The following is a 47,254-nucleotide window of genomic DNA, read 5'->3' as shown; positions in this document are numbered from 1 at the left end:
TAAAAAGGTGGTCGATTAAAAACGAAACTAGGGGGCACATCAGCCGAAATACGCACCAGGCTCCTGATGCCAATTGTTCTCTATACCACTCTTTTGCGATATCTCTATCACTTTTGATGTCTTCGATATCATGTCTTCTAAAACAAACTTGGTGGGAGTATCTTGCAACTTTTTCTTTCCATAATGGATGAACGTCAGGTAAACCATCGAGAAAATCGGCGAGCAGGCTCTCAGGATTTAACTCTCCAGGCAAGCAAAGGTAATTTTTTAATTTGCCTCTACCTTTTGGTAACTTTCCTCTTACATCCCCATCTAATATAATTATTGAATTTGGATGTGTAAAATTAGGCACCTTTTTTCGCCCTAGCTCTAAATAATTATTGCACCCTAAGCTAAGAGGTTCATAAGATAAATTGAACTTATTTCCTTTAAGTAAAGCTTTGGCAAACTGAATACATTCTTTATCTTCAGTGTAGATTGACAACTTTGAAACTTTTTCGGGTGGAGCATTACCTATGCTGACATTTAAATTATGTAGTATTTCTTCGAACGGGGGAGCTTCATCAATCAGTATCGTGTTATCTTCTTTTGTAAGATATACAGTATTGAATTGCTCGTTTCTTCCTCTAGCTTCTTTTAATTCAGAGAGTCTTTCAAGCATTTGTAGCGAATGAGTTGTAGCTATAACTTGTATTTTTTCTCTTTTACTAATGCTAGCTAGGAGGTCAAGTAATTGAACTTGTGAACCTGGATATAATGTAGCGTCGATTTCATCAATGGCCAGGATGCCACCTTCATATTGGTCTGGATGTTTTTGTTTTAGCCGTTTGAAGGATAAGATTGCTAGAAGAATCTTGCCTAAATTATCTTGGCCAGCTGAGTTAGATTGCCAATCATAATGTTCAGTAGATACGCCGAGTGTGTTTTTAGATGGTCCTTCTAGATAATCAATTGTTTCCAAGTTATCACGATTGATTAGAATTTTTTTATAGTGCTTCGTAAACCATCGTTGTTCTGCAGTTGTTAACTGGATATCTTTTTCTTGGATTTTACCAGCTTCAGCAATTGGTATAAGACGTTTTAAGCTTAGGTACAGAACTGGTAGTTGAATATAACCACTTCCTGATTCGCGAGTTCCTTTCTGCCAGAAGCGGATTGAGCGGGCAGTTCGAGGTATACTTTCTACAGTAAAACCACCTTGTTCACATATATCTTCATGTAAATCATGGTTGTGGAAATATAGAGTCCATTCATGAGTACCAGCTAAATCTCTTTCTGGAGATAGCTTAAATTTATCTGAAAACGATGAGCGGTAGGTACCGCCAATAAGTGGCTTTTCGTCTGAAAAAGGGTGATCTTTAGTTGGTATCGTAAACGTTTGGCTAAGAATACCTAATAGAGTACTTTTTTGGGTACCGTTCTGCCCAGCAATTAGTGTTACATAATCCCCTAAAGAGAATTGAACGTCTTTAAAACCACGAAATTTTTCAATATGAACTTTATTAATAATCATGCGAACCTAGCAAACTTCAACTCTGAAAGGCTAACTTATGCGATATAGCCCGATATGCTACGATTTTAACTGAAATATTATGCCATTAACATTCATGTACTTGATTGTTCGCACATTTTTGACGTAAATGATGAAAAAATCGCCTCTAAACTGGTAAAAAAAGGAGTTCATATCTGATACTTGTAACTGAATAGCATGAGGTGATCCTTTTTTTTGATTAATATTGAAATTATTTTTGAGCTTGGAGCCTACATCTTTACTTTTGCGAAAGATGGTACATTACTACTCATCCTTCTAAGGAAGAAGATAAGCTGTTTTGACCTGTAAATATTTCTGATGTTTTTCGGTATTATGTAATATTAGCAACTTTAGCTGGAACGATAATTTATGTTAGAGTTGTTGCTCACTTCCATTAATTGATAGGCTATTATGCGTGATTGTATAGTTAAAATTTTACACATACTAACAAAGACATCATTAAGAGTTGTATTACTGTTGTTTATCATTACCGGGTCGATAGTGTTCTCAATGACAGCATTTTGGCCTTATATATACAGTTTTATATCCCAGTATGAATCTTTTGGATTGTACGAAAAATCATTTTTTGAAAACTTGTTAGTTGAAGCTCATGGCTTGGTTTTTGATGTTTTTGTTTTGGGTTTAGTTTTCGCTTGGATAGACGGTCATCGCCAAAAAAGAGAGGCGATTGCAAGGAATCTCGAAGGGTTATGGGATTTAAGCTCTTTTGATGGTAAAAAGTATGTTAAACGTAAGATCAATATAATAAAAAGATTAAATGGTTTTGGCGTTAATAAAATAGATGTTACAGATTTAACGCTAAAAGACGAAGATTTGATAGGTTTTAGATTTATGAAATCAAACCTTTTTGGTCTTAGTTTTCGAGACTGTAGTATTTTTGATTTAAATATCCATGACTCGAAATTAAATTCATCCAACTTCAGTGGCTCTAATTTTAAAAATGCAAAGTTGTTAAATACCAATTTTAATAATTCCGAGTTTATTAATTCAGAATTAGTAGGGGCTGATTTTAGGGGTTCAGATCTTTTTCGAGTAAAGTTTTCAGGAGCAGAGCTAAGAGGGGCTGATTTTCGCAATAGTAACTTAAAAAATGCAGTCTTTGATAACGCAGATTTAAAACAAGCAAACATTAGAAAATGTGAAAATATTAGCGTGGAGGCTTTATCTAAAGCTAGGTGTCTCGACTATATCAAGGCAGATGAGTGGGTGCTTGTTGAGCTAAAAAAAATAAGGCTAGATATGAAATTTAGCAAAAATCCCAATAAGAGTGTGGATTAATTCTTAATGGATATATGAGTTATTTATAATTAGGAGGGAATCGAACACCTCTAGTGACATAGTCACATCCGAGGCAAGAGCCTCTCCAGCTAAACCAAGACGCAAACTACATGAAAACTATAGTAAATGCAATTGCTCGGATGTGGGAAATGTCTATGTGGTTGCATTTTTGAGTAATATTATACTAGATGCGAGGTTTGAAGGTTGGTTTAAGGAAGGCTGCCACGGGCAGCCTTTTTATGTTAAAGCCAAGTGATAGTACTACTCTTGCTGAGGGACAATAAGCTAGTTCAGTATCACTTACGTAATTAACCGCGAGTGATTGAAAAAAATGATTGCAACAACTAGCGCTTCTCCATCACTAACGCCACTCTACCCACAACCCTTACTTCATCTTCTTCGACTGTTAGAGTCGAGCCGTTAAAGCTGATCGCTAGTTTCTTACCTGGTAAACGCTGAATTTCGTTTAGTGAGAGTAGGCCGTCCATATCGACTAGGTACGTGCCGCTTACTGCTTGGTGAACTTCCTTATCGACAATGAATGTAGCTCCATCGTGCTCGGTGCACATCATATACAAACCACGCTTAGATTGACTAAAAGGCTCGTTTAAAGCCTATGAAGTATTTAATGATATGTAGAATATCATTATGATCTCATATCAAGTAGCTCTAAATCTGTATTTTATGAATTACAACAGTTACTTACGGTTTTTAGAATGCTTATTACACATACGAGGCGATTGAATCAGGATGGAAGTTTTTGAGTCTGGACGGATAGGACGGTTACTGATGAGTAATCAAGTTGCAGGAACGGCCCAGCAGATTACTACTGAGCCTTATCATTAGACTTTACTTCTACTTCGCATAATTCGAAGGAAACAGTGCTCGTTTCGCTTCTTCATCACGTTCGGTTTTAAATTCAACGTCTTTGCCGATTTCGCGAGCACGCAGTGCGGCAGGGCGGGCGTTGATTGCATCGAACCAGCGCTTTAAGTTCGGGTAAGGTGCTAGGCCTTCTTCACCAAGCACGAAAGGTGCTTTATCAACCCAACCCCATGCCGCGACATCGACGATGGTGTACTCATTTCCGACGAAAAACTCACGACCTTCCATATGTTTCTCTAACACTTCGTAGTGACGTTGCGCTTCGCGTAGATAACGATTTACCGCGTAATCTAAGCCTGCAGGTGCAGCATGACGGAAGTGTACCGATTGCCCAGAGTATGGACCAAGACCGCTTGCGATAAACATCATCCAAGATAACAGTTCAGCTCTGTCTTCTGGTTGACCAGTTAGCTTGCCTGTTTTCTCAGATAGGTACAGAAGGATGGCGTTGGAATCGAACACGCGTTGCCCATCGTCTTCAATGGCTGGTGTTTTACCGTTCGGGTTAATCAAACGATATTCCGGCGTGTGTTGCTCGCCTTTTAAGGTATCGACAGGAACAAGTTCAAAATCTAGGCCTGTCTCTTCCAAAAACAGAGCGATCTTCATTGGGTTTGGTGTTTGGTGAAAATAGAACTTAAGCATGGGGTAACTCCTTGTATTGGTCATTTATTAAAGCACCACTTGAACGATCGTTCAATGATTGATTTTTGAATTTTCTGTGAATTGACTGATTTGATATCACACTCTGTGCTTTTTGAACTTGGTTGAGCAAACGTGAATGAGCGTCGACTTGTAGAGAGATAGCGTTTTAAGTTGCTGAAATAATGAACATAAAATGCACATTTAAGTTTGATGTTGAGCTTCGAAACTTACGAATTTAGATGGAATAGGCGTGTGGGGGCGAAGTTAAATATTCCAAAGTCATCAAGGGAGTTCCTCATAACTCGAAGCTATCTGGATATTTGAGCTTACTCTGGCGCATAAAATCGTGATCTGCAGCCACACCTTATGCAACAAATGAATATTAACCTTGGAGAGTAAGGTTTGGTTCACGGTTTTTTAATCTTGGCGGCTTACATTGGTGAGCAAATCTGATGTGAAACACTTAACGACACAGGATCTTTCCATGAAAAAGAACATTATCGCCCTCGCTCTTGGTGGCATGCTCGCTTTTGGCGCAACACCTTACTCTTTTGCTGCTAACGATGGCGCTGTACAGGCTTCTGCAGATTACGCGCAGTTGGTGACTAAGCGACAAGTTGTCGACCAACTACTTCTTGATGCGTTGCAGGCGTTTAAGTCTCCAGCAAGAATTTCTCACGCGGGCTTCACGGCTAAAATGCCAAGCAACATGGAAATTGTGACTAACCGATTGTTAGAAGCGTACCAGCTAGAACCTTACCGTACTGATTTGTTGATTTCGGCGGCGAACGCTCAGATCTACAACAAGAACGCAGAACGCGCTATTGAGTTGTTTGAACAAGCACTGACGGTTGCGCCAGACGATGTCGACTTGCATGCGTATCTTGCGGTTTGGCAAAGATTTGAAGGCAATGAAAGTGAATCCAACAAGCACATGGATAAACTGGAAAGCCTGAATAAAGGCAAGGCAGAAGACATCAAACGTATTTTTGCAACGGTTGACCGCGTGTTAGAAACACCTCTTAAAGAGTCTGCAGATAAGGGACTGTTGAGCGATCACGGTGCCATCGTCACTTTGGGCTACGCGCTTAACCCTGATGGCTCTATGCATGAAATCTTGATTGAACGTCTTGAAACCACATTAGCAATGTCGAAAGCTAACCCAGACGCGATGATCGTGTTAACCGGCGGCGTACCTAAGAACCATAAGACAGAAGGCAAGTTAATGGCGGATTGGCTTATCTCAAAAGGGGTAAGCAAAGACCGCATCATTGAAGAGAACTACGCGACCAGCACGGTAGGCAATGCTTTATTTAGTAGCTATGCACTTGCTCGTCATGACATTAAACATGCGACCATTATTAGCTCGGCAAGCCATGTTCGTCGTGGTCAAACTCTGTTTGAAATTGCGAGCTGGCAGACGGGTCCTCAGGGCATTACCTTCGATACGGTCTCTTACCCAGATAAGCCGCTAGAAGATCTTAAGAAAGCGAGCAGTGGTGAGCTATTGGGCATCTACCGTGACGCACTAAGAACTTATGGCATGTGGAGCTACCGCTCTTACCCATTGGAATCTCGTTAAGCCCAAGCATTATTTGCGTTTGGGAAAAGCACAGTTCGTGTTAAACCAAAGCTTCACTTGCTAGTACAATCGAGCACAGCTAGATGGTATGCTGTGCTCCTACTTAATTTAGTGTTTCAAAGGCAAAAAAATGAACCCGATTTTAGCAATGTTGAAAGAGAACAATATTAGCGACGAGCAGATCAGCGAGATATTCAAGACGTTGACCGAGAACCCTCTTGCAGCAATGGCGACAATCAGCCAGCTTGGTTTACCACAAGATAAGCTTCAAATGCTGATGGGTCAGGTAATGCAAAACCCTGCGCTAATCAAAGAAGCAGTTGAAGAGCTTGGCCTAGATTTTTCTAAGGTTGAAGCGGCTAAAGAGCAACTTCAAAAATAAGTGAGTGTGATCTAGCGGTTGAGCTCATGAGCGATAGCTGGTTTGGCTAACGGTTCTTGGCAGCGCTAATTAGACTCTAATAAAAAGCCGTTTGAGCATTGTGATTGATGCTTGAGCGGCTTTTTTGATCGCCATTAGAATGGGTTAGGGTACTAACAAATGCCAACTCGATGTGACTCACTTGTTCAAATCATGTAGTTTCGTGTTTTAACTCGTTCTGAACCGATCTACTCCGGTGTTGCTCATGAAATCTAGCTTAAGCATTCGATCTTACACCAAGCAATTTAATACCCATGCTCATGATGATCATCATCAACTGGTATTGCCGATCCAAGGCAGTATCAATATCGAGATGGTGGGGTATGTCGGCAAAGTGGCCGTGGGCGAATGTGTGGTGATTCCAGTAACCACAGCGCATGCGTTTAAGGCGGATGAAGCCGCGCGGTTTATTGTCGCGGATATGGCAGAGTTACCGCAGCACTTGTTAGAACATGAGCTCTCGGTTTTCACGATAACGCCACCTTTAATGAGCTTCTTGCTGTTTGTTGAGAAGCAGTTGGAATATCAGGTCGATAGTGGTATTGAGTCATCAATCTTGGATGTGTTCTCACTGCTGTTAGAGCAACAACAAGTGAGTAAAAGTATCGACCCAAGAATCCGTGCGGTACAAAGGTTGATTGCGGATAACTATACCCAGCCGTTATCCATTTCACAACTTGCAGAAACGGCCTGTTTGAGTCCCACTCAATTCAAAAAACGCTTCAAAGAGTGCTTGGGTATCAGTGCGCTTAAATACATCACTCGATATCGCATGGAGAAAGCCCAAGCCTTGCTAACCCACACTGATTTACCGGTTCAGTTGATAGCCGAAAATGTGGGTTATAGTGATGTTTCTGCTTTCAGTCGTCGCTTCTTTCAGCACTTTGGAATGTCTCCAAGGGCGTTTCTAGGCTCAATGAAAGAGAGTCTTTAGAAACAACAATAGCGTCCTTTCGGCAAACTAACTTTTATCAATCTTCACTATTATCTATTTCAGAACTGAAAATTGGGTAATAGAAATGAATCTTGCCATCAATCGCGTTAACGAATTCCAAACGGGCACTTTAGCCATCTTGTTTGCTTCTATTTTATGGGGCACGACAGGCACCGCCGCAAGTTTTGCGCCTGACCTAAGCCCATTAGCAATTGGTGCTTTTTCTATGGGCGTCGGTGGCCTAATGCAAGCGGGCTTGGCGTATCGAAAAATCCTATTCGCTTTCGACAAACTTTTGCAGAACAAGAGGCTGTTGGCAGTGAGCGCTTTGGCTTTGGCGGTCTATCCTTTAGCTTTCTATTCTTCAATGAAATTATCAGGCGTGGCGATTGGTACCGTGGTTTCGATTGCAACCGCGCCTTTCTTTTCGGCATTGTTAGAGTGTCTGATTAGCAAAAAGAATAATATCAACAAACGTTGGCTCACTAGCTTTGCGATTGGTGTGGTGGGTATTGGGTTGTTGGTGTTTTCAGAATCTTCATCGACGAATGAGTCAGGTGATGATCTCAAGCTGTTGGGTATTGCTTTAGGTTTGCTCGCTGGGTTGTGTTACGCCATTTATTCTTGGGCGACAAAAGCACTGATAGACAAGGACATTGAGTCTCAAGCGGCGATGGGCAGTATTTTTGGCCTCGGCGCGATGCTGTTGCTGCCAACACTCTGGTTTACGGGGGAGAACCTGTTTTCCTCGCAGATTAACGTATTAGTCATCAGTTATCTGACGTTAATCCCACAATGCTTGGGCTATATCGCCTTCAGTTTTGGTTTACGCCATGTGACCGCGAGTAGTGCCAATCTACTGACTTTGTTTGAACCAGTAGTTGCAGCGGTGCTTGCCGTCTGCGTTGTCGGTGAGCTGATTCCTTTTATAGGTTGGCTAGGTATGTTTCTGATTGTGCTGTGCTTGTTGTTACAGTCGAAGCCATCTAAAGGAACGTTATAAGTATTTGTTTTGTCACGCCTAATTGAGATTTATTCATGCGTAATTCTTATAATTGAATAAAATCAGTATCTCAGTTGTGAGAGTGCTGTTACTATCGCTATCAATAGTCGGGGGGCATATACCTTATTTGGTGTTTGCTGAGATCGTTAGTCGAGACCCGTTGAACCTGATTCAGTTAACACTGGCGTAGGGAACTATAAGCACTCGATCTACGTCTGCACCCATGAAACTTTCATGAGCCTAATGCGACTTCTCCTTCGATCAGTGTTCGTTCTCCTACGTCTTGTAAGATAGTAGGAGCGACAATGACACACAGTTCTATTTCAAAAGATTTAACACCAAAAACCTCAGTTTCACAGCACTCTGCTGATGGTTCGATTCGAACGAACACTCCGATTGTATTGACGATCGCAGGCTCAGACAGTGGCGGCGGTGCGGGTATCCAAGCTGATATTAAAGCTATGTCTGCTACAGGTAGTTTCGCTTGTTCGGTAATTACCGCTATCACTTCCCAGAACACGCAAGGCGTTTCCGCCATTTTCCCTATTCCACTCGACCATGTTGCTAGCCAGTTAGATGCGGTTTTTACTGATCTGAATATCGTGGCAGTAAAAGTCGGCATGTTGGCTGATTCTCAAATCATCAAAGTCGTCGCGGACAAAATCAAACAATACCAACCTAAACACTTAGTGATTGACCCTGTAATGGTCGCGACAAGTGGTGACCTGCTGTTAGAAAACTCGGCTATCACGACGCTAAAGCAAGAACTGATTCCGCTGGCAGACATCATTACGCCTAATTTGCCTGAAGGCGCAGCATTAACAGGCAAGCCAGTACCTGAAAGCGAAGCCGAAATGCAGGGCATGATTGAAGATTTACGCGCACTAGGTGCTAAAGCCGTTCTTCTCAAAGGCGGTCATTTAGAGAAAGATGAAAACAGTAACGATCTACTGATTCTCCCGACGACGTCTGCATTGATTAGCGCGAAGCGTTTCCCGACTAAAAACACCCATGGCACAGGTTGTACGCTCTCTTCTGCCATTGCATCTTTCTTGGCTCAAGGCAACACGCTGTCAGAGGCTGTTGACCTAGGTAAACAATACATTTCGCGCGCGATTGCCCGTGCTGATGAGCTTCAAGTTGGTCAAGGTCATGGCCCGGTAAATCACTTTTTCGCTGGGCACGGTAATGTCCGTTAATACGGTTGGTGTTCAACTCAGCAATGCCTCCTTACGTTATAACGACAGTGAGCACGCGACCTTGTCGGGATTGTCTCTTAGCTTAAACGCAGGTAAGTGGACGGTATTACTGGGTCGAAGTGGCTGCGGAAAAACCACGGTATTGCGTTATCTGGCAGGCTTGCTGGACGACAAGGTGGAATGGCAGGGCACATTGGTAACCTCTGATGAACTGCCTTTAACGGATCGCATAGCATACATGGCGCAACAAGATTTGTTACTGCCGTGGTTGTCGGTTATCGACAATGTTTGCCTAAGTCATCGCTTTCAAAATCCAGTTTCTGATAAAGCACGGCAAACCAATCAAGCACTAGAGTTGTTAGCTGCGGTTGGTTTGGCTGATCACGCGGATGCTATGCCGGATCAATTGTCTGGAGGTATGCGTCAGCGAGTTGCTTTGGCTCGAACCTTAATGCAAGACAAGCCAGTCGTGTTGATGGACGAACCTTTCTCTGCGCTGGATGCGGTAACAAGACACAAACTACAGAGCTTAGCGCGTGAGCTGTTAAGAGACAAAACCGTTGTGTTGATCACCCATGATCCACAAGAAGCGGTGCGTTTGGCGGATAACTTGTATGTGTTGCAAGGCATACCTGCGAATGCTCAGTCTTTATCTGTGCCTCTCACATCAACACCACGAGTGTTAGACGGTGAATGCGCTGAGTTACAACAAGCGATCTTAGATCAGCTGGAGCGTGATTATGAATGATCTAACGCGAAGCGAAGCTACTGATAGCTCCAAGATAGAAAACTCAATGGAAGAAAGTTCAACTAACACACAGATCACGACTAAGCGCCCTCGTCAGATGAATCCTGTTATGCGTTTGCTGATCAGCAGTGCTGTGATTCTCGGTTTATGGCAAATGGTGGTCGTTATCTTCGAGATGCCGAGCTTCATTCTGCCAGCGCCTGCAGAAGTCTTCATCAAGCTAATTGAACGCTACGATGTGTTACTCAAACACACTTGGGTGACTGCGCAGGAGATCTTACTTGGTCTGCTACTCGGTTTGTCTATGGGGCTGTTTTTCGCCCTACAGATGTTGATGTTCGAACCGCTGAAACGCTGGTTGTTGCCTATCTTAATTGCTAGCCAAGCCATCCCTGTGTTTGCGATTGCGCCAGTATTGATGCTGTGGCTAGGTTATGGCATCGCGTCAAAAGTGGTGATGGCGGCGATCATTATCTTCTTCCCTGTAACCACTTGTTGTTACGACGGCCTACGTAATACACCGACAGGTTACCTTGATCTTGCTAAGACGATGGGTGCATCGAAGTGGCAATTGCTCCGTTATATCCAACTGCCTGCTGCGCTGCCAACACTGGCGTCTGGTATTCGTGTCGCTGTGGTTATAGCCCCAATTGGTGCGGTTGTAGGCGAGTGGGTGGGTTCGAGTGAGGGGCTAGGTTACCTAATGCTGCAAGCCAACGCTCGCATGATCATTGATGAGATGTTTGCTGCCTTATTCATCTTGGCGGTGCTGTCTATTTCGCTCTACTTCGTCACCGATAAATTACTCAAAAAAGCTATCCCTTGGGAAAACCAGTGATGGCTAGCTCAATAACACTTGTTTAATAAAGCTTCGCTCACGCTATTTATCTAAACAAAACTTCGTTAAAAATTAGCTCGATACACACAACAATAATATTCAAAAGGAAAGGTTAACTATGAAAAATACTAAATTGGTAGGTGCAGTGGCACTGCTTGCTTCGCTAGTTTCAGGTCATGCATTGGCGGATTCTGAACAAAAGAAACTGACATTGATGCTGGATTGGTTTGTGAACCCGAACCACGGCCCAATTGTGATTGCTCAAGAGCGTGGCTACTTTGCTGACCAAGGCTTAGAGGTTGAAATCCAAGAGCCAGCCGACCCAAGCACGCCAGCAAAATTGGTTGCTGCCGGTAAAGTCGATTTAGCGGTAACTTACCAACCAAGTTTAACCATGGATGTAGCGGCAGGTTTACCTCTCGTTCGTGCATCAACCCTTATCGCGACGCCACTGAATACGTTGATGGTTTTAGATAATGGCAAGAACGATTCACTAGCGGATCTGAAAGGCAAAAAGATCGGTATTGCGATTGCGGGTAACGAAGAAGCGACCATCGGCACCATGCTAGCTCAAGAAAATGTTGCGTTTACAGACGTGCAAACCATCAATGTCGGTTGGGCACTGTCGTCTTCATTGGCATCAGGCAAGGTAGACGCAATTTGGGGGGGCTTACGTAACTTCGAAACTAACCAGTTAGCCCTTGAAGGCTTTAAAGCGAAAGCATTCTTCCCAGAAGAGCACGGTGTACCCGCTTACGACGAGCTTATCTTTGTTGCGAACGCAAAGCAGCACGACGATGAAGCGATCAAAGCGTTCAACAAAGCACTTGAGCAAGCAACGACTTACATTGTGAACCACCCACAAGAGTCATGGAGTGAATTTGTGGCGTACTCACCAGATACGTTGAACAACGAACTTAACCAACGCGCATGGAACGACACGCTGACTCGTTTTGCACTTCGCCCTTCTGCTGTAGATATGAAGCGTTACGATGATTACGCGCAGTTCATGTTCGACAAAGGCATTATCAAATCACTACCAAAAGCCGCTGATTACGTGCCGACTTTTGACTAAGGAATCTCATGAAATACCAAGACTTAATCCAAGCTTGTCAGCAAGATTGGCAAGACTACACCGAGCATGATTTTGTTAAAACGCTGGCGAACGGCACCCTCGCTCAGCCGTGTTTTTTGCATTACCTGAAGCAAGATTTTCTGTTTTTGAAGCAGTATGCTCGCGCTTATGCATTGGCAATTTACAAGGCTAAAACCTTGGCTGATATGCGTCGTGCACTGCCAAGTGTTCATGCGCTGCTAGATTCTGAAATCTCTCACCATGTGACTTACTGTGGTCAGTGGGGGTTAACCGAATCTGACCTAGAAAACGAACCGGAAGATTTCGGTACGGTGGCTTACACGCGCTACGTTCTAGATGCGGGTATGACGGGTGATCTTGTCGACTTATATGCGGCATTGGCTCCGTGTTCAATTGGTTACGCTGTTATCGGTAAAGTGTTGTTAGAGAGCAGTGATACCGTATTAGAAGGCAACCCATACGCGAGCTGGCTTCAGCTTTACGGCGGAGAAGAGTTCCAATCTGGCGTGGCAACGGGCGCAGAATACTTCAATCAGCTGCTTGCTGAAATTGATATCAACAGCGAGCGCGGTCAGAACATCGTTCATATCTTCAAAACGGCAACGCGTATGGAAGTGGCTTTTTGGCAGCAAGGGCTGAATGCTCTTAATGACTAATCACGGCTAAACCTTGTCGCTAGCCAACCTGCAGCGGCTTAAAACGACTTTCACGAATAAGGATTTACCCATGCTAACTGAACAAATCATCCAATCGTTGCGCGCAGTACGAGAGCAAAAACCGTTGGTTGTAAACATCACCAACTACGTCGTGATGAACAATACGGCCAATGCGTTATTGGCGATTGGCGCTTCACCTATCATGGCGCACTCAAAACAAGAACTGGCTGAGATGATGTCTTTCTCTGGCGCTTTGGTGATCAACATCGGCACGCTCGACAGCGTTTGGACGCCAAGAATGTGTTTTGCTGTAGAACAAGCCAACGCGAACAACAAGGTAGTGGTTCTTGACCCTGTGGGTTGTGGCGCAAGTACGCTGCGTACCGAGACTTCTCGTGAAATTGCACGTTTAGCGGATAAGTTAATCATTCGTGGTAATGCGTCTGAGATTATCGCGTTAGCGGGTGAGCAAGCACAGAGCAAAGGCGTTGATGCGCTAGATAGCAGTGATGCTGCATTAGGCGCAGCGCAATGCTTAGTCGCTGAATACGGTGCGAATGTGGTGATTTCTGGTGAGACAGATTACGTTGTCACCAAAGACAGTGTTGTGACGTTAAACAACGGTCATCCAATGATGCCGTATGTAACCGGCATGGGTTGTACCTTAACGGCATTGACGGGCGCATTTGCTGCTGTTGGTGATGAAAGTGGTTTGGCTGCTGCGGCGGTATTGGGTGTGGTTGGTGAAATCTCGGCTGAGAGCTCACGCGGCCCAGGTAGCTTGCAAATGAACTTACTTGATGAGTTATATCAATTGGATGAAGAGACTCTGATTCAACGTTTGAAGATTCAGTAGATTCAATCTGGCTATAAGCATTTAGCTCACTAAAAAGCCCCCAACACGAATGTGCTGGGGGCTTTCTTATTATATAAACCGTGTTCGCTATGTTTTCAATAAGCGAGGCTCTAAATAACAGAGACTTTGAATAACAGAGACAGAAAGTTAGCTAGGTTCTAAATCGATTCACTTGGTTTTCTAAGTGATGAGCAACTTCGGTTAAGTCGCTCGCTGCGCCAGAAATGCTGCTTACAGACTCTTGGTTGCTCTGCGCGATGGTATTGGCACCTTGCGCGTTTTCACCCAGTGACTTGGTCAAGCAATCTTGCTCATCTACAGATACTGCAATTTGGCTGTTGGCCTGATTCAAATCTTGGATGTGTTGGTTAATCACATGTAAGTTCTGAGAAGCTTGTTGTGCCTGAGTTGAAGCATATGAAACCGTGCTGTGACTCTCTTTAATCGACTCTAACGCATCTTTAGCGCCACGTTGCAGTGAGGTGATGAGTTCATCAATCTGGCTTGCAGAATCTTGAGTACGCTTAGCGAGCGTTCTTACTTCATCGGCTACGACAGCAAACCCACGACCTTGTTCACCTGCGCGCGCAGCTTCGATAGCCGCGTTCAATGCCAGTAGGTTAGTTTGCTCAGAAACGCCTTTGATGACTTCAAGAATGGCACCAATATTCATCGACTCTTTATGTAGGTCAGTCACTTTTTGACTGCTCACCTGCATGCTTTCATCAGCGCTGCCAATTTCGTGCAGTGTTTTGTCGACTTCTTTTAGACCCATCGCCACATTCTCGGTTGCTTGGTTTGCAACTTGAGACGCGTGGTTAGCACTTTCAGCAATTTCTGATGTGCTGGAAGCCAATTGATCAACGGCAGAAGAGATATTGATCATCTCATTGTTCAACTGTGTTGCGTTGGTCGAGCTGTTATTGGTCACTTGATTCAGCGACTCCGACATCTCACCAATACGCACACTAGAACGGTTCACTTGACCAACAATATCGCGCAGAGATTCAATGGTGATCTCCATGTTGGTCAGCAGTTCGCCGATTTCGTTCTTGCTCTCAATGTTCACTTCAACATTTAAGTTACCTTGAGAAAGCTCGTTGGTGATCTGTTTAACCTGCGCGATGCCTTTGGTAATAGAACGAGTCACCAACACAGCGCTTGTCATGCCAATCACCAAAGCCACACCTGTTAGCAAGAAGATGATTTGAACTGAACGTTTTTCACTGGCTTGCAGTTCTGGCGTTAATGCTTGTTTCTGTTGCTCTAGAATACTTTGAGCATCGGCTACCGCGATAGCCAAGCTGTCACCAATCGAGGCAAGCGTTGCAGTTCTTTGCGTGTTCTCGATCATCTGCTGATGAACTTGTTCAAAGCCTTTTGCATACGCTTCGCGCTGGTTAGAGAAATCTTCAATCAACTCGCTTTGGTAAGGGGATGATTTGAGAGACTCAATGTCGCCTTCAATACCTGGCAACGCGTATTTAAAGATATCTTTACCCGCTTCATAGGTTTTTAGGTCGTTGTTGTTTGAGTAACTCAGTACAGTGATCTTGGCTGCGAGGAAGTTCTCCATCAACATACCCGCGTATAAGCTCGCGTTTGGATCATTGTTGTTGTACGACTCATACAACAAGCTCTGAGCGGCTTTGAGGGCGTTGGTTTCTCGTTTGACCATCTCGACATTCACCAATTGGTCGATGAGCAGCTGGCTCTGTTTCATTGAGCCATAAGCCGTGTCAAATGCCGCTACGCTGTCTTGTACTAATTGCAGGCTAGCTAAGCTATCGGTTTTGGTGGTGGTTTGGATTAAGTTGTTGAGCAGTTCATCAATCGCGAGTTTACTTGATTGATAATTCGTTTCGTATTGCTCATCCAATGACTCTAAGTAACGTTCAGAGGCTAAACGCATCTGAAGAAAGTGCACTTGAATGTTGCCTGACAGAGTCGCTTTCTGGCTGAGATCACTGTATTGACTAAAGCCGTTCGACAAGGTTTGGATACCTTTGTAACTCACAAGGCCTGAAATGACGAAAAAGAGTAAGCAGATGGCATAACCCAGCTTGATCTTAAACGCTATAGAAAGGTGGCGCATAACTATCCCTATATTTACCTGATTCCTTCATAGCGAAGTATTCCATAAAACAGCGTTCTGGGCAGGCTTAAGTGAATAGTTTGTGTAATAAGTAACGCTTTCGTTAAAAAATCCGGTTTTTTAGTATCGTTTCAATGGGTTGCATATTTGTTGGAGCATGCTTAATTGAGCTAATTGTTTATTAACTTCCATGCACATGATGCAAATTGTCGGTAAAATAGTAGAAACGCAATTTAGACTCCGACTCCAAAGGCACGATATGAACCCTTATAAGCTCTACTTGGTTACTGATGACCAGCAAGATCTAGAAACGCTTAAGTTTGTAGTTGAACAAGCAATCGCTGGTGGTGTCACTATGGTTCAAGTAAGAGAGAAGCATGGAGATGTCAGAGCTTTCATTGAACGTGCGCAGGCCGTTAAGTCGATTTTGGCTGGCTCTGGTGTCCCGCTGATCATTAACGATCGGGTAGACGTTGCGTTGGCTGTGGATGCTGACGGCTTACATTTAGGACAGTCTGATATGCCTGCAGAGTTAGCACGCCAGTTGATAGGTCCAGATAAGATTCTTGGGTTATCAATTGAAACTGAACAGCAGTTACAAGAAGCCGATAGCTTACCGATCGATTACATTGGCCTCAGTGCGCTTTTTGCCACACCGACTAAGACGAATCTAAAGAAACATTGGGGCTATGATGGAATTAAAATGGCGTTGGAGACAACGAAGCTACCGATTGTCGGTATTGGTGGAATTAACGAATCGAACATCCCGCAGTTAGTTGAGAGCGGTATTCATGGGTTAGCACTGGTATCTGCGATATGTCACGCTGAAGATCCCAAACAAGCGACGCGGGATCTGTTATCTCTAATGGGAGAGTGAAGGGGTTATAGACTAGAAAACAAATGAGGTTAACCATTTGTTTTCTAGTTAAAGAACAGGCTCATAGAAAGGCTAAATTGGCCTATCGCTTGAGCTTTTAAGACAATTTATTTAATGCACAGTTTGGTTTACTGAGCGCATAAAGCAACAGTACCGATGCTCATAAGAACGATCGCGGCATACCAGCCGTATTGTGCGGTCTTATCAGCAACAAACACCTTAATGTAGTTAAGTTCTTCATGCGCCATTGCAATGAAGTCTGTGTAGTTAATCGATAACTCGCGGCTCGCTTCTTTCAAGTCTTGCTGAAGTTTGTTGAAAGCCTCATCGATGAAGCCTTTTGTTTCTGAAACAGACGGAGTAGCAACCAAAGTTAAGCTATTCCAAACTGCCATACGCGATTCATACTCGCTTTCACTGACACAATTAAGTACGCGTAAATCATACTCTCGTTTGTTACGCTCTTTGCCCATTTTCTCAGGGCAAATATTTCTTAAAACGTTCACGACAAATTTTCCAAAAGGTTCATTTAGATATAAAAAAGCACTCGAAGAGGGCTCATAAACTGGGTGCGAATCAATATTCAAAAGTGATCTATTTGAAGCTTTCACAAGTGGTTGCAGGGCAGGGGCACTTATGTGGGAGATTTGAAGTTGGGTCAGTGGTGTTAAAGAGCGATTTGGGTTTGTCGATATCAGTTTGATAAGACAAACCCTTTGGGATCGCATACTAGTTATGTCACTTTGGGATATCAACTAGGGTGTTTTATCCACACGACAAAGAAAATTATCGGCACGAAAAGCGGAAATGAGGTAGTGCTGGAGAAAACACAACCGTCATTGACTTAGGATTCAGTTGCTAAAATAGGCTGAACTCAAGGATTGGGGAAGATTAGTTGGCTTGCCATTGATTGTTCTCTAATGAGTGGCCTTTTAGTTTTTCAAGTAAACTTGTTAACACTGGGCCATTGATATGGCTGCGAGACACCAAACAACCCACTGGAGTAATCCAACCACCATGCTCGTGTGCCACTGGCAGTGCTACGAGATCACCTTTCTGAATCCCTTCCATCACCATCATTTCAGGCACATTTGCCCACCCTACGTTCTGTTCAACGAGATCGATGATCGTTTTGTGGTTGTTGGCATACCAAAGCATGGAGCTGATGCCATAGGTGAACCACAATTCGCGCTGCTTAGAACTACGATGCACACATTGGCGGTAGCGCTTTAGGTCTGAGTCTTGAACGACGGGCATTTGGCTCAGCTCGTGTGTGGCGGAGCTAACTGTAAGAAAACGTGCTTGACCCAGTAAGAAGAAGTCCATATCTACTTTAAGTTCACCATCCGCATAGATGATGCCTATCTGTGCTTTGCCGCGTCTGACTAAGTCTTCAACATCGAAGGTTGAGGTGGTAATAATATCGAAGTGTGTGATTGGAAACTGATCGGCTAGTGAGCTGATTATCTTAATGAAATTCTTATCTATGATGCTCTCATCAATGGCAATGATCAGTTCGTGTTCATCTTCTTGTGTCAGCGATTCTACTTTTTGGTCGAAGTACTTTTGTTGGTCGAGAATCGACTTAGCGACAGGCAATAAGGCTTTACCTGTGTTGGTCAAAACAGGGATGTTTTTCTCGCGGTTAAACAGCTCTTGATCGATGGCTATTTCTAGGTTGGCGATCGATTGGCTGACACCAGACTGAGCGCGTTTCAGCTTGCGTGCTGCAGCAGAAAAAGAGCCACTTTCACACACGGTGACGAAGACTTTTAGTTGCTCAAAACTGTACATGTTACTTCTCGCTCAATACCAAATGGGATGATAATGCTCAGGCTATCACTAATCGTGATGGCTGTTAACTTTCTCTTATTATTTCCGATGACATAATCCGAGCTAATCCAACCCATACTAGATTATTCAGAGGAATGTATGAGTACGTTAGAAAGAGTGTTTCACTCAGTATTATTCGAAGTTTTGGCTGTAACACTTTCAATTATTGGTTTAGCGATATTTACCGATCATGATGTGAATGCCTTATCAGGAACCATGATAGTTGTTGCGACAATCGCTATGATTTGGAATTACTGTTTTAACCGCATTTTTGATCGCTACTTTACGGGTGAAAAATCTCAGCGTTCACTTAAGCTGAGAATATTCCATGTGGTTTTGTTTGAAGCAGGCTTGTTGATAGCGACGATCCCAGTGATGGCTTTCTTGCTTAATGTGGGGATTTGGCCGGCATTTTTAATGGATATCGGCGTGACCATTTTTATTACCATTTACGCGTTTGTGTTTAATCTGATTTATGATCACGTGAGATCGTTCTTGGTACGCAGATCTTTCGCGGTTAAATTTGGAGCGAGCTAAAAGTGGTCTTAATCCTGGCGAGGGAGAAATAACCTCGTCATTCTAAGCTCATCTCCGTCAACACTCCCTCAAAAAAGCGCAAAACGCTTTTAACCGATCCTTCGGAAAGCGTTTTGCTTTTTAGTGATGCAACGTTATCGGCTTCCCGAGTAGCCCACTTATTGTTTGCAGTTCACTTGAAAATCGATAGAGCGCTTAGGCTTTTTCGGTTTTCTGCGTGTCATCCAATGCAAAGTAGATTTTAGAAACAATCACTTCGGCAACCAGAATGGTAAATACCACTGCAAAGAAGGCGACGACACCGTTCCAAGGCCCCGTGAAATCCACTTTGTCACCAAATAGAATGTTGATGGCTTCTAGCATCACGAATTTTGAACCGACGAGAATCACATAGCTCGACAGGCCTCTGTAGATCTTAGGGGCAGTGCCGGGTTTCGACTTGAAGTAATCCGCGAGCTTATGTTCTAAGCCGATGGATAACTTGAGCAACAGCTGTAGCAAAATCGCAGCAGCAAATGAGATGGTGAAAGACTCGATATTGACGAAATCCCAATATTCATCAAAAAAATTGAGAACGGTTAAATCAACGAGTACGGCGAGTGTGTAACCGACAAAGAGCCGTTGGGGCGTATTAAATCCATATACTTTTTCTATATTGCTCATCTACATCTTCCTGAGTAAAGGGTTATAAAAAACTTAGGAGATAAACTTATAACTTTCAAACGCTTATTGTTTTATATGCGAAACAGCTCTTAAAGTGGGTGTGGCGCATTATGGTAAGTATCTCTGTCGAGATTGATCCAAGATGGTACTTCGACTTAAAGAGGAGTAAGTATGATTATTTATTTTAGGGTACAAGACGTAGAGGAGCTTTGGGGCGCGATAGATCTAGCGACACTCTTACAAATGGAACTGAGAGGGAGGCCAGATTGTACTTAGTCCAAAACTACACTTAGTCCAAAATTACATTTAGTCCAAAATTGAACGTTGGTAAATCTTCGGCGTAAGACCAGACACACGCTTAAACGCCCGAGAAAAGTGAGAGATGTTGGTGTAGCCGAGTTGGCTAGAGATGTAGGTCAGCGTGTGTCCTTCTTCCATCAGCTCACATGCGACTGAAAATATTAGGTTTTCTTTGATTTTTCGATAGGTCGTATTTTCATTTTTGAGTTTGCGTTGAAACGTTCGCACAGAAAAATTGAGCAGTTCAGCCGCTTCTTCAAGTGAGAGATCTTGTTCTTTCATGTAGGGCTTGAGTAGCTCATAAACGCTATCGGTAAAGCTGGTGTGCCACTCAATAAGCGTCGGTTTAGCACTGAGTTCTTTAGAGGTTAGGCGAATTGGGAGTTGTAAGATTTCTTCAGGGATCAGCACAGCCGTCGACGACTGTTCAACAAACAATTGGCAGCTACTTGGCACCAGTGTTTTGACGACATCGATGTCATGTCCTTGCAGACGCACTTTACTAGGCAACCATGGGGATTTGGATAAAATGGTTATTAACTCAATGATATATGTAATTGCAAAAGCTTCTCCCCATTGAAACGTAGGGGAATTGTCTTCGGGTGCAGTTCGGCAAAACCAACTTTGGCCGTGTTCTTGAATAAGCTCGACTTTGCTGCCTGGGGAGTCGTAGGCAAAGATTGAATTTAGGTGTTTCAGCGAATCACCAATGGTTTTAAATTCGGCAAATTGATGCAAGACATTTGGGATGATTCGACGTCGAAATGCGAGTCCTAGAATATCGGTGAACCGAGATACGCCAAGTTGCGCCGATGTGAGATAAATCAAACGCTTAATGGATTCCGATGGCACAAAATCGCTTTCTGATTCGATAAGGTCTGGTGGTAAACCGGAATCTTTAAGCAACATATGTAAATCAAGACCATAGTCAGAAAAAACCTGAACCAGAATTTTAGCGTAGTTCGTCTGAATTACTGGGACTTGGTAGTGACTAGAGGTCATGAGAATACAATCCTGTATATATTGTTGCATTATTAGACGTGCATATCATTTGCAACGTTTTGTTTACTAAATCTAACCCTATTTACTTGAGTTTTCCATTGCTGGGTTTATTTTTAAAGTATTAATTTTGTTGATGTTAGTTATCTAGAAGGGAGCCCCATGTCAGAAGCCAAAGGGAATAAGCAAGAAGCCAATGAAGAAGTTGGCCAGCAAGAAAACGGAAAAGACAAAGTAAGAAAGGTCACAAACTACCTATTGTTGTTTGTTGCATTCATGTTGCTCTTCAGTGTCATTTCAGACCGCATCATCCCTATTACTGATAATGCTCGTGTAAAAGGTTATATCGTTCCAATCAAGCCTGAGGTGTCGGGTAAAGTGCTCGATATACTGGTTCAACCAAACCAACTGGTTAATCAAGGTGACAAGTTAGCTATTTTAGATGAGTCTGATTACAAAATTGCAGTACAACAAGCCGAGCAAAATTTAGAGATTGCAGGCCAAAATGTCGGTGCTCAAACCGCGAGTATTGCTTCAGCGCAAGCGAAACTCACTTCAGCGATTGTTGAAAGACAAAACACCAAGCTACAAGCCAAGCGTGTTTTAGAGATGGCTGATAAAGGTGTGGTTTCTAAATCAGATGCAGATAAAGCGAGAGCCGCATTAGCAACGTCTCGAGCGGCGGTTGTCAATGCAGAAGCTGACCTTGACCGTGCTAAGAAACAAATGGGTAAAGAAGGTCAGGAAAATAGCCAAGTGAAAGCGGCGTTGTTAGCACTTGAACAGGCACAGTTGAACCTAGAGCGCACCGTGATTACAGCACCCACACAAGGTGGCGTTTCTAACTTTAGCCTTTCTGAGGGTTTTTACGCATCAGCAGGTCAACCGATCATGACTTTTGTTTCGACGGAAGATATCTGGATTGAAGCTTATTATCGTGAAAATAGCCTTGGTAACGTAACCGTCGGTGATGAAGTGGAAGTGGCATTGGATTTCGCTCCAGGACAAATCGTGAAAGGGCGAGTGAGTAGCATCGATTGGGGGGTTGATTGGGGGCAAAATGATCAAGCAGGTAAGCTTGCGCAAGCTAGTCAACAAACGGGTTGGTTGCGCCAAACACAGATGCTTCCTATCACCATTGAATTTGATAATGAAGAAGTGACAGGCATGCTCCGAGTGGGTGGCCAAGCGGATGTGATTGTTTATAGCGGCGATAACTTTGTGTTCAACGCGATAGGCAAAGTATGGATTCGTCTGATTAGCGTATTGTCTTATGTCCGATAAGCCGATTCCTGACCAACAAACACAGCAACGGATCCTGCGGTTTACCGTAGGGGTCACGTTGGCTGTTTTCTTGGCGGCATGGATAAACTGGCCACTTGCGTTTGTGGCGCCAGTGTTCACTGCTAAGTTCTTAATTGATAAACCAAACCTCCATAAGGAAACGGTCTACGAATTGTTATTGGCTGTTGTTGTCACCATGGGGTTAGGTTTATTGCTGTCGCGAGGAATTACCCATTACCCGATCCCACTACTGATTTTAGTGGGGCTAATGATGCTTTGGGGTTACTACTTGTTTGTAGACCCTAAATGGAATCTGTTCGCCACCATACTGTTGATTGCTGTTTTGATGCTGCCTTTTATGGCGATTGATAACCCCGGAGTCTCTGTATTGTTGGCATCAGGTTTAGCGACTTCTGGTGTAGTGTCGGTGACTATTTTTGCGCTGGTTCATGTCTTCTTCCCTGAACCTAAGTCGGAGTTCTCTGGCTTTGCGTTGGTACCTTTCAATAAGACAGAGCGCTGGTATGCGGCTTTCCGTGCGATGATTATCTCTTATCCCGTTGTGTGCTTTTTCTTTATTTTTCAGATATCTGAAGCATTGTTAACCATGATGTTTATTGCGTTGTTATCGTTAATGATTACTTCAGAAAAATCAGTCAAATTAAGTGCATTTCTGGTGATCAGCAATGGCATTGGTGGCTTGCTTGCGATAGCGGCTTTTTCAATCCTTTCGATTGTTCCGAATATTATCTTCTACTCTTTATTCATAGGCTTGGTCGCTATTGTGATTGCTAAGAAGATCTACACGGTTCCCGAAAAAGCACCGATTTTCGCCACTGCATTTAGTACCTTGCTAGTACTTGTCGGTAGCACATTGATGAGCTCCGGCGATATCGATAGCAACACTTTTATTCGCATATTCCAATTATTGCTAATTGGCATATATATGATTTTGGCCTCTTTATTTCTAGAAACTCGGAATTGGAAGTTTCTACAAAATCAGCATTAATTTTGTCTAACAAGGACGTCTTATGAAGTTATCCGACGATTTTTCAAAACAGGCGATAGACGCTGCCATTAAAATTGCAGCGATTGCTATGCTCGTCTACTGGTGTTTTGCGATTTTACGCCCATTCATTCTATTGGTTATTTGGGGGGCGATCATTGCGACTGCGCTCTATCCAGTCGCTGTCGCAATTTCAAACAAAACGGGGATGTCGAAGGGTAAAGCCAGTGCATTGCTGAGCTTTATTGGTGTGATTCTTTTGTTTATTCCTTTGGCGGCGCTTTCTTCTGGTATCTACACCAGCGCTTCTGATCTGATGACAGGGTTTCAAGACGGCACATTGTCATTGCCTAAACCGAAAGAGTCTTTACAAGATATTCCGTTCATTGGGGAGAAGGTATATTCAACCTTGGTAGCTGCCTCCAATAATATTGAAGGCACGTTCATAAAGTATGCTGACGAACTGAAACAGTTTGCGACGAAAGCTGCTTCTGTTTTAGGCTCTCTCGGCGGTGGGTTTATTCAGTTTATTATTTCTACCATCATTGCTGGCGCATTTATGAGTACCGCCGATAAGTGCCAAACAGGGGTCACTCACTTAGTGGCTCGCCTAACCGATGGTAAAGGTGAAGAGTTGGTACAGTTATCTAAATCAACGGTACGTAGTGTCGTGCAGGGTGTGATAGGTGTTGCTGTGATTCAATCCATTATGTCAGCAATTGGTTTAGTGATTGCTGGCGTTCCTGCGGCTGCGTTTTGGGCATTAGCTGTTCTGCTCATTGCAATTATTCAACTTCCGCCGATTCTTGCTTTATTGCCTGCAATTATTTACATGTTCAGTGTTGAATCGACGCTAGCGGCGAGCCTGTTCTTAGTATGGTGTATTTTGGTCAGTGGCAGTGACGCTATTTTGAAACCGATGCTATTGAGCCGCGGCTCTCATATCCCAATGTTGGTTATTCTACTGGGTGCGTTGGGTGGAATGGCGATGTCAGGAATCGTTGGTCTGTTTGTTGGTGCTGTGATACTGAGTTTAAGCTATGAGCTGATGATGGCATGGCTTGGACTTGAAGATAAAAACCAAGAAGAAACTGAGAAAAAACCAGCAGGGGCAGAGGGAAAATAGATGAAGCCAGTCTCTAAAGACGACAACTTCTACTTCTTATTCTATGCACTGTTGGTGTTGTTTTTTGGTTGCGCGGTGATGCAGCAGTTTTATCCGCAAGGTCAAAAGACCATTCTATTTTTGATCATTATTACTTTGGCTGTTTCGATTGTGGGCATACATAAAGAGCGAGCCTTGTATCGCTCTTGGTATGGTCTGCTATTGATAACCGCTACGGTGTCGGGGGTATTCTCGTTTTTGGAGGACTATAACCTTTCGATAGTGACGTTAACGGCATTGGCGGTGTTTCTGTTCTCACACATTTATTCCGCTCTCAAACAGGTGATGAAAGCAAAAACGGTGACGCCCAATCACATTATCGGTTCAATCTGTATTTACTTGTTGTTAGGGTTCGCTTGGTCGACTATCTACTTGTTGATTTTAGAAATCTTTCCGAATGCCTTTAACGGGTTAGAAGAGCAAATCTGGCTGACCAACTTGTTCAATGCGATGTACTTTAGCTTTATCACTTTGACTACGGTGGGCTATGGTGACATTTCACCCGCTTTGCCTATTGCTCAATTCTTTGTGTTCATGGAGTCCATTATCGGCAGTTTCTATTTAGCCATCATGGTCGCGAGCTTGGTGAGCATTCGACTTGCACAGTCTCAATCTTAAGTGCAATCTTTTTCATTTAAGTACCTGTATAAGTTAGAAGTCTGTTTTGTTGGAACAGGTGTAGTATGGATTTTAATCGATGATCAGTTTTACCATTTAACGCCATATGGATTAATAAGTAACCAAAAGATAACGTATTGAGAGAATTTAAGTACGCACCTAGATATAACCTATCAAGTTACCGAAAAAACGAGGTTATATAGTGGTATGATCGCGGGCTCAGCACCATAAGTGATAAAGAATAGGAAACAGAATGACTCACCTTACCGATCAGCAAGAAGCTGCAATGGCGACGTTTAAAGAAAACTTACACCTTCCAAATGGTGGTTTTCATAAACTGATTATCGATCTAAGTAAGGAATATCAGCTGCCTTTTCAAAAGGTGCGTGCGGTTTTAAAGAAAGCTCAAAAAGGTGTTGAACGACAGATACGAGAAGACTTTAACAGTGTTGATGGCACAGTACTGAGCCAAGAGAATTGGGTGAACATTATTAAGTCGAAGCTTGTTGAGTTAGCGGAAGAAAACCAAACGGTGATGGATAAGCTGCAACAAAACCTGAAGTATCAAAAAGTGTTGTCGGCAACCGAAGGTTCAATCGCAAGTGAAGACGAACGTGACGAGTTGATTGAAGAGTTGATTCAAGCTTATGAGAAAGAGGTGTTCAAACCTTTACTGGCGATGCTGCATACAACAAAGCTGTATTGGAAGTTAATGCTGGTGGATGAGACATGTAAGATGAATGAGGAGAATCGTGAGAAATTCAGCGATTACCCTCAACACATGCAAGCTGCAGAACACTTATATACTCTTGATCAAAAGTTAAGGTCGATGCCGTTAACTTATTAGTCCATGAATGCAATGATAATGACTCATTGGTGATTCAGAGTTTGATATAAGTTGGTTTCAATAGAAGCACGATAACCTAGCTAGCGTTAGCCGCGTGTGAAATGCAAAAAGGGCTAGGTTTCTGATCTGTTTTACTTCTACTCTATTTTGTTCTGCTAGAGCGAATTGAGGGTGACATCTTTTACATCTTTGGGACTAGATGGTGTTTCTTTTGTAGCCTATGGGAAATGCTATAGGAGTGTGAAATGTCCTAGGGTGTTTCCGTTGCCTGAAACGATAGTTCCGATGCTTTCTCGTTCATTAAATTCAAAGTCGATGAGATAACTGTGATGTTGTAGCTTGGGCAATATGTGGCGGTGGAGTATATCGCTATTGAGCTGTCGAATCTCGGTGACCCATGAAATATCTTCTTTGTGTAAGTCTATTTTAATCTTGAGCATTTATTACCTTTTAGTTTATTGACTGTTTTTTCGCGTGATAGTTGGTACCAATGGGTTTGTCGTGTTGTTCTGCGTGACATAACTGTGCCTTGTGTTTATTACATTTGTATTTAAGTGATCGATCTATTTTGAATTCGCTAAAAAGAAAGCAAATGACGAATAGAACGGTAGTGGGATCTGATTTAAAAGCTATTGAATGACTATCTGGGTGAAAGCTGACGCAGAGATGGTGTAACGAGGGAATCGAGAACTGTCTATGTGGAACTTGGACTTACTTTAGCATTAACAGCTCTATAGATTAGAGCCAGGTGGCGAACTATACGCCTAGTTTTTTAAATTACAACCCTATTTCTAATTAAATTTAAAAATATTTTTGAATGATTTGCCGTCGCTTATTGATAGTTAAATGAACGAAGGACAGGGGATTGACCAAGGTATCTGACTGAGGATCGGTTTTGCACCGCTTCGTATTCTTTGTCATTGGTGGTTTTAATTGAGGTATTAATTTAGTGGTGGTTAAGTGTCTATTATATTTGGTCTTTACATTGTAAATTACAATTTGTGACTCTGAGGTTTAGCGTTGTAATTAGGAGGTTTAGCGTTGTAATTACAGGTTTTTCGGACACTTTCCCCCATCAGGTTTTTTCTTCAGATTGATGATCATTTTCCTCTTCGCGCTTTTTGCTATTTTTGATTCCTAATATATCTCCCGACTACGCAAAACATGAATACTCACTTTTACATTTCTGAATAATAAAGTTGTTGTGTCGCTAATTTAACGCAAACATAATTTATAATAGTTCTCACTTGCGTTACAAGTTTGTTGTCAAAGCAATGACAGACTTTAAATTATCGTTATTTAGCCGTTGTGTACGCCCCATGCTCATCTATGAGTAATGTGACTTTTATTGTCATGAGTGGTGGTTTGTATCCTTGGCAAAGGAAGACACATGAAGAAAACAATCAATTCAGTTCGTCAGTTATTGGGTGGGCTTGCTATCGCTCTTGCATCATCATTGATAATGACCGCTCAAGCGGAAACAATCACTATTGAACACGTAAAGGGCACGGTGCAGTTTACCGAAGTACCACAGCGCGTTGTAGTACTTGGCTTTGGTAGCTTGGATGTGCTTGATCAGATTGGTATACAGCCAGTTGGCGCGCCTCACAGCCTAATGCCTGACTACCTAGCTTCGTACAAAGATACGACGGCAAATACGGGCTCATTGAGTGAACCTGATTTTGAAGCTATCTACATGCTGAAGCCTGACATCATCATTGCCGAAAACCGTATGCTTAAGGTTTACGATCAACTAGAAAAAATAGCTCCGACCATCATGTTCTCTATTGAAGGTGACAAATACTGGGCTGATGCTCAGCAAAACTGGCGCGCGCTAGGCAAGCTCTTTGGTAAGCAAGCTAAAGTAGAAGCGCTCATTAAAGAGACTCAAGCTTCTATCACGGCGGTTAACGACAAAGTCGCGTCTGACGAAACGTCAGCAATGATGCTAATGAACAACGGCAACAACATTGCGATGTTCAATAAGGGCAGTCGCTTCTCAATCATCTTTGATGACTTTGGCTTTGTGGAGTCAAAGAGTGCGACAGTAGCTCCGATTAAAGGGAATCACGGTAATCTAATCTCGTTTGAATATATTGCTGACGCAAAACCTGAAGTGCTTTACGTACTTGACCGCGAAAAAGCGATCGGTAAGTCAGAAGGGCGCGCACAACAGCTGTTTGACAACCCACTGGTTGCAGCAACACCTGCAGCGCAGCAAGGCAACATCGTTTACCTTGATTCAAGTGCTTGGTATCTGGTAGGTGGCGGCGTAACAGCGATTCACAGAATGCTTGGCGACATTGAACGTACGATTCAATAGTTACTAGTCATCAGATTCTCGGGCTTATAAGAGTGTTCTTATAAGCCCTTTTTCACTTTTTTATACGGTCTCCCCGATCCTACCTTTAGTATTACTTCTATGTTGAAACCCATTGCAGCTGCTGTATTTCTTGTTGTGTTATGCGTTGCGTCATTAATGATTGGAGTCGCTGAGATCAGTTTTAGCGATTTTTTCAATGGCAACCAACACGCCAACTCTATTTATGTTGTTAGTCGGATCCCTCGACTGTTCGCGATTGTGCTTGCCGGTGCCGGCTTGAGTGTTGCTGGCTTGATAATGCAACAGATTGTTCAGAATAAGTTTGCTGCACCTTCTACGATGGGCCCGATTGATTGCGCCATGTTGGGGTACATCGTCGGTATTCTGGTGCTGGGTAATGCCGCTCAATGGAGCTACTTAGGCTTTATCTTTGCGTTTGCGGTGTTAGGCACCATGCTATTGGTCCGCTTTCTACAACACTTGAAGTTCAAGAATGCGGTGTTGGTACCTTTGATTGGCATCATGTATGGCAACGTTGTCTCATCTCTAACAACCTTTATCGCTTACAAATACGATTTAGTACAAACCATGTCGGCTTGGACGATGGCGAACTTTGCGAGTGTATTGCAAGGCAGCTATGAAATCCTTTACCTCGCGGTTCCTGCATGTGTGTTGGCTTATTACTTTGCGAGTCAGTTCAGTGCGGCAAGTATTGGTGAAAGCTTCGCAAAAAACATTGGCCTCAATTATCAGAAGATCGTCTTCATTGGTGTTGCATTGGTTGCTATCTGCGCCTCTTCAGTGGTGATGATCGTTGGTGTTATCCCATTTCTTGGCCTTATCGTGCCGAATATCGTGTCGTTGATGATGGGCGATAACATGAAGAAAATTCTGCCTTGGACAGCCTACTGGGGCGTGATCTTGGTATTGACCTGCGACTTGTTGGCTCGAGTCGTTATCTTCCCTTACGAGATTCCAATCTCAATGGTAATCAGTGTCTTTGGCGGCTTGATTTTTATCTACCTGATCATGAGAGACAAGTCGAATGCGTGATTCAGTAAAAATTGCGATTCTGGCTATCGCGTCTTTGGGTATGGCGGCAGTATTTGTGGGGCAGGGACTTACGTGGGATAACTACGAGTTCTTCTTGTCTTTGCGACTACCCAAACTGCTGTCGATTGTGTTGGCTGCGGTGGCGATTTCTGCATCGTCATTGGTTTTCCAAACCATCACTAATAATCGAATTCTAACCCCATCCATCTTGGGCTTTGACAGTCTGTATATGCTGGTTCAAACGGTGCTTCTGTTTGTGTTTGGCAGTACCAGTTTCTGGGTGATTGATTCAATCGCAAACTTTTCATTGTCTGTGACTGTGATGATCTTGTTCTCGTTTGCGCTGTTCCATTTTTACTTCAAGAGCAAGCGAAATAACGTATTTACGCTGTTATTGATTGGTATTGTGTGCGGCAGCGTATTCTCAAGCTTGGCTAACTTCCTTGCGATGTTGATTGACCCGAACGAGTTTGCCGTGCTGCAAAATGTGATGTTCGCGAGCTTCAATAACGTGAAAGGTGAACTGGTTTACCTCAGCCTTATTCCACTGGGTTTGAGCTTGCTTGGCCTGTGGTTGTTGGCTCCCAAGCTTGATGTGCTTTGGCTTGGTATTGATAACGCAACAAGCTTGGGTGTGAACACCAAGCGACTGACTCAGATTACTTTGGTGATTGTGTCAGTGATGGTCGCGGTATCGACTGCTTTGGTTGGCCCTGTGTTGTTCTTTGGTTTAATCACCGTGAGCTTAGCTCGTCAGATATTCAAATCTTATCAACATCGTGTGCTTATCATCGCGAGCAGTTTGTTAGCGGTCGTTCTATTGGTTTCAGGCCAATGGTTCATTGAAAAAGTAATGGCGTTTGAAACCACTGTGAGCGTGATCATTAACTTGGTCGGCGGTTTGTATTTTATGTTCTTGTTGTTACGCACCAGAATTCAGTAAAGGTAATAAGTAGTGATTAAATTAACAGGTTTGAGTAAGAAGTATGGCAAGACACTTGTGGTGGATGATGCCAGTGCCATGTTCCCGAAAGGGGAAGTGACTTCTATCATTGGCCCAAATGGTGCGGGTAAAAGTACTCTGCTTTCTATGGCGAGTCGCTTAACCGAAAGTGATGCGGGCGAGGTCGTTATTGGCGATAAATTACTGGCTGAATGGGATACCAAAGAGCTTGCGAAGCACCTTGCTGTGTTAAGACAATCAAACAACATCAATATGCGATTTACGATTCGTGAGTTGGTCTGTTTTGGGCGTTTTCCGCATTCTCAAGGTCGCTTGAAAGACGAAGATCATAAGATCGTCGATACAGCGCTAGAGCACCTTGGCATTACCGATATCCAAAACAGATACCTTGATGAATTGAGTGGTGGTCAGCGTCAAATGGCGTTTATCGCGATGGTTGTGGCGCAAGATACGGATTATGTGTTCTTGGATGAGCCACTAAACAACCTAGATATTAAACACTCGGTTGAAATCATGCAGACGCTACGTCGCCTAGCGCATGAGTTTAATAAGGCGGTCGTTATCGTGATTCACGACATCAACTTTGCTTCTTGTTACTCAGATAACATTGTCGCGATGAAGAGGGGCCAAGTGGTTAAGTCGGGCAAGGTCTCTGAAGTGGTTGAAAAGTCAGTGATGGAGTCGATCTACGAGATCCCATTTGAGATTCGTGAGTTCGATGGTGTTCGAATCTGTATGTATTATTCAGGTCGTTAGGTTATTGGTTCGCTAGGCTATTTGATTCTCTAATGACTTAAGTGAAAAGAGCTCCCAAGTGAGGAGCTCTTTTTGTTTTTGCCAGTTTGTATTTTGTTAATAAAAGGTCTGGATTCAAAAGTAATCTGTATAATTTTCTTTGTATTATAATGACTTAATCGACGTAATATTGACTGGTCATACTTCGACAAACGTTGGTTTGATGTCACTCGAAGATCTACTCTTCATTTTCAATAAACAATTGCTATTTTTTCTGATTAACCTCTAAAAATCGTTCTACACTATATTTATAACTGTTTGATTTTTATACGAGGTATCAATGAGTCGTAAACCCATAGTGTTAGTCGTAGATGACACCCCAAGCAATTTGGATGTGTTGACTGCAATACTTAAAGATACCTATCAAGTCAAAGTAGCAATTAACGGTACCATTGGCATCAAGATAGCCAAGATGGTGCCTCAGCCAGACCTCATTCTCCTCGATATCATGATGCCTGATATTGACGGTTATGAAGTTTGCAGACAGCTCAAAGAACAGCCCAACACCGCGCATATCCCCATTATCTTCGTTACTGCCAAAATTGGACCTGAAGCCGAAGTAAAAGGGCTCTCCTTGGGGGCTGTAGATTACCTAACCAAACCGATAACCCCTGCTATTGCACTCCAGCGTGTGAAAACGCATATCGCACTTTATGACCAACAACGCGCGTTGTTTAGTCAGGTAAAAGAGAAAACTCAAGAGATCAATCTCGGTAAGCTAGAAACACTGAACATACTGGGTAGAGCTGCTGAATTTAAAGACAATGAAACAGGCATGCACGTTAAGCGTATGAGTCACTACTGTGAAGTGCTAGCTAAAGCCTTGGGAATGACTGACGAAGATGCCGAGACGTTGCGTGATGCAGCACCAATGCATGATATTGGCAAGATTGGCATTCCCGATAGTGTGCTGCTAAAGCCTGGTAAGTTGGATGCCGGTGAGTGGAATACCATGCAGAAACACGTCGAGTACGGTGTTGAAATTCTTGGTAGGCAGAGTGATTCCAAACTGATGCGTATGGCGATTCAGGTGGCGCAATATCATCATGAGAAATGGGATGGCAGCGGTTACCCAAACCAGATCGCGGGTGAAGAAATTCCTTTGGTAGGAAGAATCGCTGCGGTGGCTGATGTGTTTGATGCCCTGACAGCAGAGCGTCCTTATAAGAAGGCTTGGAGTGTCGATGAGGCACTGAGCTTGTTTGAAGAACAGAAAGGCAAACATTTTGATCCAACTATCGTTGATCTGTTCTTTCTTAAGTTGCCCGAGATTCTTGCGATTAAAGCGAAGTTTAGCGATGAGTGATGGCTTGATGTTGTCACTAAATCGTTTTGTATTATCTCTTATCATTGGCTTATTGGTGTGGTCACTAGTCATTCGCAGTGTAAACGCGGCTGAAGTGACCGATGCTAAGTTAAACCAGTGGTTGGAAAACCAACCGACCATCACATTTATTGCGCTTTCCGACCATTACCCGTACTCATTCATCGATGACGACGGGCTGGTTTCTGGGATCATCAAAGATTGGACATTGGATCTTGAACAGCGTTTTGGTGTCCATGTTCGGTTTATCACAGTTAACTCGCGCGTCGAGGCCAAAGCGGCGTTAGTCGATGGGCGAGGCGACGTGTTCCCATTCCAACAGTTCGACCCAAGTGAAGGTGGACGTTTTCTTGCAAGTGATCCCTATATTCCTTATCAGGTGGCTGTGATAGTCCCTATCGACAAAAAACTCGATGGAAATCTAGATCAAAATAATAAACGCCGCATTGCGATGGTAAATGAAAACATAGACTTGGAGCGTGCAGGAGTGAGGTTGAGCTCTATCGAAAGAGTCGATTTTGAGAATGTTATTGATGCGGTGCGTGCGTTAGGGTCTGGTGATGTTGAAGGCATGGTCGGTGAACCTATCACCACTATGGATCTGGCGAAAAAAATTGGCGTGCATGATCTTGCGGTGAATTATGTTTTGGAGCATTGGAAAAGGTTAGAAGCATCAATGGTCATTCGAACCGATGAACCAGAGCTGCTGACGCTAATCAACAAACAGGTTGAAACATTCGACGTTAATAACAAGAATCAGATTCTATCAAAATGGCTAGGTAGCTCCCCTTATCGAGTGCCACTCAAAGGCGTGTTCGGTTTTGGTAACCCTCCGTATATGTACCCAGATAGCACTGCGGTCGGGCTAGAACACGACATTATTCAACGTGCTCTTAATGATATGGGGTATAAGCTGGGTGACGTTGTCACTCTTCCTCCTAGTGCCGCTAGAAAGGCCATCGACAACAATAATTCTATTGCCTTTGTTTCTGGCGTTCAGTTTGATGATCCTAATGCTCATTTCCTAAGTGATAAAGTTCTTAATGTTGAGTTTGTTCCTGTTTCACTGACTCGCCGCAAGCTCAAACTTGAATCTCAGAACGACCTATCACTAGGGGCGTTATTGTTCGACGAGACCTCACCAATTAAAAATTCTGTTGAAGTACTGAAGGGTAAGTTAGACATTGGTCGTGTCGAAGATTACGAAGGTCTTGAATCGGCATTCTCACAATTGAGGGCTCAAAATGTTGACCTGTTAATGGTTGAACGAAGGGTTCTGGAGTGGTTTATCACCAATACTCGTTTTATTGAAATGGCAGAGCTAACGTTACATGACGAGTATAAAGTTGAGTATCCGATCTATGTTGATTTTAAGAGTGAGGAAATCAGAGACAGCTTCAATGCCGCGATTAACAACCTTAAACAGGCCGATGACGGTTTAAGCCAAATTATCGAGATGCAGGTTCAGAATGATCTAAGCCAAGTGCTTAAAAAGGCGAATATCATAGCGCAAATATCCGCGTATTTTATCGTCAATGACCGCTTTGAAGAGTTAACCGAAGTTTTTGAAATTTTCGATACGGACAGTTCATTTCAGGTGATCACTGCACAGGCGGATAATAGTAATCGTCCAATCAAATCTTGGTACATCGGTAACCTAGTTGATGAATATGGAGAGAAGAAAAACACCTCTCACTTTTCATCAGTCACCAAGGTCGCAAATTATCGAACCAAAGGAGGGAGCACCAATTCTGGTTCGATGACTTTCTACTTTGATGTTCAGTCGTTAGAGCGGAACCATGTTTATTTTCCATCAGTCGAACAATTTAGTTCATTCGGAGATGCGGCGAAACGCTATATTGCGGATGTTTATCAAGCGAGTAATTTGACTGGAGAGATCTTAAATCTAAGCCAAAAAGAGAGGAAGTGGATCAAAGACAATCCGGATGTTCGGATAGGTATCGATCCAAATTCGTTGCCTTATGAGGCGGTATCCAATACCGGTGAATACATCGGTATGATTGACGATTACCTAACGCTCATTGAGCAGAAAACAGGGTTAAGTATCAACCATGTAGACGTTGCAAGTTGGTCTGAGACCCGAAGCTTGGTTGATCATCATGAAGTAGAACTGGTCTCCGCAGCACAAGAGAACCGTTCGTTAGGAGACAACGTCAAAGCAGTCAAGAGCCTGTTTTCAAGCCGTTTAGCTATTGCATCGAGACGAGACATAAGTAGCTTGGTGCTTGAGGAAGCTGAAGGATGGAAAATCGGTATCTTGAAGAACGCAGCAAATACCGATGCGATTGTCGGGAAATACCCGAATATTGAATGGGTGAAAGTAGAATCCACTGAAGATGGGCTTAACCGACTGGATGATGAAACCCTAGATGGCATGATCGATACTGTCGAAGTCCTAAACTACCTCATTGATTCATTTGGTCATCGTGAGGTCGGAATTATCGGACGACTTGATTTTTTCCTTTCTCCAACCTTACACGTCATTAAGTCTGAACCTTTGCTTTATTCCATTGTGAATAAGGCGATTGAGAGCATTTCTGCTGAAGAACGTCAAAAGATATCGGCGAAGTGGGCAGCGCCAAAAGCGATAGAAAGAGTTGACTATGAATTGGTTTATACCATTTCAGGTTTTGCTTTGGTGATCGTTTTACTTATCGTTTTCTGGAATCGAAAACTCTCGAAACAAATAAGCATTGCCAATGATGCAACAGAGGCGCTTAAGAAGGCTCAGGAGCAGCTCTACAATATGCTTAACAGCTCTCCTATCGCCGCGAGTGTTGTGTTTGAAGAGAAAGTTCGTTATGCCAACGATACTGCGAAACGGCTGTTTGGGGTTGAAGGTCTTGATCTTGATTCTATCGATGTAGCTTCTATTCATGACTCTTTATCCGTTCGGGATGATGTACATAAGGAGCTAATGCTCAATGGCAAGGTAGTAAACCGGGAGTTGGTGCTTAGAAAATCTGATGGAACCCGTTTCGTTGCGCTCGTCAGCTATTATTTGTTTGAGCTAGATGGCGAGATAGCCACGCTATTTTGGGCATTCGATATTTCAGAAATGAAGCGCCTTAATGAGCAATTAGAAGAAGAGAAACAGAGGGCCGATTTGGCGAGCCAAGCTAAATCGGAATTCTTAGCCAATATGAGCCATGAAATTAGAACGCCAATGAACGCTATTATTGGTTTGTCTTACCTGGCGATTGGCGAAATATCTAATCCTGTTGCTCGAAACTATATTGAGAAAGTGCACCGTTCGGGGCATTCACTGTTAAGCATCATTAATGACATCCTCGACTTCTCTAAGATAGAGGCGGGACAGCTTGTCATTGATAGCATCCCATTTTATCCCGTGACGACATTCCAAGATGTCATTGAGTTGATGGAACCCAAAGCGAATGAGAAGCAACTTAACTTGTCTATGTCGATAGATCCAGAGTTAAACACTCCGTTGATTGGTGACCCATTAAGGCTGTTCCAAGTAATACTTAACCTTGTTGGTAATGCGATTAAGTTTACGGAAACTGGCAGTGTCTCGTTAACTGTAGCCCTTGTTGAATCAGATGATAACAGTCTGACTATGAAGGTGATGGTGGCCGATACTGGCATAGGAATTTCTGATGAGAATCTACACAAGCTCTTTGAAGCATTTAGCCAAGCCGATAGTACAACCACGCGCCGATTCGGTGGCACAGGGTTAGGACTCAATATTAGCCAGAAATTGATTCGTGCAATGGGTGGCCAAATTAGTGTTGAGAGTGTTTTCGGGCAAGGCAGCGAGTTTTCGTTTGTTCTAACATTGCCAAGATCAAGCGTTGAAGAATTGGCAGAGTTTAAAGCCCAAGAGCTGCAACTGGATTACCAGATAGAGTTCAAAGGTCAAAGGGTGTTGCTAGTTGAAGATAATGAGTTAAATCAAGATTTAGCTTTGGCATTCTTCACCCGCTCTAATCTGAATGCCGACTTGGCAGAGAATGGAAAAGAGGCACTGGAGTTAGCTCAAAGCAATGAATATGAGATGATCTTTATGGACCTGCAAATGCCGATTATGGATGGTTTCGAAGCTACACGTTTGATTCGTGAGTTTGATAAAGATGTACCAATTATTGCGATGTCGGCTAATGTGTTTGCTGATGCGAAACAGCGAGCGCGAGAGGCTGGAGTCACGGACTTCTTGGATAAGCCCATTATCATCGATAAAGCCACCTCTTTGATTACGAAATACATCGTGCCAGAGGTTTTGGTTGAGGGTAAAGCGTCATCAGAGTCGCCTTTAGTTAGGATGCAAAATAGCAGCTCTAACAGTCCGACATTAAGCTCTGATACTCTGATGGTTCTCCCTGTTTTCTCATTGCCAAGGTTCGGTCAGCTGACTCATCATGATGTGAAGCTGCAAGACAAGATGCTTGGTAGATTCTGCCAAGGGGCGCCTGACATTATGTCGGATACCTTCGACAACCTAGTGCAAGATGAATGGGTGACGTTAGATCGGAACCTACATACGTTAAAAAGCATGGCGGCTTCTATTGGCGGGTTGCAATTGGCTGAACAACTCGGTGGTCTTGAAAGCAAAGCGCATAACAAGGCGTGTGATGAGCAGGATCTTAAACAAGCTGAGCTTGGGTTAATCGAATTGATCAAAACGGTAGAGAGCAGCTTTGATGGCTCTGGTGCTCAAGGTGTTGAAACGGCATGTACTCAAGAAACTGAGGTGAGAAGCGCTGATGCATCGAATTCGCCTAATATCACTCAAGAGCAGCGTGCTAAGTTGTATTCGCTGTTGGATGCTTATGATAACGATGCGACCCAATACGTGACTGAATTACTGGCACAGTATCCACATTCAGCAGTTCTTAAAGATGTCCAAAGTGCGTTAGATAATTACGACTTTGAACGAGCCCAAGAGGTTCTGAGCGCTTCTGAGTAGCTGTCTTTTGAACATCACTCCAACATTAAAGCCTTTAGCTCTTGCTGCGAAATAACGAACTAGCTAAAGGCTTTACTTCTTTCTGTGTCTCGGATTAATTACTGACGTGTTGTTTGATTAGATCGATAAGGGTGTTGTATCTGTGCGGCAGTTTTCGATTTCTTTTCTGAACCAAATACAGTGTTTCTTCAACCTTCACTTTAGGTGGCACAACGTGCAACTTCTCTTTGTCTGGAAAGTTTTCGACAGCCCCTGCGGGTAACACGGTGAACCCAAGCCCTTTTGAGACGGGTAATAGAATTTGGTGGAGTTGATTAATGTAGCCAGACTTCGGGATCTCATTGATGTTGATGTTCGCTAAATCTTTATCTCCGCATAGGTCAAAATACAAAGACAGGTAATGAGCAGAGTCTGGATGGGCTATGAGGCCGATATTGTGCAGAGCTTCAGGGGTAATCTCTAAGTCAGCAAGACTATGATGGACGATTAAGCACAGCGCCTCATTACCAATAACTTGGCTCTGATAATAGCTGTCATTGGGTGAATGTCTGACGATTCCAATATCGGTGGTGCCTTGGATTAGGTCGTTCAATATCTTTTTGTTCGGTGCCGCTTCTAGGTTGATGCTCAGGTCTTGATGTTGCTGCTGCAGTTCAAGAAGCTTGGGATACAGACGCAAAGAGAGTGAACCCGAACAGGATAGATGACATTGCCCAGAATAAGGGTTGTCGAAACTCAGAGATTCGAATAAATCTTCTTGGTCTTTTTCCAGTTTAAGAGCGTAGCGATACATAATCCGACCTTGTTCGGTCAGTTCGAAACTCTTATTTTCTCTCGATAACAAGTCACAGTTACAAGCTTGCTCAAGCTTTTTGATGTGTTGGCTAACGCCAGGCTGTGTCATATACAGCTTTTCTGCAGTTTGGGTGAAATGACCAACTTCAACCAGAGTCTTAAATGTATTGAGCCAAAGTGGATTAATCATACTCACCTTTAAATGCTAACGCCTATGGATAAAAAGGCTTATAAGTAACAGAGCCTGTGAATAACAAAGCCTATAAACAACAAAGCTTCTGAATAACACAAAATTATTATTATCTTAAGTAATGATAATTTCAACTCTAGAGCGTAAAGCAACGAAGATTAAAGCACCTTTGGCGGAATACACTTCGAAGTCGAGACTCGTGGCTCTTTAATTGAGTGCTTTGGTGAGTTCATTAAAAGTAACAAAGAGTTGCGACTTTGTTGATTTTTTGTTCTATTGACCAGCTGTGCCATATTTAGGAACGAAGATGAATAGAAATGTTTGGCTGCTCTCACTGTGTCAGGCCTTGTTGATGACGGGCAACATATTACTGATTTCAGTGATTGGCTTGATAGGCAAACAGATTGCACCCAGTGTCAGCATGATTACTTTGCCTGTTGCGTTGCAGTTTTTAGGCTTAATGGCAGCCACTATTCCTGCATCTTTAATTTCAGGAAAATTAGGACGAAAACGAGGGTTTAGTATCGGCAATGTAGTTGGCATTACCGGAGCAAGCCTTGCGACTTACGCGTTATCTCAGCAACATTTCTATCTGTTTTGTTTCGCCACGTTTTTGCTTGGGATAGGTATTGGTTTTGGTACGCTTTATCGTTTTGCTGCAATCGAGGTGTGTGATGAAAATGCCCGTCATCGAGCGATATCTATCTCTATGGCTGGTGGCGTTTTAGCAGCGGTATTAGGGCCAAACTTGGCGATTATGTCGCAACAGTGGTCAGCAGATGGTTTGTATATTGGTGCTTTTGCTTCGCTGATCGGCCTAAACATCTTAGCTTTAGCCTTGTTACAAACCATTCAGTTTCCTAAGGTCTCTTTTAATAGTCAGGCTCCCAAAGCCGATCCTTTAAGTGTGATCGTTAAAGCGCCGAACTTTGTTGGCGCTGTGTTTGCGGCCATGGTTGCTTACGCCGTGATGAACATTTTGATGACGGCAACACCATTGGCGATGATTGGTTGCGGATTCGATTTTACTAAAGCTGCTGGTGTGATTGAGTGGCACGTATTGGGTATGTTTGTGCCTGCATTCTTTACGGGTTACCTCATCGAGAAGTTCGGTTCAAGAATGATGATCCTTGCAGGTGGCGTGTTATTTGTGGTGAGTATTGCCATCAATATCCATGGCGTATCAATTTGGCACTTTAGAGCGGCTTTGGTTGTGCTTGGTGTGGGTTGGAACTTTATGTTCATCGCTGCAACAGGCTTATTCAGCCAGTCGTATCAAGCTCAAAATAAAGCCAAGGCACAAGCGTTCAATGAATTTGTTGTGTTTGGTTGTGTAACTGTCACGGCGCTACTGTCTGGTTGGTTGGAGTCAACAGTAGGTTGGCAAAACCTTAACGTTTACGTTTTACCATTCGTTTTGGCCGTAATTTTGTTGTTTGCATTCAGTGCGCGTAAATCACGCATTCAAAAGCAGCCCGTGTAATGGTTCATCGAATGGTGGTTCAGCAAGTTTTTTACTGTGACTAAACCCCTAGTATCTTAAATTGCGACCAATAAAAAGCCCTACCGAATCGATAGGGCTTTCGCTTATGGCTTAAATAATGACGTTTTCTTAAAACTGCTGTCGTGGTTTATATCCTGTGACAACAGTACTTAAGCCTATTTTGTAAATCCTCATGATAGAGCCTGCTATGATTTACAGGTCGACTAAAATTGTCTTAGTCGTAATCCCGCCTTGGTCATCGATTATCTTCAGTGTCACCTTGTGCTTACCGTATGATGGGAAGATTGAAGTGAATGTACGACCTCGTTTCACCTTACCGTTTGGAAGTGTCCACTCGGTATCAACAATACGACCATCACTGTCTGAACTTGTTGACCACATGGTTACCCAGCGACCCAAGTGAATGTACTTCGCGCTAGCTTCTGGAAGAGCGTTTGGAGATTCAACACTCACTACGGAGCTGAACGAATCGGTATTGCCTTTGTCGTCGACAACAGTCAAGTTCACCGTGTATTCACCTGCTTGCTCGTAAGACCAAGTTGGTGTCACTTCGTTACTTGTTGTTCCGTTGCCCAAGTCCCATAGATAACTGGTGATCTCACCGTCTTGGTCTGAGCTAAAGTTACGTGCTGAAACGTTCAGGCCAGTCACATTAAGTTCGAAGTTCGCAGTAGGAGCGACGTTGTGTTGGCTTACTTTAGATAAGCGAACCACACCGTATTCGTTGTTGTCACTCTGATTCACAATATCGACCGCTAAACCAAACTCCGTCAGGATACGTCCTGAGTCTGGTGCTTGAGGCGATGTGTAATCTTGGTCATCCGAGAAGCTAGCATTGCCAACTAAACTGGTATCTTCGAGCACATCATTGTCGCTGTTTACAAGACGCATTGGAGTATGATCTTTGAGTGAAAACGCCGCATCACGAACTTGGTAACGAGTTTGAGCGACTTCACCGGATTTTTCCCAAGTCATTGCATTCTGGTCGGCATCGACCACGCCTAACCAACCTTCACCTGGGTGTTTACCTACCCAGTTATCAGTCAGAGATTCGTCTACGTACCAAATAATCAAACCCGGATCGAATGAGATCAGTTGGCCCATGCGTTTGATGTTGGCTAGACCCTCATCAACGTCCATGTGGCTGCGCCATTGCAACAGGTAGTAGTGTTGCGCTTGGTGGAACCCATTACTCAGCTTGTAACCATTTAGGGCGAAGGTGGAGTTGCTCTCACCATCGTCTATTAAGGTTACTTCACCATCAACGACCACACTGAGGTTATCCAAATAGAAACCTTCCATCGCCAAGCCACCATCGGTGATGTATTCAAACGAAAGCTCTACTTCTTGGCCTGCCCATTGTGAAACGTCGAACTCAGCATCAATCCAACCGCCAGATTCGCCGCCAATAGCAGGAACGAGGCCAGTATTGTACGGGTCATCCAATGAGGTGATGTTGCCGGCAATGGCTTGTCCATTCACGAGTACGCGTGCAAAGTCGTAGTCTTTCTCAATTTCATACCAAGTTTTGAATGAAAGCAGTGCAGAATCGCCGGCTGGAATCACCAACTTGCGTGTCATGCTGTTTTTCAGGTCATCGCCTTTTTGAGAGTGGAACGAATACTCACCAGCAAACGGTTTTAAACCTTCGATCTGTTTTTCTGGAAGATCCACTTTAATCATGTTAGGACGGTTGTTATCCGTTGTTTGGAACAACGTATAAACCTGTGGGTTGTCTTCTAGGTCATCAATCGAGATTTGATCATCGTTAATCCAACGACCACCAATCGACTTCTGTAGGAAGTGTTTTGCCCAAGAGCTGAATGCCGTTGGCTGTGTGCCACCAATTTGACCAGCCCAACTGCCCGAAGACATGATTGACCAGTAAGAGACAGGTTCACCCTTGCCTGTATATTGCGTATCGTACTCGTCTGGCAAGCCTAAATCATGGCCATACTCGTGAGCACATACACCAGCTGCGGCATCAATCGGTTGAATCGTGTAATCAAATGCTGCGTATTGGCCACCAAAGCGGTCTGGAAGCGAGCTAGAGGTGCCTTTAAGTACATGAGTGCGACCAAGGTTGAATCGGTGAGACCAAATCGCATCAGGGCCTAATACGCCACCACCGGCTTCTTCACCAACAGATGCGTGGAACACCATTAGATGATCAATCACACCATCGGGTTCACGGAAGTTTCCGTCACCGTCGTAATCGTAACGATCTTCAATATCGTAATCGGCTAGATTGATACTCGGATCTTGAGCCAATTGATTCAGTGCTTCGCGAACCAGTTCTTGCGCGTTGAGATCGTTGTCGGTAGTAGGGGAGTTACCCCCATAGAATGACGCAGGTTTAGAGGCGCGATACCAACCTGCAGCTTGGCCCGCAACGCTGTAACTATCACCAGATTCGCTTTGGTAATACTGACGCATCGAGATTAGATTTTCGCCGTTTGGCCCAGTGTAGCCAGAGTTTGAAAACAACAACTCTTGATAATGTTCTGGGTTGTAGCTCTCGTAGAGCATTTGTGTGTGCTCTTCGGTCAGTTTGTTGTTATCCCAGTTCAAATCAGGGAAATCGACTAACAGAGCGAGTACTTTATCGGTACGCTTGGTGCCGACTTCTAACGCAAAGACGCTCGCCTTTTTAACACCAGATCCTTTTTCTATGGCTTTAAGTATTTTCGCTCGTTGCTCAAGTGCTTTCTTACCGAATTGAGCGTCACCTTTAAAACCGGAATTGATTTTATTCTTCAAGTAGCGGTCAAGTGCGTCGTGCTTTGCCACATCGGTTGCATCTTGGTCGACTAAGCCCTGTCTAACTAGCATTTCAATGAGTTTGTCTTCATTAACAACGCCTAAATCAATAGGTGTTTTTGCATAACTACTGACGCTAAATAGAGTAAGCATTGCTGAAGCCAACAATGTTTTTCTCATCATTTTCATTATATTTTCCTTTTATATTTCCATGTCGATATCAGTATCAACTTGCCTTATTCGGATCTGTTGTCCGAGTTTGGCCTAATACACTCTTGCGGTGTCTTATTTAACTGACGTGTGTTTGTTGTATTTTTTTTACTTTCTATCTCCTTTGTATTGGTTGTCTCTTTTCTACTTTTTGAATCAAACGGAGTGCTCTTCGCTTTTTTAGCGTTGAGATAGATACGTAAAGCTTCTTGATTTTCCTCATAGGTTAAGCTAGAACAGATAATGCCTCGTTTAATCAATGACTTAAGTAATGATTCATCGTTCTCAATAGTGGAAGCCTGTGACAGTGATGACAAAGTTAGAACCATTAAAGTCATTGCTTTTATGGGTATTTTTGTAAGAATATTAGTTGTGCGAGCCTCGGTTGTAAGAGGCGCTGTTATAAGGAGCATATTAAAAAGAGCCATCAGTTTTGATTATGTAACAAAATATATTTATAAAATTAACCAATCAAATAGATAATTATTACAAGCAATTGTTCGTTCCGATTTCAACATTTAAAGTTAATATCAAATAATGGTCGTTATTTATTTTATTATCAGCTATTTAATGAGTTTTGTTGAATGAATAGTTGATAGTTTGGATTTTAATAATATTGGTTGAGAAGTGATTATTATCTTGAGAGTACTTTATACAAGGTATGGAGTTATAAGTAATAATATGCGTTTTATATTCTCTGTGTTTAAACATTGCATTTAATAATTGAGTTATTAGTAAATACCGGTGCTGAAATTATTTTCACACGAAATATCAATAATTAGGGTGTTGAGAATGATTTTCAGTGTTTCAAGGGCGTGAAATTTAAAAATAGCGGAGGTGATAGGAGTACCAAGTCGTAAAAAAGAACCCGTATTTGAGTTCTTTTCCTTTTATTCTTGTTGGCGATTTACTTATTACTGAGAGACATCGCGATAGAAATACCGTTCGCAAGTGCTTGGATTCATGCGCTTAATGACGTTTGATATCACAGCGACAACCAACACCGAGAATACAAGCCTTCCCCAAAATATCGTGTAGAAATCAGCCCCGATGAGTAGGATCAACAACGTATCTTCAATTAAACTGTGGAGCAAGTTGAGCAACATGATTGCGGTGAATACGTCTCTTGCTGAGATATGCCCTTTCTTGGCTTCATTGATTAATAAGCCGCCACCAAACGAAAGGCCGAGCGTGATTCCTATTATTGTTAGGTTTGTTGCGTCTTTGCTGATTCCTAGCAGCCTCAAGAACGGTCTTAACAATATTGCCATGAGCTTTTCAATGCCGAGAATCTTTAAAACTTTGAGTAACAGTAATAGTACTGAGATTACCATGAAGATAACCGCAAAGTTCTTGAACTGTTCAAGCGCCCAACCAAGATAACTCGTGTCTCCAGATACTTCCGGTTGCCAAAGCACGGTTGCTGGGTAGTTGAGCCAGTCTCCGTATTGATAACTGAGGTTGAGTAGCCATGCCAGCACTAAGCTTCCCCCCACTCTCACCGATAGGGTAGCCAGCCAGCTAACACCTGCTTTTTTGGCAATAGCGCCTTCAATTGGCAATGAGTGAGCAAGGAGCATCATGCTGCCTAAAATTGAAGCTTGAGCAACCGTTAAGGGAACATCGGAATTAATAAGGATAATTAGCCCGGCATAGATGTTGGTGAGTATGGTAGTTGCCCATACTAGACCCATTTCTTTGGGTAATCCGACGCTTTCCATTATAGGGCTTAGCCATTCGCTAAGAATCATTATGCCGCCAAGCTCTTCGACGACTTTTATCAATATGATGATTGGAATCATGATACGGAAAAGCGTCGAAGTGACATCGAAGATTTCTTTGAGGAGCTCTTTGAAAAATTGATAGGTTGATTTCATTGTTACGACCATAACTCGTTGTGTTGTATAAAAAGATCTTACCGCGATTGTTGTGATTATGATTTCAAAAATAACCTATAAAATTACCCATGATTTTTAAATTGTCGTAAAGTAAGAAATTATCAGTCAAAAAATCATGGTTTAAGAAATTATGGAAATAGACCGTATAGATAGAAGCATATTGGTTGAGCTTCAGAAGAATAACCGGATCCCTAATCAATCGTTAGCCGAGATCGTAGGGCTATCACCTCCTGCTTGCTTAAAGCGAGTGAAACGATTGAGGCAAGAGGGCGTGATAGTCGGTGATGTATCGATCATTAACCCTGAGCTTACTGGCAGCAAGATGACCCTAGTTGTGTCCGTTGAAATGGAGCGCGACCGAGGGGATATCTATCAAATTTTTCGCCATTCTATTTCTAAGGCGTCAGAGGTCACTCAGTGCTATCAGATATCAGGCAGCTTTGACTTTATGTTGATTGTTACGGTCACAGACATTCAAGCTTACGAAGACTTTGTTGAGCGAGTATTACGTAAAGATCTGAATATTCGCAAGTTCCATACCTCCGTCTCTATGAGAACAGTGAAATTTACCACTGCAGTTAATTTAGATGAGTCATGACTTTTAGTCAGATAGAGGTGTGAATAATTAGATCAAAGGCATAATAGTTAGGGAAGAGGCTTAGCGTTTAGAGTTTTGTGAGGTGCATTGGTTATTTTTGTATAAATAGCAGTCATTTACACAAAATGTTACGTTCGCATTTTGTAAGAACTTTAATAATTGTATATATTCCTCGGCTACAATAATAGTTAACAAAAGTTAATATAATGACAGCCAGCTCTCCTTCTCAATCTCGTGAAACGCTTTTAAGCGAAAATGAACAACTTGTCTCAACTACTGACCTTAAAGGTGTGATTACCTATAGTAATGACGCTTTTTGTCGCATTGCAGAATACAACCAAGATGAATTACTTGGGCAAAACCATAATATTGTTAGGCATGGTGATATGCCTAAAGCGGCTTTTGCCGATATGTGGGTGAATCTAAAACAAGGCAAGGCGTGGCGCGGGATCGTAAAAAACAAAACTAAATCCGGTGGGTACTACTGGGTTGATGCTTACGTTACCCCTATTTATGATGGCGGGAAGGTGAGTGGCTATCAGTCTGTTCGTGTTAAGCCGAAAAGCGAGTGGGTGCAAGTTGCGGATAAGGCCTATCAAAGCTTGTTGAAAGCTGAGACGTCAGGTCGCCAATGGTCACTACAGATCAGTGACAGTGTTCGTTACGCAGTGTTACTTGGCTCTTTGGCTGCGTCTCTGATTTCAAATCTTGTAGAAGTAGGGCAAGCATCGCAGTGGATATTGAGTCTTCTTCCTGTCTCTGCTCTAGCACTGCTTTTCCGACAAGAGCTCATTGATACTCCATTACAGTTGAAAAAACTGCAATCTAAATTCGATAGTGTCAGTCGCCTTGTCTACTCAGGTAACAGTCAGTTCTCTGTTGCCGATTTTCATCTCAAGCTGATGTCTGCCCGAATTCGCACTGTGTTAGGCCGTATGACAGACTCAGCGAAACCATTGCAAGATTTAGCTGATAACCTTAATGCGACGTCATACCAAGTCACTGAAGCGCTCGATCAGCAGACAAAAGATATTCTTCAGGTACGTGAAGCAACTGAAGAGGTTGAGGTGACCGCCAATGAAGTCTCTTCTCGTACAGAAGAAGCTCACCAGATTGTCGATGTTACCTTGCAAACTTGTGCTGGTGCTAAAGAGAGCATTGATCAAACCCATCGTAACCTTGAAAACTTGGCATCTCAGGCGGAGAAAGCGACGCACACGACTTACCAATTGAGCGACCAAGCGCAAAGCGTGAGCAAGATAATGGAAGAGATTGGTGGTATTGCTGAACAAACTAACTTGTTGGCACTTAACGCTGCGATTGAAGCGGCAAGAGCAGGCGAGCAAGGACGAGGCTTTGCCGTTGTTGCCGATGAAGTACGTGCGTTATCTGGTCGAACGTCAAAGGCCACAGTTCAGATTAAAGAGAGCATCGATACTATGCTGGCTACGATTGAAAGCTGGCAGAAAGATATCCTGGCGAACAGAGACCAAACCGACGCGTGCGGTGATGTTGCGAAGGTGAGCGCAGAGCGTTTATCTGAAGTTGAAAATCTAATGCAATCGATGAATGAATTGATGCAATCTGTTGAAAGCTCTGCTCATAAACAACGTGAACTATCGAGCGAATTAAATCTGCATATGCAGTCTATTGCATCCACCGCAGAGCAAAACTTGGTTGCAACACATTCCGTGAAAGACCACTCCACAGAGCTAAAAGAGCAAGTGAATGAATTCTATCACTTAGCGAAGCGCTTCGAAGAAAAATAGCGGTTAGATTTTAGAGTAATGAGAAATAAGAGAAGCCTTGCGAAACTAGCAAGGCTTTTTTGTGGCTCAAAAGAGCAGATTACAAAAACAGAAAGCCCCCAATAATTGATGTCCAACTGTTGGGGGCCGTTCATAATGTAGGCTCTTTAGTGTGTTTAGGGCGTGTTGACCTTTCGTGGTTAAATTTTGTTCGAGATAAAAGCGTTTTA

The 47,254-nt window shown here is 43.1% G+C and carries 39 protein-coding genes, 2 pseudogenes and 1 riboswitch; of the genes and pseudogenes, 28 read left to right on the top strand and 13 right to left on the bottom strand.

What is annotated here, in order from left to right; translation table 11 throughout:
- On the bottom strand, nucleotides 1-1,513 hold a 1,513-nt coding region (locus AB6C75_RS11800; RefSeq protein WP_372107845.1), incomplete at its 3' end, for an AAA family ATPase.
- Between the two features lie 528 nt (nucleotides 1,514-2,041).
- Here AB6C75_RS11800 and AB6C75_RS11795 point away from each other — a divergent pair.
- The gene (locus AB6C75_RS11795; RefSeq protein WP_372107844.1) at nucleotides 2,042-2,830 is read left to right on the top strand and encodes a pentapeptide repeat-containing protein; all 789 of its coding nucleotides are present in this window, start codon (nucleotides 2,042-2,044) and stop codon (nucleotides 2,828-2,830) included.
- 344 nt (nucleotides 2,831-3,174) lie between these two features.
- Here the strand turns inward: AB6C75_RS11795 and AB6C75_RS11790 are convergent.
- Together AB6C75_RS11790 and AB6C75_RS11785 are read right to left on the bottom strand one after the other, a co-directional pair.
- Nucleotides 3,175-3,378 (bottom strand): annotated as a pseudogene (locus tag AB6C75_RS11790) (transcriptional regulator); the annotation flags it as partial.
- A 307-nt stretch (nucleotides 3,379-3,685) separates the two neighbouring features.
- The gene (locus AB6C75_RS11785; protein WP_372107843.1) at nucleotides 3,686-4,360 is read right to left on the bottom strand and encodes a glutathione S-transferase family protein; all 675 of its coding nucleotides are present in this window, start codon (nucleotides 4,358-4,360) and stop codon (nucleotides 3,686-3,688) included.
- Between the two features lie 484 nt (nucleotides 4,361-4,844).
- On the opposite strand from AB6C75_RS11785, the gene AB6C75_RS11780 reads away from it, so the two are divergent.
- From AB6C75_RS11780 to thiM, 10 genes and pseudogenes are all read left to right on the top strand, one after another.
- Nucleotides 4,845-5,942, top strand: coding sequence for a YdcF family protein (locus AB6C75_RS11780; RefSeq protein WP_017096383.1), 1,098 nt, complete (start codon nucleotides 4,845-4,847; stop codon nucleotides 5,940-5,942).
- Nucleotides 5,943-6,072: 130 nt separating this feature from the next.
- Nucleotides 6,073-6,324 carry a DUF2999 family protein gene (locus tag AB6C75_RS11775; protein WP_009844829.1) on the top strand — a complete coding sequence of 84 codons (252 nt, stop codon included), beginning with the start codon at nucleotides 6,073-6,075 and terminating at the stop codon, nucleotides 6,322-6,324.
- A 244-nt stretch (nucleotides 6,325-6,568) separates the two neighbouring features.
- Nucleotides 6,569-7,297: a helix-turn-helix domain-containing protein gene (locus AB6C75_RS11770; RefSeq protein ID WP_372107842.1), complete on the top strand. Its 729-nt coding sequence runs from the start codon at nucleotides 6,569-6,571 to the stop codon at nucleotides 7,295-7,297.
- Nucleotides 7,298-7,382: 85 nt separating this feature from the next.
- Entirely contained in the window at nucleotides 7,383-8,300 is a 918-nt protein-coding gene (locus tag AB6C75_RS11765; protein ID WP_108194558.1) for a DMT family transporter, read from the top strand.
- A gap of 98 nt (nucleotides 8,301-8,398) precedes the next feature.
- Nucleotides 8,399-8,510, top strand: a riboswitch (TPP riboswitch).
- Nucleotides 8,511-8,605: 95 nt separating this feature from the next.
- Nucleotides 8,606-9,499 (top strand): bifunctional hydroxymethylpyrimidine kinase/phosphomethylpyrimidine kinase, encoded by an 894-nt coding sequence (thiD, locus tag AB6C75_RS11760; protein WP_372107841.1) that lies wholly within the window; start codon nucleotides 8,606-8,608, stop codon nucleotides 9,497-9,499.
- Nucleotides 9,489-10,247 carry an ABC transporter ATP-binding protein gene (locus tag AB6C75_RS11755; protein WP_372107840.1) on the top strand — a complete coding sequence of 253 codons (759 nt, stop codon included), beginning with the start codon at nucleotides 9,489-9,491 and terminating at the stop codon, nucleotides 10,245-10,247. Before thiD ends, AB6C75_RS11755 begins: the two co-directional genes overlap by 11 nt.
- 103 nt (nucleotides 10,248-10,350) lie before the next feature.
- Nucleotides 10,351-11,085, top strand: a pseudogene (locus AB6C75_RS11750) (ABC transporter permease); the annotation flags it as partial.
- 118 nt (nucleotides 11,086-11,203) lie between these two features.
- A complete protein-coding gene (locus tag AB6C75_RS11745; protein ID WP_017067315.1) occupies nucleotides 11,204-12,160 on the top strand; it encodes an ABC transporter substrate-binding protein in 957 nt (318 codons plus the stop codon).
- 8 nt (nucleotides 12,161-12,168) lie between these two features.
- Nucleotides 12,169-12,837 carry a thiaminase II gene (gene tenA, locus AB6C75_RS11740; RefSeq protein WP_017096376.1) on the top strand — a complete coding sequence of 223 codons (669 nt, stop codon included), beginning with the start codon at nucleotides 12,169-12,171 and terminating at the stop codon, nucleotides 12,835-12,837.
- A 70-nt stretch (nucleotides 12,838-12,907) separates the two neighbouring features.
- Nucleotides 12,908-13,693 carry a hydroxyethylthiazole kinase gene (thiM, locus tag AB6C75_RS11735; RefSeq protein ID WP_269335053.1) on the top strand — a complete coding sequence of 262 codons (786 nt, stop codon included), beginning with the start codon at nucleotides 12,908-12,910 and terminating at the stop codon, nucleotides 13,691-13,693.
- A 151-nt stretch (nucleotides 13,694-13,844) separates the two neighbouring features.
- Here the strand turns inward: thiM and AB6C75_RS11730 are convergent, their stop codons facing one another.
- Nucleotides 13,845-15,788: a methyl-accepting chemotaxis protein gene (locus AB6C75_RS11730; RefSeq protein ID WP_372107839.1), complete on the bottom strand. Its 1,944-nt coding sequence runs from the start codon at nucleotides 15,786-15,788 to the stop codon at nucleotides 13,845-13,847.
- Between the two features lie 259 nt (nucleotides 15,789-16,047).
- Here AB6C75_RS11730 and thiE point away from each other — a divergent pair, with 259 nt between their 5' ends.
- On the top strand, nucleotides 16,048-16,665 hold the full coding sequence (gene thiE, locus AB6C75_RS11725; protein WP_102278720.1) for a thiamine phosphate synthase: 618 nt from the start codon (nucleotides 16,048-16,050) through the stop codon (nucleotides 16,663-16,665).
- A gap of 128 nt (nucleotides 16,666-16,793) precedes the next feature.
- Here thiE and AB6C75_RS11720 read toward each other — a convergent pair whose 3' ends face one another.
- Both AB6C75_RS11720 and AB6C75_RS11715 read right to left on the bottom strand, forming a co-directional pair.
- Complete coding sequence (locus tag AB6C75_RS11720) at nucleotides 16,794-17,138, bottom strand: thiamine-phosphate diphosphorylase (protein WP_372107847.1); 345 nt, start codon at nucleotides 17,136-17,138, stop codon at nucleotides 16,794-16,796.
- A gap of 418 nt (nucleotides 17,139-17,556) precedes the next feature.
- Complete coding sequence (locus tag AB6C75_RS11715; RefSeq protein ID WP_061021942.1) at nucleotides 17,557-18,459, bottom strand: LysR family transcriptional regulator; 903 nt, start codon at nucleotides 18,457-18,459, stop codon at nucleotides 17,557-17,559.
- Nucleotides 18,460-18,597: 138 nt separating this feature from the next.
- On the opposite strand from AB6C75_RS11715, the gene AB6C75_RS11710 reads away from it, so the two are divergent.
- Complete coding sequence (locus AB6C75_RS11710) at nucleotides 18,598-19,035, top strand: PACE efflux transporter (RefSeq protein ID WP_371728644.1); 438 nt, start codon at nucleotides 18,598-18,600, stop codon at nucleotides 19,033-19,035.
- A gap of 195 nt (nucleotides 19,036-19,230) precedes the next feature.
- On the opposite strand, the gene AB6C75_RS11705 is transcribed toward AB6C75_RS11710, so the two are convergent.
- Nucleotides 19,231-19,698: a hypothetical protein gene (locus tag AB6C75_RS11705; RefSeq protein WP_012600934.1), complete on the bottom strand. Its 468-nt coding sequence runs from the start codon at nucleotides 19,696-19,698 to the stop codon at nucleotides 19,231-19,233.
- Between the two features lie 306 nt (nucleotides 19,699-20,004).
- Nucleotides 20,005-21,000 (bottom strand): helix-turn-helix domain-containing protein, encoded by a 996-nt coding sequence (locus tag AB6C75_RS11700; RefSeq protein ID WP_372107838.1) that lies wholly within the window; start codon nucleotides 20,998-21,000, stop codon nucleotides 20,005-20,007.
- 159 nt (nucleotides 21,001-21,159) lie between these two features.
- On the opposite strand from AB6C75_RS11700, the gene AB6C75_RS11695 reads away from it, so the two are divergent.
- The 5 genes from AB6C75_RS11695 (at nucleotide 21,160) to AB6C75_RS11675 (ending at nucleotide 25,917) form a co-directional block, all read left to right on the top strand.
- The gene (locus AB6C75_RS11695) at nucleotides 21,160-22,281 is read left to right on the top strand and encodes an HlyD family secretion protein (protein ID WP_372107837.1); all 1,122 of its coding nucleotides are present in this window, start codon (nucleotides 21,160-21,162) and stop codon (nucleotides 22,279-22,281) included.
- Nucleotides 22,271-23,290 carry a DUF2955 domain-containing protein gene (locus AB6C75_RS11690; protein WP_372107836.1) on the top strand — a complete coding sequence of 340 codons (1,020 nt, stop codon included), beginning with the start codon at nucleotides 22,271-22,273 and terminating at the stop codon, nucleotides 23,288-23,290. Before AB6C75_RS11695 ends, AB6C75_RS11690 begins: the two co-directional genes overlap by 11 nt.
- Nucleotides 23,291-23,312: 22 nt before the next feature.
- Nucleotides 23,313-24,413, top strand: coding sequence for an AI-2E family transporter (locus tag AB6C75_RS11685; protein WP_372107835.1), 1,101 nt, complete (start codon nucleotides 23,313-23,315; stop codon nucleotides 24,411-24,413).
- The gene (locus AB6C75_RS11680) at nucleotides 24,414-25,070 is read left to right on the top strand and encodes a potassium channel family protein (protein WP_017096360.1); all 657 of its coding nucleotides are present in this window, start codon (nucleotides 24,414-24,416) and stop codon (nucleotides 25,068-25,070) included.
- Between the two features lie 253 nt (nucleotides 25,071-25,323).
- On the top strand, nucleotides 25,324-25,917 hold the full coding sequence (locus AB6C75_RS11675; protein ID WP_269335063.1) for a hypothetical protein: 594 nt from the start codon (nucleotides 25,324-25,326) through the stop codon (nucleotides 25,915-25,917).
- Between the two features lie 230 nt (nucleotides 25,918-26,147).
- Here AB6C75_RS11675 and AB6C75_RS11670 read toward each other — a convergent pair whose 3' ends face one another.
- A complete protein-coding gene (locus tag AB6C75_RS11670; protein WP_372107834.1) occupies nucleotides 26,148-26,357 on the bottom strand; it encodes a hypothetical protein in 210 nt (69 codons plus the stop codon).
- 950 nt (nucleotides 26,358-27,307) lie between these two features.
- Here AB6C75_RS11670 and AB6C75_RS11665 point away from each other — a divergent pair.
- The 6 genes from AB6C75_RS11665 to AB6C75_RS11640 all read left to right on the top strand — a co-directional run bounded on the left by AB6C75_RS11665 (nucleotide 27,308) and on the right by AB6C75_RS11640 (nucleotide 37,321).
- Nucleotides 27,308-28,240 carry a siderophore ABC transporter substrate-binding protein gene (locus AB6C75_RS11665; RefSeq protein WP_372107833.1) on the top strand — a complete coding sequence of 311 codons (933 nt, stop codon included), beginning with the start codon at nucleotides 27,308-27,310 and terminating at the stop codon, nucleotides 28,238-28,240.
- A 99-nt stretch (nucleotides 28,241-28,339) separates the two neighbouring features.
- On the top strand, nucleotides 28,340-29,293 hold the full coding sequence (locus AB6C75_RS11660; RefSeq protein WP_372107832.1) for an ABC transporter permease: 954 nt from the start codon (nucleotides 28,340-28,342) through the stop codon (nucleotides 29,291-29,293).
- Nucleotides 29,286-30,236 carry an iron chelate uptake ABC transporter family permease subunit gene (locus tag AB6C75_RS11655; RefSeq protein ID WP_009844853.1) on the top strand — a complete coding sequence of 317 codons (951 nt, stop codon included), beginning with the start codon at nucleotides 29,286-29,288 and terminating at the stop codon, nucleotides 30,234-30,236. Before AB6C75_RS11660 ends, AB6C75_RS11655 begins: the two co-directional genes overlap by 8 nt.
- A gap of 12 nt (nucleotides 30,237-30,248) precedes the next feature.
- A complete protein-coding gene (locus AB6C75_RS11650; RefSeq protein WP_102257601.1) occupies nucleotides 30,249-31,013 on the top strand; it encodes an ABC transporter ATP-binding protein in 765 nt (254 codons plus the stop codon).
- Nucleotides 31,014-31,332: 319 nt separating this feature from the next.
- A complete protein-coding gene (locus AB6C75_RS11645; RefSeq protein WP_372107831.1) occupies nucleotides 31,333-32,358 on the top strand; it encodes an HD domain-containing phosphohydrolase in 1,026 nt (341 codons plus the stop codon).
- On the top strand, nucleotides 32,351-37,321 hold the full coding sequence (locus AB6C75_RS11640; RefSeq protein ID WP_372107830.1) for an ATP-binding protein: 4,971 nt from the start codon (nucleotides 32,351-32,353) through the stop codon (nucleotides 37,319-37,321). Before AB6C75_RS11645 ends, AB6C75_RS11640 begins: the two co-directional genes overlap by 8 nt.
- A 94-nt stretch (nucleotides 37,322-37,415) precedes the next feature.
- Here AB6C75_RS11640 and AB6C75_RS11635 read toward each other — a convergent pair whose 3' ends face one another.
- Nucleotides 37,416-38,306, bottom strand: coding sequence for a LysR family transcriptional regulator (locus AB6C75_RS11635; protein WP_009844857.1), 891 nt, complete (start codon nucleotides 38,304-38,306; stop codon nucleotides 37,416-37,418).
- Nucleotides 38,307-38,613: 307 nt separating this feature from the next.
- On the opposite strand from AB6C75_RS11635, the gene AB6C75_RS11630 reads away from it, so the two are divergent.
- The gene (locus AB6C75_RS11630; RefSeq protein ID WP_009844858.1) at nucleotides 38,614-39,789 is read left to right on the top strand and encodes an MFS transporter; all 1,176 of its coding nucleotides are present in this window, start codon (nucleotides 38,614-38,616) and stop codon (nucleotides 39,787-39,789) included.
- A gap of 213 nt (nucleotides 39,790-40,002) precedes the next feature.
- Here AB6C75_RS11630 and AB6C75_RS11625 read toward each other — a convergent pair whose 3' ends face one another.
- Entirely contained in the window at nucleotides 40,003-42,759 is a 2,757-nt protein-coding gene (locus AB6C75_RS11625) for an immune inhibitor A domain-containing protein (RefSeq protein WP_372107829.1), read from the bottom strand.
- A 47-nt stretch (nucleotides 42,760-42,806) separates the two neighbouring features.
- The gene (locus AB6C75_RS11620; RefSeq protein WP_372107846.1) at nucleotides 42,807-43,118 is read right to left on the bottom strand and encodes a hypothetical protein; all 312 of its coding nucleotides are present in this window, start codon (nucleotides 43,116-43,118) and stop codon (nucleotides 42,807-42,809) included.
- Here AB6C75_RS11620 and AB6C75_RS11615 point away from each other — a divergent pair.
- Complete coding sequence (locus tag AB6C75_RS11615; RefSeq protein WP_167852957.1) at nucleotides 43,024-43,263, top strand: hypothetical protein; 240 nt, start codon at nucleotides 43,024-43,026, stop codon at nucleotides 43,261-43,263. The two genes, AB6C75_RS11620 and AB6C75_RS11615, sit on opposite strands and share 95 nt — an antisense overlap.
- Nucleotides 43,264-43,694: 431 nt before the next feature.
- Here the strand turns inward: AB6C75_RS11615 and AB6C75_RS11610 are convergent, their stop codons facing one another.
- Nucleotides 43,695-44,657 (bottom strand): hypothetical protein, encoded by a 963-nt coding sequence (locus AB6C75_RS11610; RefSeq protein WP_017101545.1) that lies wholly within the window; start codon nucleotides 44,655-44,657, stop codon nucleotides 43,695-43,697.
- 151 nt (nucleotides 44,658-44,808) lie between these two features.
- Between AB6C75_RS11610 and AB6C75_RS11605 the strand changes: the two genes are divergently transcribed.
- Nucleotides 44,809-45,276 (top strand): Lrp/AsnC family transcriptional regulator, encoded by a 468-nt coding sequence (locus tag AB6C75_RS11605; RefSeq protein WP_135384215.1) that lies wholly within the window; start codon nucleotides 44,809-44,811, stop codon nucleotides 45,274-45,276.
- Nucleotides 45,277-45,482: 206 nt separating this feature from the next.
- Nucleotides 45,483-47,045 carry a methyl-accepting chemotaxis protein gene (locus AB6C75_RS11600; protein WP_372107828.1) on the top strand — a complete coding sequence of 521 codons (1,563 nt, stop codon included), beginning with the start codon at nucleotides 45,483-45,485 and terminating at the stop codon, nucleotides 47,043-47,045.
- The last annotated feature ends 209 nt before the right edge of the window (nucleotides 47,046-47,254 follow it).

Origin of the sequence: Vibrio sp. 10N.237.312.B06 (genome assembly GCF_041464685.1) — a bacterium.
Classification (GTDB): Bacteria; Pseudomonadota; Gammaproteobacteria; order Enterobacterales; family Vibrionaceae; genus Vibrio; species Vibrio tasmaniensis_A.
Note: the sequence above shows the minus strand (reverse complement) of the source record. Positions and strands in the feature narration are given on the sequence as shown.

Excerpts from the sequence above, each read along its gene's own strand:
- AB6C75_RS11645 (WP_372107831.1), top strand. The coding sequence starts at position 31,333 with ATGAGTCGTAAACCCATAGTGTTAGTCGTAGATGACACCCCAAGCAAT.
- AB6C75_RS11685 (WP_372107835.1), top strand. The coding sequence starts at position 23,313 with ATGAAGTTATCCGACGATTTTTCAAAACAGGCGATAGACGCTGCCATT.
- AB6C75_RS11795 (WP_372107844.1), top strand. The coding sequence starts at position 2,042 with ATGACAGCATTTTGGCCTTATATATACAGTTTTATATCCCAGTATGAA.
- tenA (WP_017096376.1), top strand. The coding sequence starts at position 12,169 with ATGAAATACCAAGACTTAATCCAAGCTTGTCAGCAAGATTGGCAAGAC.
- AB6C75_RS11625 (WP_372107829.1), bottom strand. The coding sequence starts at position 42,759 with ATGAAAATGATGAGAAAAACATTGTTGGCTTCAGCAATGCTTACTCTA.
- AB6C75_RS11630 (WP_009844858.1), top strand. The coding sequence starts at position 38,614 with ATGAATAGAAATGTTTGGCTGCTCTCACTGTGTCAGGCCTTGTTGATG.
- AB6C75_RS11690 (WP_372107836.1), top strand. The coding sequence starts at position 22,271 with ATGTCCGATAAGCCGATTCCTGACCAACAAACACAGCAACGGATCCTG.
- AB6C75_RS11635 (WP_009844857.1), bottom strand. The coding sequence starts at position 38,306 with ATGATTAATCCACTTTGGCTCAATACATTTAAGACTCTGGTTGAAGTT.
- AB6C75_RS11665 (WP_372107833.1), top strand. The coding sequence starts at position 27,308 with ATGAAGAAAACAATCAATTCAGTTCGTCAGTTATTGGGTGGGCTTGCT.
- AB6C75_RS11600 (WP_372107828.1), top strand. The coding sequence starts at position 45,483 with ATGACAGCCAGCTCTCCTTCTCAATCTCGTGAAACGCTTTTAAGCGAA.
- AB6C75_RS11655 (WP_009844853.1), top strand. The coding sequence starts at position 29,286 with ATGCGTGATTCAGTAAAAATTGCGATTCTGGCTATCGCGTCTTTGGGT.
- AB6C75_RS11640 (WP_372107830.1), top strand. The coding sequence starts at position 32,351 with ATGAGTGATGGCTTGATGTTGTCACTAAATCGTTTTGTATTATCTCTT.
- AB6C75_RS11720 (WP_372107847.1), bottom strand. The coding sequence starts at position 17,138 with ATGGGCAAAGAGCGTAACAAACGAGAGTATGATTTACGCGTACTTAAT.
- AB6C75_RS11785 (WP_372107843.1), bottom strand. The coding sequence starts at position 4,360 with ATGCTTAAGTTCTATTTTCACCAAACACCAAACCCAATGAAGATCGCT.
- AB6C75_RS11680 (WP_017096360.1), top strand. The coding sequence starts at position 24,414 with ATGAAGCCAGTCTCTAAAGACGACAACTTCTACTTCTTATTCTATGCA.
- AB6C75_RS11745 (WP_017067315.1), top strand. The coding sequence starts at position 11,204 with ATGAAAAATACTAAATTGGTAGGTGCAGTGGCACTGCTTGCTTCGCTA.
- AB6C75_RS11730 (WP_372107839.1), bottom strand. The coding sequence starts at position 15,788 with ATGCGCCACCTTTCTATAGCGTTTAAGATCAAGCTGGGTTATGCCATC.
- thiM (WP_269335053.1), top strand. The coding sequence starts at position 12,908 with ATGCTAACTGAACAAATCATCCAATCGTTGCGCGCAGTACGAGAGCAA.
- AB6C75_RS11775 (WP_009844829.1), top strand. The coding sequence starts at position 6,073 with ATGAACCCGATTTTAGCAATGTTGAAAGAGAACAATATTAGCGACGAG.
- AB6C75_RS11700 (WP_372107838.1), bottom strand. The coding sequence starts at position 21,000 with ATGACCTCTAGTCACTACCAAGTCCCAGTAATTCAGACGAACTACGCT.
- AB6C75_RS11615 (WP_167852957.1), top strand. The coding sequence starts at position 43,024 with ATGCCTCGTTTAATCAATGACTTAAGTAATGATTCATCGTTCTCAATA.
- AB6C75_RS11605 (WP_135384215.1), top strand. The coding sequence starts at position 44,809 with ATGGAAATAGACCGTATAGATAGAAGCATATTGGTTGAGCTTCAGAAG.
- AB6C75_RS11710 (WP_371728644.1), top strand. The coding sequence starts at position 18,598 with ATGAGTACGTTAGAAAGAGTGTTTCACTCAGTATTATTCGAAGTTTTG.
- AB6C75_RS11670 (WP_372107834.1), bottom strand. The coding sequence starts at position 26,357 with ATGCTCAAGATTAAAATAGACTTACACAAAGAAGATATTTCATGGGTC.
- AB6C75_RS11715 (WP_061021942.1), bottom strand. The coding sequence starts at position 18,459 with ATGTACAGTTTTGAGCAACTAAAAGTCTTCGTCACCGTGTGTGAAAGT.
- AB6C75_RS11755 (WP_372107840.1), top strand. The coding sequence starts at position 9,489 with ATGTCCGTTAATACGGTTGGTGTTCAACTCAGCAATGCCTCCTTACGT.
- AB6C75_RS11780 (WP_017096383.1), top strand. The coding sequence starts at position 4,845 with ATGAAAAAGAACATTATCGCCCTCGCTCTTGGTGGCATGCTCGCTTTT.
- AB6C75_RS11705 (WP_012600934.1), bottom strand. The coding sequence starts at position 19,698 with ATGAGCAATATAGAAAAAGTATATGGATTTAATACGCCCCAACGGCTC.
- AB6C75_RS11610 (WP_017101545.1), bottom strand. The coding sequence starts at position 44,657 with ATGAAATCAACCTATCAATTTTTCAAAGAGCTCCTCAAAGAAATCTTC.
- AB6C75_RS11770 (WP_372107842.1), top strand. The coding sequence starts at position 6,569 with ATGAAATCTAGCTTAAGCATTCGATCTTACACCAAGCAATTTAATACC.
- AB6C75_RS11765 (WP_108194558.1), top strand. The coding sequence starts at position 7,383 with ATGAATCTTGCCATCAATCGCGTTAACGAATTCCAAACGGGCACTTTA.
- thiD (WP_372107841.1), top strand. The coding sequence starts at position 8,606 with ATGACACACAGTTCTATTTCAAAAGATTTAACACCAAAAACCTCAGTT.
- AB6C75_RS11660 (WP_372107832.1), top strand. The coding sequence starts at position 28,340 with ATGTTGAAACCCATTGCAGCTGCTGTATTTCTTGTTGTGTTATGCGTT.
- AB6C75_RS11675 (WP_269335063.1), top strand. The coding sequence starts at position 25,324 with ATGACTCACCTTACCGATCAGCAAGAAGCTGCAATGGCGACGTTTAAA.
- thiE (WP_102278720.1), top strand. The coding sequence starts at position 16,048 with ATGAACCCTTATAAGCTCTACTTGGTTACTGATGACCAGCAAGATCTA.
- AB6C75_RS11620 (WP_372107846.1), bottom strand. The coding sequence starts at position 43,118 with ATGACTTTAATGGTTCTAACTTTGTCATCACTGTCACAGGCTTCCACT.
- AB6C75_RS11695 (WP_372107837.1), top strand. The coding sequence starts at position 21,160 with ATGTCAGAAGCCAAAGGGAATAAGCAAGAAGCCAATGAAGAAGTTGGC.